This is a genomic window from Streptomyces sp. MAR4 CNX-425 (genome assembly GCF_048656465.1).
In the GTDB taxonomy this organism is placed as follows: Bacteria; Actinomycetota; Actinomycetes; order Streptomycetales; family Streptomycetaceae; genus Streptomyces.
This window is the reverse complement of record NZ_JBMDLF010000012.1, coordinates 167,625-225,295: the sequence shown is the minus strand read 5'-3', so window position 1 is coordinate 225,295 and position 57,671 is coordinate 167,625. Positions and strand designations below refer to the sequence as shown.

Annotated in this window: 44 protein-coding genes (2 of these 44 cut by a window edge); 24 read left to right on the top strand and 20 right to left on the bottom strand. The window is 74.3% G+C overall.

Translation table 11 applies throughout. The features are described 5' to 3' along the window. On the bottom strand, positions 1-305 hold the beginning of the coding sequence (locus tag ACHZ99_RS28965) for an ABC transporter substrate-binding protein (protein ID WP_420307748.1). Its footprint begins 784 nt before the window's first position; only the first 305 of its 1,089 coding nucleotides appear in the window; the start codon lies at positions 303-305; the stop codon falls past the left edge of the window. Between the two features lie 240 nt (positions 306-545). Continuing rightward, positions 546-1,577 (bottom strand): LacI family DNA-binding transcriptional regulator, encoded by a 1,032-nt coding sequence (locus ACHZ99_RS28960; RefSeq protein WP_420307747.1) that lies wholly within the window; start codon positions 1,575-1,577, stop codon positions 546-548. Positions 1,578-1,808: 231 nt separating this feature from the next. Between ACHZ99_RS28960 and ACHZ99_RS28955 the strand changes: the two genes are divergently transcribed. Together ACHZ99_RS28955 and ACHZ99_RS28950 are read left to right on the top strand one after the other, a co-directional pair. Further along, positions 1,809-4,379 (top strand): PA14 domain-containing protein, encoded by a 2,571-nt coding sequence (locus tag ACHZ99_RS28955; RefSeq protein WP_420307784.1) that lies wholly within the window; start codon positions 1,809-1,811, stop codon positions 4,377-4,379. A 133-nt stretch (positions 4,380-4,512) separates the two neighbouring features. Continuing rightward, positions 4,513-6,942, top strand: a complete 2,430-nt coding sequence (locus ACHZ99_RS28950; RefSeq protein ID WP_420307746.1) for an RICIN domain-containing protein — start codon at positions 4,513-4,515, stop codon at positions 6,940-6,942. Positions 6,943-7,243: 301 nt separating this feature from the next. Here the strand turns inward: ACHZ99_RS28950 and ACHZ99_RS28945 are convergent, their stop codons facing one another. Next, entirely contained in the window at positions 7,244-11,314 is a 4,071-nt protein-coding gene (locus ACHZ99_RS28945) for a discoidin domain-containing protein (protein ID WP_420307745.1), read from the bottom strand. A 338-nt stretch (positions 11,315-11,652) separates the two neighbouring features. Here ACHZ99_RS28945 and ACHZ99_RS28940 point away from each other — a divergent pair, with 338 nt between their 5' ends. After that, positions 11,653-12,357, top strand: coding sequence for a helix-turn-helix domain-containing protein (locus ACHZ99_RS28940; protein WP_420307783.1), 705 nt, complete (start codon positions 11,653-11,655; stop codon positions 12,355-12,357). A 65-nt stretch (positions 12,358-12,422) separates the two neighbouring features. Continuing rightward, on the top strand, positions 12,423-12,971 hold the full coding sequence (locus tag ACHZ99_RS28935; RefSeq protein WP_420307743.1) for a dihydrofolate reductase family protein: 549 nt from the start codon (positions 12,423-12,425) through the stop codon (positions 12,969-12,971). Here ACHZ99_RS28935 and ACHZ99_RS28930 read toward each other — a convergent pair. Beyond that, positions 12,968-14,515, bottom strand: coding sequence for an MFS transporter (locus tag ACHZ99_RS28930; protein ID WP_420307742.1), 1,548 nt, complete (start codon positions 14,513-14,515; stop codon positions 12,968-12,970). The genes ACHZ99_RS28935 and ACHZ99_RS28930 overlap by 4 nt on opposite strands. Before the next feature lie 229 nt (positions 14,516-14,744). On the opposite strand from ACHZ99_RS28930, the gene ACHZ99_RS28925 reads away from it, so the two are divergent. Together ACHZ99_RS28925 and ACHZ99_RS28920 are read left to right on the top strand one after the other, a co-directional pair. Further along, positions 14,745-15,155, top strand: a complete 411-nt coding sequence (locus tag ACHZ99_RS28925) for a universal stress protein (RefSeq protein ID WP_420307782.1) — start codon at positions 14,745-14,747, stop codon at positions 15,153-15,155. Positions 15,156-15,254: 99 nt separating this feature from the next. After that, complete coding sequence (locus ACHZ99_RS28920) at positions 15,255-15,476, top strand: dodecin (protein ID WP_420307741.1); 222 nt, start codon at positions 15,255-15,257, stop codon at positions 15,474-15,476. 31 nt (positions 15,477-15,507) lie between these two features. On the opposite strand, the gene ACHZ99_RS28915 is transcribed toward ACHZ99_RS28920, so the two are convergent. Continuing rightward, the gene (locus tag ACHZ99_RS28915) at positions 15,508-16,377 is read right to left on the bottom strand and encodes an Fpg/Nei family DNA glycosylase (protein ID WP_420307740.1); all 870 of its coding nucleotides are present in this window, start codon (positions 16,375-16,377) and stop codon (positions 15,508-15,510) included. Between the two features lie 28 nt (positions 16,378-16,405). On the opposite strand from ACHZ99_RS28915, the gene ACHZ99_RS28910 reads away from it, so the two are divergent. Beyond that, positions 16,406-17,098: a helix-turn-helix domain-containing protein gene (locus ACHZ99_RS28910; RefSeq protein WP_420307739.1), complete on the top strand. Its 693-nt coding sequence runs from the start codon at positions 16,406-16,408 to the stop codon at positions 17,096-17,098. 46 nt (positions 17,099-17,144) lie between these two features. On the opposite strand, the gene ACHZ99_RS28905 is transcribed toward ACHZ99_RS28910, so the two are convergent. Further along, positions 17,145-17,537: a VOC family protein gene (locus tag ACHZ99_RS28905; protein WP_420307738.1), complete on the bottom strand. Its 393-nt coding sequence runs from the start codon at positions 17,535-17,537 to the stop codon at positions 17,145-17,147. A gap of 61 nt (positions 17,538-17,598) precedes the next feature. After that, complete coding sequence (locus ACHZ99_RS28900; protein WP_420307736.1) at positions 17,599-18,555, bottom strand: NAD(P)/FAD-dependent oxidoreductase; 957 nt, start codon at positions 18,553-18,555, stop codon at positions 17,599-17,601. A gap of 47 nt (positions 18,556-18,602) precedes the next feature. Between ACHZ99_RS28900 and ACHZ99_RS28895 the strand changes: the two genes are divergently transcribed. From ACHZ99_RS28895 to ACHZ99_RS28880, 4 genes are all read left to right on the top strand, one after another. Next, complete coding sequence (locus ACHZ99_RS28895; RefSeq protein ID WP_420307735.1) at positions 18,603-19,091, top strand: MerR family transcriptional regulator; 489 nt, start codon at positions 18,603-18,605, stop codon at positions 19,089-19,091. 147 nt (positions 19,092-19,238) lie between these two features. Beyond that, the gene (locus tag ACHZ99_RS28890; protein WP_420307734.1) at positions 19,239-20,396 is read left to right on the top strand and encodes an NAD(P) transhydrogenase subunit alpha; all 1,158 of its coding nucleotides are present in this window, start codon (positions 19,239-19,241) and stop codon (positions 20,394-20,396) included. Next, a complete protein-coding gene (locus ACHZ99_RS28885; RefSeq protein ID WP_420307733.1) occupies positions 20,393-20,728 on the top strand; it encodes an NAD(P) transhydrogenase subunit alpha in 336 nt (111 codons plus the stop codon). The genes ACHZ99_RS28890 and ACHZ99_RS28885 overlap by 4 nt, the downstream gene beginning before the upstream one ends. Then, positions 20,725-22,137, top strand: a complete 1,413-nt coding sequence (locus ACHZ99_RS28880) for an NAD(P)(+) transhydrogenase (Re/Si-specific) subunit beta (RefSeq protein ID WP_420307732.1) — start codon at positions 20,725-20,727, stop codon at positions 22,135-22,137. Before ACHZ99_RS28885 ends, ACHZ99_RS28880 begins: the two co-directional genes overlap by 4 nt. 43 nt (positions 22,138-22,180) lie before the next feature. Here the strand turns inward: ACHZ99_RS28880 and ACHZ99_RS28875 are convergent, their stop codons facing one another. Beyond that, positions 22,181-22,372 (bottom strand): hypothetical protein, encoded by a 192-nt coding sequence (locus ACHZ99_RS28875; protein WP_420307731.1) that lies wholly within the window; start codon positions 22,370-22,372, stop codon positions 22,181-22,183. 280 nt (positions 22,373-22,652) lie between these two features. Between ACHZ99_RS28875 and ACHZ99_RS28870 the strand changes: the two genes are divergently transcribed. The 3 genes from ACHZ99_RS28870 (at position 22,653) to ACHZ99_RS28860 (ending at position 26,701) form a co-directional block, all read left to right on the top strand. Next, on the top strand, positions 22,653-23,648 hold the full coding sequence (locus tag ACHZ99_RS28870) for a DUF3048 domain-containing protein (RefSeq protein WP_420307730.1): 996 nt from the start codon (positions 22,653-22,655) through the stop codon (positions 23,646-23,648). A 102-nt stretch (positions 23,649-23,750) separates the two neighbouring features. Then, positions 23,751-24,350 (top strand): TetR/AcrR family transcriptional regulator, encoded by a 600-nt coding sequence (locus ACHZ99_RS28865; protein ID WP_420307729.1) that lies wholly within the window; start codon positions 23,751-23,753, stop codon positions 24,348-24,350. Positions 24,351-24,457: 107 nt separating this feature from the next. Further along, positions 24,458-26,701, top strand: a complete 2,244-nt coding sequence (locus tag ACHZ99_RS28860) for an MMPL family transporter (RefSeq protein ID WP_420307728.1) — start codon at positions 24,458-24,460, stop codon at positions 26,699-26,701. A 111-nt stretch (positions 26,702-26,812) separates the two neighbouring features. On the opposite strand, the gene ACHZ99_RS28855 is transcribed toward ACHZ99_RS28860, so the two are convergent. Continuing rightward, positions 26,813-27,898 (bottom strand): DUF5937 family protein, encoded by a 1,086-nt coding sequence (locus ACHZ99_RS28855; RefSeq protein WP_420307727.1) that lies wholly within the window; start codon positions 27,896-27,898, stop codon positions 26,813-26,815. 98 nt (positions 27,899-27,996) lie between these two features. On the opposite strand from ACHZ99_RS28855, the gene ACHZ99_RS28850 reads away from it, so the two are divergent. Continuing rightward, a complete protein-coding gene (locus ACHZ99_RS28850) occupies positions 27,997-29,211 on the top strand; it encodes an MFS transporter (protein ID WP_420307726.1) in 1,215 nt (404 codons plus the stop codon). A 149-nt stretch (positions 29,212-29,360) separates the two neighbouring features. After that, positions 29,361-29,567, top strand: a complete 207-nt coding sequence (locus ACHZ99_RS28845; protein ID WP_420307725.1) for a DUF5999 family protein — start codon at positions 29,361-29,363, stop codon at positions 29,565-29,567. A 183-nt stretch (positions 29,568-29,750) separates the two neighbouring features. Here ACHZ99_RS28845 and ACHZ99_RS28840 read toward each other — a convergent pair whose 3' ends face one another. Further along, complete coding sequence (locus tag ACHZ99_RS28840; RefSeq protein ID WP_420307724.1) at positions 29,751-30,518, bottom strand: class I SAM-dependent methyltransferase; 768 nt, start codon at positions 30,516-30,518, stop codon at positions 29,751-29,753. A gap of 282 nt (positions 30,519-30,800) precedes the next feature. Between ACHZ99_RS28840 and ACHZ99_RS28835 the strand changes: the two genes are divergently transcribed. After that, positions 30,801-34,256, top strand: coding sequence for a ThuA domain-containing protein (locus tag ACHZ99_RS28835; RefSeq protein WP_420307723.1), 3,456 nt, complete (start codon positions 30,801-30,803; stop codon positions 34,254-34,256). 105 nt (positions 34,257-34,361) lie between these two features. On the opposite strand, the gene ACHZ99_RS28830 is transcribed toward ACHZ99_RS28835, so the two are convergent. Beyond that, entirely contained in the window at positions 34,362-35,603 is a 1,242-nt protein-coding gene (locus ACHZ99_RS28830; protein ID WP_420307722.1) for an ROK family protein, read from the bottom strand. A gap of 151 nt (positions 35,604-35,754) precedes the next feature. Between ACHZ99_RS28830 and ACHZ99_RS28825 the strand changes: the two genes are divergently transcribed. The 5 genes from ACHZ99_RS28825 to ACHZ99_RS28805 all read left to right on the top strand — a co-directional run bounded on the left by ACHZ99_RS28825 (position 35,755) and on the right by ACHZ99_RS28805 (position 41,992). After that, positions 35,755-37,071 carry an ABC transporter substrate-binding protein gene (locus ACHZ99_RS28825; RefSeq protein ID WP_420307721.1) on the top strand — a complete coding sequence of 439 codons (1,317 nt, stop codon included), beginning with the start codon at positions 35,755-35,757 and terminating at the stop codon, positions 37,069-37,071. A gap of 10 nt (positions 37,072-37,081) precedes the next feature. Then, on the top strand, positions 37,082-38,089 hold the full coding sequence (locus ACHZ99_RS28820; RefSeq protein ID WP_420307720.1) for a carbohydrate ABC transporter permease: 1,008 nt from the start codon (positions 37,082-37,084) through the stop codon (positions 38,087-38,089). Beyond that, the gene (locus ACHZ99_RS28815; RefSeq protein ID WP_420307719.1) at positions 38,082-38,936 is read left to right on the top strand and encodes a carbohydrate ABC transporter permease; all 855 of its coding nucleotides are present in this window, start codon (positions 38,082-38,084) and stop codon (positions 38,934-38,936) included. Before ACHZ99_RS28820 ends, ACHZ99_RS28815 begins: the two co-directional genes overlap by 8 nt. A gap of 20 nt (positions 38,937-38,956) precedes the next feature. Continuing rightward, complete coding sequence (locus ACHZ99_RS28810) at positions 38,957-40,318, top strand: GH1 family beta-glucosidase (protein ID WP_420307718.1); 1,362 nt, start codon at positions 38,957-38,959, stop codon at positions 40,316-40,318. Positions 40,319-40,459: 141 nt separating this feature from the next. Continuing rightward, on the top strand, positions 40,460-41,992 hold the full coding sequence (locus tag ACHZ99_RS28805; protein WP_420307717.1) for a glycoside hydrolase family 30 protein: 1,533 nt from the start codon (positions 40,460-40,462) through the stop codon (positions 41,990-41,992). On the opposite strand, the gene ACHZ99_RS28800 is transcribed toward ACHZ99_RS28805, so the two are convergent. Continuing rightward, positions 41,961-43,223: an MFS transporter gene (locus ACHZ99_RS28800; protein ID WP_420307716.1), complete on the bottom strand. Its 1,263-nt coding sequence runs from the start codon at positions 43,221-43,223 to the stop codon at positions 41,961-41,963. The two genes, ACHZ99_RS28805 and ACHZ99_RS28800, sit on opposite strands and share 32 nt — an antisense overlap. A gap of 60 nt (positions 43,224-43,283) precedes the next feature. Between ACHZ99_RS28800 and ACHZ99_RS28795 the strand changes: the two genes are divergently transcribed. Further along, positions 43,284-44,258 carry a transcriptional regulator gene (locus ACHZ99_RS28795; protein ID WP_420307715.1) on the top strand — a complete coding sequence of 325 codons (975 nt, stop codon included), beginning with the start codon at positions 43,284-43,286 and terminating at the stop codon, positions 44,256-44,258. Positions 44,259-44,463: 205 nt separating this feature from the next. After that, positions 44,464-45,579: a DUF4185 domain-containing protein gene (locus ACHZ99_RS28790; RefSeq protein WP_420307714.1), complete on the top strand. Its 1,116-nt coding sequence runs from the start codon at positions 44,464-44,466 to the stop codon at positions 45,577-45,579. Here ACHZ99_RS28790 and ACHZ99_RS28785 read toward each other — a convergent pair. The 8 genes from ACHZ99_RS28785 to larB all read right to left on the bottom strand — a co-directional run. Beyond that, positions 45,548-46,450 (bottom strand): putative protein N(5)-glutamine methyltransferase, encoded by a 903-nt coding sequence (locus ACHZ99_RS28785; RefSeq protein ID WP_420307713.1) that lies wholly within the window; start codon positions 46,448-46,450, stop codon positions 45,548-45,550. The genes ACHZ99_RS28790 and ACHZ99_RS28785 overlap by 32 nt on opposite strands. 40 nt (positions 46,451-46,490) lie before the next feature. Continuing rightward, positions 46,491-48,164: a bifunctional 3'-5' exonuclease/DNA polymerase gene (locus tag ACHZ99_RS28780; RefSeq protein ID WP_420307712.1), complete on the bottom strand. Its 1,674-nt coding sequence runs from the start codon at positions 48,162-48,164 to the stop codon at positions 46,491-46,493. A gap of 908 nt (positions 48,165-49,072) precedes the next feature. Continuing rightward, positions 49,073-50,104 carry a lysophospholipid acyltransferase family protein gene (locus ACHZ99_RS28775; protein ID WP_420307711.1) on the bottom strand — a complete coding sequence of 344 codons (1,032 nt, stop codon included), beginning with the start codon at positions 50,102-50,104 and terminating at the stop codon, positions 49,073-49,075. Next, complete coding sequence (locus ACHZ99_RS28770) at positions 50,101-51,678, bottom strand: lactate racemase domain-containing protein (RefSeq protein ID WP_420307710.1); 1,578 nt, start codon at positions 51,676-51,678, stop codon at positions 50,101-50,103. Before ACHZ99_RS28770 ends, ACHZ99_RS28775 begins: the two co-directional genes overlap by 4 nt. A 131-nt stretch (positions 51,679-51,809) precedes the next feature. After that, entirely contained in the window at positions 51,810-53,051 is a 1,242-nt protein-coding gene (locus ACHZ99_RS28765; RefSeq protein ID WP_420307709.1) for a zinc-dependent alcohol dehydrogenase, read from the bottom strand. Next, a complete protein-coding gene (locus ACHZ99_RS28760) occupies positions 53,048-55,414 on the bottom strand; it encodes an HAD-IB family hydrolase (protein WP_420307708.1) in 2,367 nt (788 codons plus the stop codon). Before ACHZ99_RS28760 ends, ACHZ99_RS28765 begins: the two co-directional genes overlap by 4 nt. A gap of 61 nt (positions 55,415-55,475) precedes the next feature. Beyond that, positions 55,476-56,741: a nickel pincer cofactor biosynthesis protein LarC gene (gene larC / locus ACHZ99_RS28755; RefSeq protein WP_420307707.1), complete on the bottom strand. Its 1,266-nt coding sequence runs from the start codon at positions 56,739-56,741 to the stop codon at positions 55,476-55,478. Between the two features lie 320 nt (positions 56,742-57,061). Then, positions 57,062-57,671 carry the 3' portion of a nickel pincer cofactor biosynthesis protein LarB gene (gene larB / locus ACHZ99_RS28750; protein ID WP_420307706.1) on the bottom strand. It continues 140 nt past the right edge of the window, so only the last 610 of its 750 coding nucleotides appear in the window; the start codon falls outside the window, past its right edge; the stop codon is at positions 57,062-57,064.

Here is a 57,671-nt window from a genome sequence, read left to right as displayed (position 1 = left end):
GCCTCGTCCTTGATCGAGGCGGTCTCGGCGATGCGGAAGGGGTTGGCCTCCTTCTCGGACTGCGAGAAGCCGACGGTGGCGTCGGCGAGGTCGATCTTCTCGCCGCCGTAGTCGCCGATCGTGCAGGTCGGACCCGAGCCGCCGGCGACCTTCTGCTCGCTGCCCTGCGCCTCCTGGGAGCCGGCGGCGCCGGTGGTCCCCTCTTCGTCGTCCTCGGACTTGGCGCAGCCGGCCGCGAGCGCGAGGCTCGCGCTGAGCGCGACGGCGAGCAGGGTTCTGGCGGCGGTACGGGCGTGCGGCTTCATGGTGATACCCCGATTCGGGCGGTGGAGTACGAGGGCCGGGCCGCTGCGCGGGACCGGAGGAATCAGAGGATGTTTTACATCGTTGGAAGGGAGCTGTAAACACCTCCCGCAGCACGGATTCGTCCGGCGGGGATCGCCACGGCCCCTGGCCCGTACGGGAGTTGACGACCCGTCACGGCGGCGGCGGGCAGGCCGGGGCACCCGCCCGGGGCGGGCCCGGGCGGGGCCGTACCGCAGGGGTCAGCCGCTCGTGCGACCGCGCGTACTCTCCCGCTCGACCAGCGAGAACGCCGGGTTCATCTCCTGCGACTCCGGCGCGCTGCCGTCGCCGTGGGCGGCGTCGAGACGCTTGACCACCGACTCCACCGCGAGCCGGGCGATGGCCCGCTTGTCCGGCGCGATGGTGGTCAGCGTGACGGCCCCGTACCGGCTCTCGGTGATGTCGTCGAAACCGACGACCGCCACGTCCTCCGGCACCCGCAGCCCCCGCTCGGACATCACCCGCATCGCGCCGATGGCGATCAGGTCGTTGTACGCGAAGACCGCGTCCGGCCGCTGCCCGGAGTCCAGCAGCCGCGCCATGGCGGCCGCGCCGTCCGCCCACTCCCAGCCCTCGCTGTAGGCCACCAGCGCCTCGTCCACCGGCACGCCGCGGTCCGCCAGCTCCGCCCGCCAGCCGAGAAGTCGCAGGTGGGCGGGTTGCTGGGCGTGATCCTCGCGGGCGCCGAGGAACGCGATCCGGCGCCGCCCGAGGTCCAGCAGATGACCGACCGCCTGCCGGGCGGCGGCGATGTTGTCGATGGCGATGTGGTCGTACGGCAGGTCGTAGCGCCGCTCGCCGAGGAGCACCAGCGGGGTCTCCTCGGCCCGGCCGCGCAGGTCCTCGGTCTCCAGCTCCAGCGGGCTGAGGATCAGCCCGTCCATCACCCGGGCCCGGAAGCCCTGGCAGACCAGCAGCTCCAGCTCGCGCCGGCCCTGGGTGTGGTCGAGCAGGACGGTGAAGTCGTGCCGAGCGGCCTCGTCGATGACGTGGCCGGCCAGCTCGGCGAAGTAGGGGTTGCCCAGCTCGGGCACGGCGAGCGCGATGATGCCCGTCCGGCCTTTGCGCAGGTGGCGGGCGGTCAGGTTGGGCCGGTAGCCGAGTTCGTCGATGGCCTGCTGCACCCGGGCCCGCATCGCCGGCGTGACGTGCGGATAGTTGTTGACCACGTTCGAGACGGTCTTCACCGACACGCCCGCCCGCTCGGCCACGTCCTTGAGGCTGACTCTCACCGCGTTCCTCCTACGCCGTTTGGTCATGCACTGGACACAACGCAGGAGGCGTGCTGTCATGCCAACTGCCCTTGTTTCCAACGTTATACAAGACGCCCGGGGGCAAAGGGCAGACCCAGCACCCGCATTCTCCGACTTCCGGAGGTACCCGTGCACCGCTCCCTCAGACGCGTACGGCAGCGACTACTCCGCTGGCCGACGCCCATTCTCGCCGCCCTGGCCCTGACCCTGGTGCCCGCCGGCCCGGGCTTCACGGCCACCGGCGCGGACCGGCAGGCCGCCGACTCCCCCGAAGCCGCCGACGTCCACGGTCTCAAAGGCGAGTACTACACCCACAGCGCCCCCGGCGCCTTCGACTTCGACCAGCTGAAGGCCACCGCCTTCGACCCGTCGCTGGACTTCGACACCCTGGAGCCGCGGCTGGAGGGCCGCACCGGCCAGGCCGACGACGTCAGCGTCCGCTGGACCGGCGGGATCACCCCCGAGGTCTCCGGCGAGCACACCTTCCACGTCAGCGCCGACAACGGCTTCCGCCTCTGGGTGAACGGCGAACTCACCATCGACCACTGGGTCGACGACTGGGACAACGAGCAGACCTCGCAGCCCGTGACCCTGGAGGCGGGCCGCACCTACGACCTCAAGGTGGAGTACTTCGAGCACTACGGCGGCTCCAACTTCCACCTGCGCTGGACGCAGCCGGGCGCAGAGAAGGAGGCCGTCCCGCAGTCCGCGTTCTCGCTCCCCGGGGACTTCGCGTACGACGGCCCCACCGACGTCGCCGTGCAGCCCGACGGCCGCACCCTGACCATGGACTTCGCCCAGCCGCTCGCCGCTCCCCCGGCGGCCTTCGACGAGCACCTGGAGACCGTCATCGGCGGCGCCGAGTGGCCGCGCTCCGCGGCCGAGCTCGACCCCGCCGACCCCTCCCGGCTGATCGTCCCGCTCGACGAGCCCGTCGTCGGCCAGGGCGGCTCCGCCGACGTGCGCTACGACGGGCAGGGCGGCCTGACCGGCGCGGACGGCGCGGCCGTCGGCGAGTTCTGGACCTCGGGGACGAACGACTCCGAGTACCAGCTGCGCACCGAGTGGGCCGACGACGTCGACCCGGACGCCCCGCTGCCCGAGTACCCGCGCCCCCAGCTCACCCGCGAGGACTGGCAGAGCCTCAACGGCACCTGGCAGTTCGCCGGCGCCACGGAGGGCGAGCGCCCGCCGTTCGGCCGCACGCTCGACGAGGAGATCGTCGTGCCGTACCCGGTCGAGTCCGAGCTGTCCCGCGTCCAGCGGCACGAGGAGCGCATGTGGTACAAGCGCACCTTCACCGTGCCCCGCGACTGGCGCGTCGGCCAGCGCGGCGAGCGGTTGCAGCTCAACTTCGACGCGGTCGACTGGAAGGCCGACGTCTGGGTCAACGGCGAGAAGGTCGCGTCCCACAAGGGCGGCTACGACCGCTTCAGCGCCGACGTCACCAAGGCGCTGCGCGGCCACGGCAGGCAGGAGCTGGTCGTCGGGGTCTACGACCCGACCGACTCCGCCGACGGCGAGAACCCGCCGATGGGCAAGCAGCGGCTCTCCCCCAGCGGCATCTGGTACACCTCCTCCTCCGGCATCTGGCAGTCGGTGTGGATGGAGCCGGTGCCCACGCACCGCGTCGGGGACCTGGACATCACCCCGGACGTGGCCGGTGAGCAGGCCGCCGTCGAGGTGCGCGGGGTACGCGACGGGCTGCCGGTCACCGCGACCGCGTACGCCGGCGACCGCGAGGTCGGCACCGTCACCGGCCGGACCGGCGAGGCGCTGGACGTGCCCGTGCCCGAGCCCCGGCTGTGGTCGCCGGACGACCCGTTCCTGTACGACCTGGAGGTCACCGTCGGCCACGGGAGCCGGGCCGACGAGGTGGAGAGCTACTTCGGCATGCGCACCGTGGGCGTCGAGACCGTCGACGGGCAGCGGCGCATGATGCTCAACGGGGCGCCGGTGTTCTCCATGGCCACCCTCGACCAGGGCTTCTGGCCCGAGGGCATCCACACCGCGCCCACCGACGAGGCGCTGAGGTTCGACCTCGAAGCGCACAAGGAGATGGGCTTCAACTCCGTGCGCAAGCACATCAAGGTCGAGCCGGACCGGTGGTTCTACCACGCCGACCGGCTGGGGCTGCTGGTGTGGCAGGACATGCCGTCGATGAACACCAAGACGCCGTCCCAGAGCGCCCGCACCCAGTTCGAGCTCGAACTGAAGGAGATGATCGAACAGCACGACAGTTACCCCTCGGTGATCATGTGGGTGACCTTCAACGAGGGCTGGGGCCAGTACGACCAGGCCCGGATCGCCGACTACGCCAAGGAGCTGGACCCGACCCGGCTGGTCAACAACATGAGCGGCCACAACTGCTGCGGCGCGGTCGACGGCGGCAACGGCGACATCTCCGACGCCCACGGCTACCCGAGCCCGCAGCTCCCCCAGCCCGACGGCACGCGTGCGCTGGTCAGCGGCGAGTACGGCGGCCTCGGGCTGGCCATCCCGGGCCACGCCTGGCCGGTGCGGCACACCTACGTGGGCGTCGACCGCGCGGCGTACACCGAGGAGTACCTGATCAAGCTGGCCGAGATCGAGCGGTTCGCCGCCTGCAACGGCAGCAGCGGCGCCGTCTACACCCAGATCACCGATCTGGAGGGCGAGCTGAACGGGCTGCTCACCTACGACCGGAAGGTCGTCAAGCCGGATGTGGAACGCATCCGGGCCGCCCACGAGGCGCTGATCGAGGGGGCCGAGAACGGCACCCTCACCTGCGACGCCTCCTGACGGACCGCCCGCCCCCGGCTGCCCCCGGCCGCGGCACCCGCCGCGGCCGGGTCCGGGGCGGGCCCGCCGCCCGGCGTGCCCGAGCACCCGGGCCCCTTCCAGGACCGGACCCCCAGGCCCCCAGGGAGCCGACATGCCTCCTCCGCTGAACCGCCGCCACTTCCTGCACGCCTCCGCCGCCGGCGCCTCCGCCCTCGCCCTCGGCGCCACCGCCCTGACCGCTCCCGCGCACGGGGCCGCCGCCGGCCGGCCGCCCCGCACCCCGTACGCCGCCGCCTCCTTCGGCAAGCTCCCGCTCGGCAGCGTCACCCCGCGCGGCTGGCTCGCCGGCCGGCTCCGCACCCTCCTCGGCGGGCTCTTCGGCCGCTACGACCGGATCTCCCACTTCCTCGACTTCGACGGCTCCGGCTGGGTGCACCCCGACCGCGCCGGCTGGGAGGAGGTCACGTACTGGCTGCGCGGCTACGTCCCGCTCGCCGCGCTCACCGGCGACGCCGAGGCGCAGGCGACCGCCCGCCGCTGGATCGACGCCATCCTCGCCACCGGGCAGCCCGACGGCTTCTTCGGCCCGGCCCGGCTGCGCACGGCGCTGAACGGCGGCCCCGACTTCTGGCCGTACCTGCCGCTGCTGCAGGCGCTGCGCAGCCACGAGGAGTTCACCGGCGACGAGCGGATCGTGCCCTTCGTGCTGGATTTCCTGCGCTTCATGAACGCGCAGGGCAAGGGCGCGTTCGACTCCAGCTGGGTGTCCAAGCGGTGGGGCGACGGCATCGACATCGCGTACTGGACGCACGCCCGCACCGGCGAGGACTTCCTGCTGGAGCTGACGGACAAGATGCACGAGTGGGGCGGGAACTGGGTCGACAACTTCCCGGACCTGCACAACGTCAACGTCGCGCAGGGCTTCCGGGAGCCCGCGCAGTACGCGCTGCGCGCCGGTGGCGAGGCGCTGACCGGGGCGACGTACCGCGGCTACGAGCGGATCATGGCGGCGTACGGGCAGTTCCCCGGCGGCGGCTTCGCCGGCGACGAGAACGCCCGGCCCGGCTTCGGCGACCCGCGGCAGGGCTTCGAGACCTGCGGCATCGTCGAGTTCATGGCCAGCCACGAGCTGCTGACCCGGATCACCGGCGACCCGCTGTGGGCCGACCGCTGCGAGGAGCTGGCGTTCAACCTGCTGCCCGCCGCCACCGACCCGGACGGGCGCGGCGTGCACTACGTCACGAGCGCCAACTCGGTCGACCTCGACGATGTGCCGAAGAACGACGGCCAGTTCCAGAACGGCTTCGCGATGCAGTCGTTCCAGCCGGGCGTCGACCAGTACCGCTGCTGCCCGCACAACTACGGCATGGGCTGGCCGTACTTCACCGAGGAGCTGTGGCTGACCACCCCGGACGGCGGGCTCGCGGCGTCGATGTACGCGCCGTGCGAGGTGCGGACCCGGGTGCGCGGCACGGAGGTGACGATCTCCGAGGAGACCGGCTACCCGTTCACCGAGACGGTGACGCTGCGGGTCACCACGGGCAAGCGGGTGCCCTTCACGCTGCGGCTGCGCGTGCCCGGCTGGTGCGACGCGCCGGAGATCACGGTCAACGGGAAGCCGGTCGCGGCGGCGCCGGGGCCGGGCTTCGCCCGGGTGAAGCGGAGCTGGGCGAGCGGCGACACCGTCGTGCTGCGGCTGCCGCAGCGCACGTCGGTACGGGTGTGGGACGCGGGCGGCGGCGCGGTGAGCGTCGACCGGGGGCCGCTGACGTACTCGCTGCGCATCGGCGAGTCGTACGAGCGCACCGGCGGCACCGACGCCTTCCCGCACCTGGCCGTGCACGCCACTACCCCCTGGAACTGCGCCCTGTCCCCCGACGCCCCGGAGGGCCTCGAATTCCACCGCGACGACGACCCGCCGGCCGGCGACCCGTTCACCCACGAGCACACCCCGGTGCGCATCACCGCGCCCGCCCGCCGGCTGCCGGAGTGGGTCGCGGACCGGCAGCGCGTCGTCGCGCCGCTGCAACAGAGCCCGGCGCGGAGCACGGCGGCGCCGGAGACGGTGACGCTGATCCCGATGGGCGCGGCGCGGCTGCGGATCACGGCGTTCCCGACGGCGGGCCCCGACGGCACGCCGTGGACGCCGGAGCCGCCGTACCACCGGGTGCAGAACAAGCACAGCGGCAAGGTGCTGGCGGTGGACCGGATGTCGCTGGCGAACGGCGCCCGGGTCCACCAGTTCGACAACTCCGGCACGTCCGACCACGCCTGGCAGCTGCTCGAACGGGGCGACGGGCTGCTGCTGATCCGCAACGGGCACAGCGGCAAGGTCCTCGGCGTCGACGGCATGTCCACCGAGAACAGCGCGCCCGTCGTGCAGTACGAGGACAACGGCACGCCGGACCACCTGTGGCGGATCGTCGCCGACGCGGACGGCTGGTTCCGCATCCGCAACGAGCACAGCGGCAAGGTGCTCGGCGTGGACGGCATGTCGACGGAGAACAGCGCGCAGGTGGTGCAGTTCGACGACAACGGCACGGCCGACCACCTGTGGCGGCTGGTCGCGGCCCCGGACTAGCCGGGGGCGTACATGGCGCCGGCCGCGGGTCCGGGCACGGCAGGGGCCCCGCTGCCGGGGGAACAACGGGGCCCGAACAGAAGACTACGGGTCAGTAGAGCAGTTGCGAAGCCATGCGCCGGCGGCGGGACGGAATCCAGCCAGCCCGGAACGTGCCTGTTCGGGCATCCGGCGCGGCGTACGCGGTCGGACCCGGGCACGGGCCCGTCCGGTCCCGGGACCCTCCGCGCGTGTCGCGGCGGGCCCGGGGCCCCCGGCCGGCGGCTGCTCCGGCCGGGGGCGCGTGCCCGGGAGCGCCGGGTCAGGGCTCGATGTTGATGGTGAAGGTGGACGTCGTGTTCCTGATGTCCTGCGCGTTGTTCCTCATGGTCAGGTCGTGGAACGTCACCTCGCCGACGGCCGGGCCCTGACCGGCCTCGGGCATCTCGTTCGCCCACAGGCCGAAGCCGGACTTCGCGTCGTAGGCGTCACCGCTCTTGCGGGCGCCGGTGATGGTGACGTCGGTGAGGATCGTGTCCTTGATGGGGTGCTCCGGCCGGCCTCCCACGTAGTTGGTCTGGAACATGATTCCGGAGTAGGTCGGGTCGCTGATGTCGACGTTGTTGATGCGGATGCCCTGGAAGACCTCCGAGGCGGAGAAGAGCCAGATGCCGGGGAAGGTCTGCGCGCCCCAGAAGTGGCCGCCGCAGCGTTCGATGGTGATGTTCTCCAGGGTCGTCGGTTCGGTGCCGAAGCCGTTCATCGGATAGCCGAAGTCGAGCGAGCTGACGGTGATCCCGGAGTACACGAGCGTGTCGGCGATGCGGATGTTGCGGAACGTGTTGTCGTACCCGCCGTAGACGGCGATGCCCGCGGCCCGCCAGGTCAGCAGGGACGTCAGGTTCTCGTACACGTTGCCGTGCATGTCCGCGCCGCCCGCGTCGATCGCGGAGAAGAGCGCGAAGCTGTCGTCGCCGGTCGCGCGCGACTCGTTGTTGACGACGTGCGCGCCGGTGCTGCCGTTGGTCATGTTGAGGGCGTCCGCGAAGGAGTTGCGGATGCGGGAGTCGGAGATGGTGACGTTGTCGGTGTTCGCCCCCCAGTAGAGGCACACCATGTGCTCGTTCCAGATGTCGTCGATCGTGATGTCGGAGACGTGTCGGAAGTCGAAGACCTTGCCGGGCCCGTCGATGCGGGTGTCGTAGTTGCCGAAGTAGGCGAAGCCGCGGAAGGCGGAGCCGGCCGCCGAGGCGTCGGCGCGGAAGCCGACGTCGGTGTTCCGCTGGCCCGTGGGGGCGTGGAAGCGGGTGTACCAGGGTCCGGCGCCGACGACCTGCACGGCCCCGCCGTACACCTGGAACTTGCTCGACGTCTCGTAGTCGCCGGGCGGCAGGTAGACGCCCTGGAGCCGGCCGGTGGTGTCCATCCGGACCCGGTCCAGGGCGGCCTGGACGTCCTGGTGCCCGAAGCCGGCGGGCACGGTGTACGCCGCGGGGTCGGGGTTCGCCTGCGGCGCGACCTGCTCCAGGCTGACGAAGTCGATCGCGTACCGCGAGGTGTTGGCCGCGTCCTTCTGGAGCTTGATCCTGCTGCCGGCGGGCACGGTCTCGTCGAGCATCAGGTTCGCCTCGTCGTAGATGTGCCGCGCCGGGCCCGCGCCGGGGTTGTTGCCGGGGCTGGCCTCGGCGCCGTAGAGCCAGGCGTACCTGGAGGTGAGGCTGAGCGTCTGGTGGAACGTGCCGTCGACGTAGACGTTGAGGGTGGCGGAGATGCCGCCGCCGCCCGGGGCGTCGGGGATGGAGAACCGGGTGACCAGGGTGTTCGTGCTGGCCCTGGTGGTGAACTCCACGGAGTCCCCGGTCTGGTCGAGGGTCACCGCGCGCCGCCCGGACGCCTCGCCCGCGACGTCGCCGATGGTCCGGTTCGGGCCGACGACCTGCGCGCCGCCGGCGACGACGGCGTCCTCGGCCTCGTACATGTCGTACGGCATGTCGGCGCCGCGGCCGACGAACAGCGACTCGGTGGCGGTGTTGTTCTCGCGCTTGACCGGCACCTCGTTGACGTCGGCGGCGACCTCCACCTTGACGGTGTACGAGCCGTTGGCCGCCGTCCAGCCGCCGAGGCCGACCGGGTCGGTGGTGGCGCCGGCCGCGATGACGCCGTCGTGGGCGCCCTCCAGGGTGGCGACCGGGTCGCCGGCGGAGTCGCGGACGGTGAGGGTGACGGCGTGGCTGCCGCCCGCCGAGTCCCGGGTGCCCTGGTTCTTCAGCGCGACGGAGAAGTCGACGTTCTCGCCGGCGGCCGGCGAGCTGGGCGTCCGGTCGACCGAGGCGGCGACGAGGTCGCTGCTCTGCACGGGTGAGACGACGAGCGGGGTGGGGCTGGTGTACTCGTTGTTGTCCTCGTCCTGTTCGACGACCGTGTCGTCGGGGTCGACGGCCGCGGCCAGGTCGTACTCGCCGGCGTCGTGCGCACCGACGTCCGCGGTCACGGCCTGGGTGGCGCCCGGGGCCAGCGCGCCGACGTCGGCGCTGCCGGCGGGCTCGCCGCCGAGGAGGAAGTCGAGGCCGGTGGCCGCCGCGGGCTCCTCGCCGGCGTTGTGCACGGTCGCGGAGAGCGTGACGGGGTCGGTCTCGTCGGGGTCGGCGGGGGTGTGGGTGATGCCGGTGACCTCCAGGTCCGGGTTGGGCGCGGCGGTGCCGAGGACCTGGAGCTCGCCGACCTGGCCGGCCGGGGCGCCGGTGTTGCCGGTGAACGACAGCCGTACGTCGGCGGCGCGGCCGGTCACCGGGACGGTCACGCTGTTGCCGGTGGCCGGGTCGAAGGCGTACTCGGCGCTGGGCTTCAGGGTGGTGAAGGAGTCGGCTCCCTGCTCCCGGCCGAGGACCGAGAAGGTCTGGGTGCGCGGGCCCCAGATCGGGTCGGGGTTGAGCTGGACGACGACGCCGCTGACGTCGGCGCCGGCGCCGAGTTCCACGGTCAGCGTGTTCGGGTAGCTGCCGCCGCCGCCCTCCCAGTAGGTCGCGCGGTCGCCGTCGTTGGCGTTGGCGGCGACGAAGTCGTACACGTGGGAGGAGGCGCTGATCGGCTTGCCCGCCGCGAGGTCGGGGTCGGCGGCGGCCGCGCGCGCGGCGGCGCCGGGGGCGGGCGGGGCGGGTTCGGCGGCGACGGCGCCCGCGGCCGGGCGGGCCTCGGCGGTCACCCGGTTGCTGTCCGGCGACTGGTTGTCCGCGCCGTCCCGGGCGCGTACGTGGTAGGTGACCTGCTCGCCGCGGGCCGGGGTGTCGACGTACGTCGTCGCGTCGGCGGCGACGGCGGTGCGCAGCCGGCCGTCGGCGTAGACGTCGTAGCCGGCGATGCCCGCGGCGCCGGCGCCGTCCGGGGGCCGCCAGTCGAGCCGGACGCGGCCGTCCGGCAGCGCGGTGCGGGTCAGGTCGCGGGGGGCGCCGGGCGGCTCGGTGTCGCCCTCGGCCGGGCCGTGGACCTCCAGCTCCGCCAGCCGGGCGGGGCCGGAGCCGGCGGTGAACAGCACGCGTACGTGGCGGGTGACCGCGGTGTCGAAGGACAGGGTGGCGGTGTGGTCGCCGGCCGCGTCGAAGGCGACGTCGCGGGCGGCGGTCAGGTCGGTGAACTCCCGGCCGTCGGTGCTGCCCTGGAGTTTGAGGTTCTGCACCCGGGCGCCGCTGTCCGCGGGCAGCTTCAGCACGGCGCCGTTGATGCCGACGGAGGCGCCGAGGTCGGTGCGTATCCACTGGTCGCGCTTGCTCTTCCGGCTCTGCCAGTAGCTGTCGCGGTCGCCGTCGCCGGCGTCGTCCGCGGTGCGATCGCCGGTGTGGCTGCTGGCCCGGAGGGGGCGGTCCTCGGCGAGGTTGCGTCCCGCGTCCCCGGCGGCGGTGCGCACGGCCAGTTCGGCGAGGCGGGCGGGGCGGTCGGCGGTGGCGCCGGCGAACTGCACGCGCACGTACCGGGTCAGGGACGCCGGGAAGGCGACGCTGACGGTGTGGTCGTCGGCGGGGCGGAAGGCGCGGGTGTCCTCGGCGGACAGCGTGTGGAACGTCGTGCCGTCGGCGCTGCCCTGTACGGCGAAGGTCTGCTTGCGGGCGGCGGCGCCCTCGGGCAGCTGGAGCACGACCTCGTCGACGCGCGCCGGCCGGCCGAGGTCGGTCTGCACCCAGTGCGGGCCCGTGCCCCGGCTCTGCCAGTACGTGTCCTGGTCGCCGTCCGTGACCCGGCCGGCCGGGTGCGCCGGCGCGGAGCCGCTGGCCGCGGCGGGCCGTCCGGCGGCGGCGTCGCCGGCTGCGGCGACGGCGGGGAGGGCGGGCAGACCGAACAGCAGGAGTCCGGTGGCGACGGCGGCGACGGTGGGCCGATGTCTCGAACGGTGCTTTCTCATGCGGGCCGTCCAACCTGTGAGTTAGCTAATTGCGTGGAGATATCGAAGAATTGCAGAACGATCATGGTTAGTCTACGGTCGCGACGCCGACTCTTCTGCCATGCGCGGCACCGCGCCACCGACTTGCGTGCTCATGACAGACCTGCGCGAGAGCCACGTCGTCGCGAGTGCGCAGGGTGCGGAGCTGGGAACATCAGCGTCGTCACGGGGAGGGGGCGCCCCGTCGCCCGAACAACGCAAGTGACTTACATTTTTGCACCATTTCTTGCGTTCGCGACGGGTCGTTGTCAGCGGCTCGTGCCAGACTGCACCCCGTAACCGTGAGCGCAGGGGGCGCGATGGGTCTGGAGATCGAGGGGCGGGCGTCGGACTCGCCGTACGTCTCGTACGTCTGGCGCAGCCGCAGCGAGGGCGTCGACCGGATGACGGCCGTCGCGACGACCCGCTGGGACCTGGTCTTCTGGGAGGGGCGCGACGGGTTCCACGCCGCGGTCGCGGGCCCCGAGACCCGGGTGAGCACGGCGCCGGTGCCCGAGGAGGCCGCGTTCTTCGGGATCACCTTCGCCCTGGGCACCGCGCTGACGCAACTGCCCGTCCCCCGGCTGGTCGACGGCGGCCTGGAGATACCCGACGCGACGCGCCGGTCGTTCTGGCTGAAGGGCTCGCACTGGCCGGTGCCCGGCCCCGACGACGCCGAGGCGTTCGCGGACCGGCTGGTGCGCGCCGGCGTGCTGGTCCGCGACCCGCTGGTCGCCGAGGTGATGCGCGGCGGCACCCCGGACGTCTCCCCGCGCACCGCGCAGCGGCGCTTCCGGTCCGCGACGGGGTTCACCCACGGCGCCGCCCGGCAGATCGAACGGGCGCGGCACGCCGCGGTCCTGCTCCTCGGCGGCGCGACCGCCGAGGACGTCGTCCACCGCCTCGGCTACTACGACGAGCCCCACCTGGCCCACGCGCTCACCCGCTTCATCGGCCGGACCGCCGGCCGGCTGCGGAGCGACCCGCGGCCCGCGCAGCCGCTGTCGCTTCTCTACAAGACCTGACGCCGGGCGCCCGCTAACGTCTCGGCGGACTGCAGATCCGCACCCCCGGCCTCCTGGAGCACACCGTGAGAAAGATCGTTGCCAGCCTGTTCATCTCCCTCGACGGCGTCGTGGAGGCGCCGGACGAGTGGCACATGTCCTACTTCGACGACGAGATGGGCGAGGCGGTCGGCGGGCTGATGTCCGACACCATGCTCTACGGGCGCAAGACCTACGAGGGCTTCGCCGAGGCGTGGCCGCAGCGGGAGGGGACCGACGACGAGGACGCGGGGTTCGCGAAGATCCTCGGCGACGCCCGCAAGATCGTCGTCTCCCGCGGCGAGGTCGACCTGTCCTGGCGGAACTCCGAGAAGCTGCCGGGCGACCTGGTCAGCGGTGTGACCGCGCTGAAGAACGAGCCCGGCGGCGACGTCTCCATCGGCGGTTCCGTCTCGGTGATCCGCGAACTCCTGCGGCACGGGCTGCTCGACGAACTGCACCTGCTGGTGCACCCGGTCGCCGTACGCCGGGGCGAGCGGCTCTTCGACGAGGGAGACGCGACGATCCCGCTGAAGCTGCTCAGCTCGAAGGCGTTCGGCTCCGGCGTGCTGCACCTGGTCTACGGCCCCGCCTAGGAACGCTCCGGTTTCCCGCCGGGTTCGTCGGCGGCGGGCTCGTCGACCAGCGACTGAAGCGGCGGGCCCGCCACCGCGCAGTGCACGTGGCAGGGCGGCTCCGGCTGTTCCCCCGCGGGACCGGCGGCGCGGATCGTCAGCCAGGACAGCGCCGCCCCGGCGGCGAGCAGCCCGGCGCAGATGAGCAGGGCGGTGCGGAAGCCGTCGCCGAACGCCCCGGGGTCGCGGTAGTCGTCGCCGGAGAGCCCGGCGGCGAGCGGCAGCGCGGCGACGGCGAGCAGGCCGGCGGCGCGGGCCACCGCGTTGTTGACGCCGGAGGCGATGCCGGAGTGCCGGTCCTCGGCGGCGCCGAGGACGGTGGCGGTGAGCGGGGCGACGGTCGTCGCCAGCCCGAGGCCGAAGAGCACGACGCCGGGCAGCACGTCCCGTACGTACGACACGTCGTCCCCCGGCCCGCCGACGCGCAGCATCAGCAGCAGCCCGGCGGCGCAGACCGCCGGGCCGACCGTCATGGGGATGCGCGGCCCGATGCGCTCCGACAGCTTCCCGGACCGCTCCGACAGCGCCAGCATGATGAGCGTCACCGGCAGCAGCGCCGAGCCCGCGGCCAGCGGCGAGTAGCCCGCGGCGATCTGCAGGTCCAGCACGAGGAAGAAGGTCACCCCGCCGAGGGCGGCGTAGACGACGAAGGTCACCAGGTTCGCCGCGGTGAACTGGCGGGAGCCGAACAGCCCCGGGGCCAGCATCGGGTGGCTGCTGCGCCGCTGGACGACGACGAACGCCGCCAGCGCCGCCACCCCCGCCGCGCTGCTCCCGGCCAGCACCGCCGCCGGCACGCCCTCCTCCGGCGCGGCGATCAGCGCGTACGTCACGCCCGCCAGGCCCAGCGCGCCGAGCGCGGCGCCGGACCAGTCGAACCGGCCGCTCGCCGACTCGTCGCGGCTCTCGGGCACGTGCCGGGCGGCGAGGGCCACGACGACGGCGGCCAGCGGCACGTTGATGGCGAACACCCACCGCCAGCTCGCCGCCTCCACCAGCCAGCCGCCGAGCAGCGGCCCGAGGGCGCCGGCGATGCCGGCGAGGCCCGACCAGACGCCGATGGCGCGCGCCCGGTCCCCGGGCGCGAAGGAGGACTGGATGAGGGCGAGCGAGCCGGGGGTCAGCAGCGCGCCGCCGACGCCCTGCAGGGTGCGGGCGGCGATGAGGACGCCGACGCTCGGCGCCAGCGCGCACAGCAGGGACGCCAGCGCGAACCACACGGTGCCGACGACGAACAGCCGGCGGCGGCCGTAGCGGTCGCCGAGGGCGCCGCCGAGGAGGATGAACGCGGCGAGGGTGAGGGTGTAGCCGTTGACGGTCCACTGCAGTCCGCCGAGGGAGGCGTCGAGGTCGTCGCCGATGGCCGGCAGCGCGACGTTGACGACGGTGGCGTCGAGGAAGGTGATGCCGGAGCCGATCACCACCGCGGTCAGCAGCCAGCGGCCCGCGGGCTCCGCCAGCCTGAGGCCCGCGGGTGCGGCTGCGGGCGGGTTCGGTTCCGTCATATCCGCAGTCAACCGTACGCCTTGGCCACGCGCACCGCACCGGCGGTGCCCACCGCCCGGCCCGTCGGGTAGCGTCCCGGTTGTGAGCGACGTCAGCCCCGGGGGCAACCTCGAAGACGGGCCCGGAGACGCGGCCGGGGACCGGCCGGACGACCGGAGCGGGGACCCGGCCACCGGCCCGGCCGCGGGCGGTTCGGCCGGCTTCGAGCGCGGTACGGACGGCCCGAAGGTGATCCTCGCGGGCGTCGACGGCTCGGACACGTCCTGGCGCGCCGCCGCCTACGCCGCCGGTCTGGCCCGGCGGCAGGGCTCCCTGCTGGCGCTCGTGTACGTGCAGCCGACGCTGGCCGCCGCGGCGGCCCTCGGCGCGCCGGTCGCGGGCACCACCGAGGAGGTCGCGGAGGAGCTGGTGGCGGAGATCCGGCGGACCGCGGAGCAGCTGCGCGGGATGTTCGACGTGCGCTGGGAGTTCCACACCCTGCACGGCGACGCGTACTCCGGGCTGGTGCAGGCGGCGCAGGAGCTGACGGCGGACGCGGTGATCGTGGGCGCGTCGGAGCAGGCGGGGCACCGGTTCGTCGGCTCGGTGGCCGTCCGGCTGGTCAAGGCGGGCCGCTGGCCGGTGACCGTGGTGCCGTAGGTGGCGCAGGTGCCGTAGGTGGCGCAGGTGCCGTAGCGGCGCGGGCGGGGGCCGGTCGCCCGTCTCGCGCCCCCGCGGGGTCTGCGGCACGGTGGGGTCATGACGCATCACACGTACCGCATCACCGAGATCGTCGGCTCCTCCCCCGACGGCGTCGACGACGCCGTCCGCAACGGTGTCGCCCGCGCCTCGCAGACGCTGCGCAACCTGGACTGGTTCGAGGTCACGCAGGTGCGCGGGCAGCTGGAGAACGGACGGGTCGCGCACTGGCAGGTGGGCCTGAAGCTGGGCTTCCGGCTGGAGGAGCCGGACGGTTCCTGACGGGCCGTCCGGGCCGCGGCCCGGGCGACGGTCACTTCAGCAGCCGGGACATCCTCCGGTCGGCCAGCGGCTTGCCGCCGGTCTGGCAGGTGGGGCAGTACTGCAGGGCCGAATCCCGATACGACACCTCGCGGATGGTGTCGCCGCAGACGGGGCACTTCTCCCCCGCCCGCCCGTGCACCCGCAGGCCGCTCTTCTTCTCGGCCTTCAGCCGTCCGGCGGCCACGCCGCGGGAGCGCTCGACGGCCCCGCGCAGCGTGTCGCCGATCGCGGCGTAGAGCACGGCGGTCTCCTCGTCGGTGAGGTTCGCGGCGAGCTTGTACGGGGAGAGCTTCGCGACGTGCAGGATCTCGTCCGAGTACGCGTTGCCGATGCCCGCGATCGTCGACTGGTCCCGCAGCACGCCCTTGATCTGCCGCCGCTCCCCCGCCAGCAGCGCGGCGAACGCCTCCGGCGTGAACGCCGCGGCCAGCGGGTCGGGCCCCAGCCGGGCGACGCCGGGCACGTCCCGCGGATCCCGTACGCAGTAGACCGCGAGGCGCTTCTGCGTGCCCGCCTCGGTGAGGTCGAAGCCCGCGCCCTCCGGCTCGGCGAGCCGCACCCGCAGCGCCAGCGGCCCCTTGCCCGGCCGCGGCGGGGCGGCCGGCAGCGCGTCCTTCCACCGGAGCCAGCCGGCCCGGGCCAGGTGGATCACCAGGTGCAGCTCGTCGGCGACGGTGATGTCCAGGAACTTGCCGTGCCGGCCGACGGCGGTGACCTCGGCGCCCTCCAGCGCGGTCAGCGGCGGGTCGTACGTCTTGAGCACGCTGATCGCGACCGGCTGGACCCGCGCGATATGCCGGCCGACCAGGTGCTCGGCGAGGAATCCGCTGAGCGCTTCGACTTCGGGAAGCTCGGGCATGCTCTCCAGTCTGCGGCATCCTGGAGGGATGTACGAGGAGACGCCCGTGCGGCCCGGCGGCCCGCTCACCGGCGCGGTCCTCTGGCGCCGCCGGGACGTCCGCCCGGGGCCGTACCGGGTGCTGCCGGACGGCGGCACCGACCTGATCCTCGCGCCGGACGGGCTGCTCGTCGCCGGTCCCGACACCCGCGCGCACGTCGGCACCGGCACCGCCGGCGACGCGTACACCGGCCTGCGCTTCGCCCCCGGGCAGGGCCCGGCGGTGCTGGGCGCGCCGGCGCACGAGCTGCGGAACCTGCGGGTGCCGCTGGCGGACCTGTGGGGCGAGCGGCGGGCGCGGCTGGCGGCGGAGCGGGTGGCGACGGCGGCGGACCCGGGGGCGGCGCTGACGGCGCTCGCGCGGGCGCGGCTGGCGGAGGCGGCGCCGCCGGAGCCGTACGTGCCCGCGGTGGTCGCGGCGCTGGCGGCGGGGCGGCCGGTGGCCGAGGTCGCCGGGGCGGTGGGGCTCGGCGAGCGGCAGCTGCACCGGCGCAGCCTGGCGGTGTTCGGGTACGGGCCGAAGACGCTGGCCCGCGTGCTGCGGATGAACCGCGCGCTGGCGCTGGCCCGGGCGGGCACGCCGCCGGCCGGGGCGGCGGCGCTGGCGGGGTACGCGGACCAGTCGCACCTGGCGCGCGAGATGCGGGCGCTGGCCGGGGTGCCGCTGTCCGCCCTGCTGTAGGCGCCCCGGCCCGGCAGCCGTCCCCCGGGGGCCGGTCCCGGCCCGGTCAGCCCAGCGGCGCGTAGAGGTCCACGCCGTTGCCGTCCGGGTCGTGCACCTGCGCGTAGCGCTGGCCCCAGTCCGCGTCCCAGGGCGCCAGCGCGCCCTCGTAGCCCGCGCCGGTGAGCTTCGCGTACGTCGCGTCCACGTCGGCCGGGCCGTCGCAGCGGAAGGCGAGCCCGATCCGGCCCTCCCCGGTCGGCGGCTGGAAGCCGGGCGCGAAGGACCTGACCGTCTCCTCCGTGTCCCACAGCATCCGCATCCCGCCCGGCAGGGAGACCTCGACGTGCGGCCGGCCGTCGGCGTCGGCGGGGATGTCCAGCCCGAGCAGGCGGTAGAAGGCGAGGGTGGCGGCCATGTCGGCGGTCACCATTCCGATGGCGTCGAATCGTGCGGTCATGTCCCCGACCCTACGAACCGGCGGCCGGGCGCGTCTTGAACGAATCGGACGCCCCGCCGGGCTACCCCGCGGGGGCGGCGGCCGGCCGCGGGAACGGGCCCGGCAGCCCGTACTCCTCGCTCAGCAGGTCCTGGTCCAGCGCGGCGCCGGCGACCGTGCCCGCGGCGGCCGCGGCGGCGACCGCCGCCACGGGCGTCGGGAGCGTCGCGCGGTGGGCCATGTCCCCGGCGGCGTAGACCCCGGCCACGCTGGTACGGCCGAACTCGTCCACCTCCGTCAGCGTGTCCGGCAGCGGCGCGCAGCCCAGCTTCTCCGGCAGCCCGGAGCGTTCGCGCGGCGTCCCGCCGACGAACACCGCGTCCCGGGCCAGCGGCGCGCCGCCCTCGAAGCGGATCCGCTCCAGCCGCCCGCCGTCGCCCTCCAGCCGGGCGACGGGCTCGGCGCGCACCGCGACGCCGTGCGCGGCGAGCAGGTCGCGGTGCCCGGCGGCCAGCGGCGCGGCGCCGGTGAGGAGGGCCACGTCGGCGGTGAAGTGCAGCAGGTGCAGCGCGAGGCGCACGTGCCCGGGCCCGGCGCCGAGCACGGCGACCCGGCGGCCGGAGACCTCGAAGCCGTGGCAGTACGGGCAGTGCAGCGCCGACCTGCCCCACAGCGGGGCGAGCCCGGGGACGTCGGGCAGCTCGTCGACCACGCCGGTGGCCAGCAGCAGCCGGCGGGCCCCGGCGGTCCCGCCGTCCGCCTGGGCCACCGTGAACGCCCCGTCGCCGGTGCGCGTCACGTCGGCCGCCGCCGCGTGCCGCAGCTCGACCCCGGGGTAGGCGGCGAGTTCCCTGTGGGCGAGGCGGCGCAGCTCCGCGGGCGGCGTGCCGTCCCGGGTGAGGAAGTTGTGCACGGCGGCGGCGGGCGCGTTGCGTCCCTCGCCGGCGTCGAGCACGAGGGTGCGGCGCCGCGACCGCCCCAGGGTGAGCGCGGCGGCCAGCCCGGCGGGCCCGCCGCCCACGATGATCACGTCGTACATGGGTGTCCTCCCTTGACTCCGCGATCACTGTGCAGGTTAATGTCAACATGAAGTCAAGGGAGTCGATGACGATCGGCGAGCTGGCCGGCCGCTTCCACCTCGCCACCCACGTGCTGCGGCACTGGGAGGCCATGGGCCTGCTCACGCCCGCCGAACGGGTGAACGGCCGCCGGCGCTACACCGCGGACCACGTCTCCCGGGTCGCGATGATCATCGGCGGCAAGCGGGGCGGGCTCAGCCTGGAGCAGCTGCGCGAGCTGTTCGCCGCGTCCGGCCCCGGCGACCGGCACACGCTGCTGGAGCGGCACCGGGAGGACCTGCGGCGGCGGATCGAGGAGATCGAGCGGTCGAAGGCGATGATCGACCACGCGCTGGAGTGCGACGCGCACGACTTCACCCGCTGCCCCAACTTCCAGGCACTCGTGCGCAGGCTCGCGGACGGTGAGAGTCTGGACCGTCTCCCCGTCACCACCGGCACCTCCGCCCCCTCGGGCCCGTCCGTACCGGACGGTCCCCGCGGGGCGGTTTTCCGATAGCCTTCGCCGTCCCGCCACCGCACCGCAGCACGCACCGCCCAGCACCCTCACGCACCGCACCGTCCACCGCCCGAGGTGTCCCCACCGCGCACCGCGGGCAAGCACCCTGATGGTCGCCCGCCATTCGCCCGAGAGGGAGCGAGAAGCATGGGAGCCCAAGCCGTCACCGCGGGGGTCCTGCGGGAGCGCGCGCCCGACGAGCGCCGCGTCGCCCTCACCCCCGAAGTCGTCACCCGCGTGCGCCGGTCGGGTGTCGACGTCCTCGTCGAGACCGGCGCGGGCGCGAGCGCCTGGTTCACCGACGCCGACTACACGGCCGCCGAGGCCGAGGTCGTCGGCGTCGACGAGCTGATCCGCCGCGCCGACGTCGTGCTCTGCGTCGCACCGCCCGACCGCGAGACCGCCGCCGCGCTGCGCTCCGGCCAGACCCTCGTCGGCATGCTCGACCCGCTGCGCCAGGCCCCCCTGATCGGCGAGCTGGCCGCCCGGGGGGTGACCGTCGTCAGCCTCGACCTGCTGCCCCGTACGCTCAGCCGGGCCCAGACGATGGACGCGCTGACCTCCCAGGCCAACGTCGCGGGATACAAGGCGGTGCTGCTCGCCGCCGACGCCTACGACCGGTACTTCCCCATGCTGACGACGGCGGCGGGCACCTCGAAGCCCGCCGCCGTTCTCGTGCTCGGCGCGGGTGTGGCCGGGCTCCAGGCCATCGCCACCGCCCGCCGGCTGGGCTCGGTCGTCACGGCCTACGACGTACGGCCCGCCGCCCAGGGCGAGATCGAGTCGCTGGGCGCGAAGTTCCTGGAGCTGGAGGGCGTCGCCTCGGCCGCGGGCGAGGGCGGCTACGCGCGCGTGCTCACCGAGGAGGAGCAGCGGGCGCAGCTCGACGCGCTGACGGCGGCCGTGCCCCGCTTCGACGTGGTGATCACCACCGCCCGGGTGCCGGGCCGCAAGCCGCCGCTGATGGTCACGGCCGAGGCGCTGGAGCGGATGCGCCCCGGCTCGGTGGTGGTGGACATGGCGGCCAGCGAGCTCGGCGGCAACGTGGAGCTGTCCGAGCCGGACAAGACCGCGGTGCTGGCCGGCGGCGTGACGCTGATCGGCGCGGGCAACCTGCCGTCGGTGATGGCGACGGCCGCGTCCACCGCGTACGCCCGCAACCTCAGCGCGCTGCTGGCGCACCTGGTGGCCGACGAGGCGGTGCGCATCGACCTCGACGACGAGATCCAGGCCGGCGTGGTCGTCGCGCACGGCGGCGAGGTCGTCAGCCCCGCCGTCGCCCCGCAGAACGGAGAGAACCGGTGAACCTCGATCTGCTCACCGCCGTCACGATCTTCGTGCTGAGCGTGCTGGTCGGCTTCGAAGTGATCAGCAAGGTGCCGGCGACGCTGCACACGCCGCTGATGTCCGGCGCCAACTCCATCCACGGGATCGTGCTGATCGGCGCGATGCTGGTGACGTCCCTGGCCGACGACCCGCTGGAGTACGCGCTGGCCTTCGTGGCCGTCGCGTTCGGCGCGATGAACGTCGTCGGCGGGTACGTCGTCACCGACCGGATGCTGCACATGTTCCGCGCCCGCCCGGCGCCGGGCCGCGCGCGCGACGGGGCCGGCGCCCAGGGGGGTGCCGCGAAGTGAGCGATCTGGAGACCGCCGTACGGTACGTCCTGCTGGCCGCCGCCGCCTGTTTCGTGCTGGGCCTGCGGCTGATGAACTCCCCCGCCACCGCCCGCCGCGGCAACACGCTCTCGGCCGCGGCCATGGCCGTCGCGATCGCGGCGACCGCGGTGCTGCTCGCGGAGCGCGGCGACATCACCGCCACCGGCTGGCTGGTGCTGCTCTCCGCGGTGATCGTCGGCTCCGGCGCCGGGCTGTATCTGGCCCGTACCGTCGAGATGACCGCGATGCCGCAGCTGGTGAGCCTCTTCAACGCGGTCGGCGGCGGGGCCGCCGCCCTGCTGGCCATCGTCGAGCTGTTGCAGCACGCGCACCCGGAGGACCTCGGCGCGCGCACCACCGTGCCCGGCGGCATCGACATCCTCATCGGCGCCATCACCTTCTCCGGCTCGCTGGTCGCCGCCGGGAAGCTGCAAGGTCTGATCCCCGGCAGGCCGATCGTGCTGCCGGGCACCCGGGCGCTGAACGCCGGGCTCGCGGTCGTCTTCGCCGGTTCGGCCGTCTGGCTGGTCGTGGACCCGGGCAGCGTCGCGGCGCTGTCGCTGCTGACCCTGGCGGGGCTGGCGTTCGGCGTGACGATGGTGCTGCCGATCGGCGGCGCGGACATGCCGGTGGTCATCTCGCTGCTCAACGCCTTCACCGGCACGGCGGTGGGCATGGCCGGGTTCGTGCTGAACGAGCCCGCGCTGATCATCGCCGGCGCACTGGTCGGCGCCTCCGGCACGATCCTCACCAAGCTGATGGCCGACGCCATGAACCGGTCGATTCCGGCCATCATCGTGGGCGGCTTCGGCACTGGCGACGACGCGGCGGCGCCGGGCGGGGACGGGGACGTGCACGTCCGTCCGGTCTCCGCGGACGACGTGGCGATCCAGCTCGCGTACGCGGGCAAGGTCGTCATCGTGCCGGGGTACGGGCTGGCCGCCGCGCAGGCGCAGCACGAGCTGGGCGAGCTGGCGGACCTGCTCCAGGAGCACGGGGTGGCGGTCACGTACGCGATCCACCCGGTCGCCGGCCGGATGCCGGGGCACATGAACGTGCTGCTGGCCGAGGCCAACGTGCCGTATCCGCAGCTGAAGGAGATGGAGGAGGCGAACCCCGAGTTCCCGCAGGCGGACGTGGCGCTGGTGATCGGCGCCAACGACGTCACGAACCCGGCCGCGCGGCGGCCGGGCAACGCGATCTCGGGCATGCCGATCCTGGATGTGGACCGGGCCAAGAACGTGGTGGTGATCAAGCGGTCGATGGGCCACGGGTACGCGGGCATCGACAACGAGCTCTACACCGCGGAGAACACCGGGATGTTCTTCACCGACGCCAAGAAGGGGCTGGCCGACCTGAAGGCGGCGGTCCGTACGTTCGTGGGCTAGCCCGCCGTGGCGTGCGGGCGCCCGGGCGCGCCCGGCCGGCGGGTCAGTCGATGCCGCGCAGGATGTGCAGCTCGGCGGTGTCGGCCGGGTCGTCCTCGTATCCGGCGAGCCGGATCGGGGCCGAGCGCGCCCACACGTCCAGGCTGGTCAGCGGCTCCGCGGCGGTGTCCGGGCGCGCGGGCGTCCGCGGGGCGGCGGGCTGTGTGTGCTGTTCTGCTGCGGCTTCTGTGGTCACCGTGCACTCCTCCGGGTCATGTGAACTGGTCAGCCCTGCCCGGGCGGGCGGGTGTCGGCGGACACCCCGGGCTGTACGGATGGGCAGTTCGGACGCGGTGGCGCCGGCTGTGCTCGCGGACGGTCCGAGGGTGTCGGTCCTTCCCCTTGGGCGGGGTTGTCCGTTTCCACAGGGTAACGAGTCGAAGCGGCGTACGCCTGCCGTTATCCCGTCCCGTCCGCCGATCTTAGAATCAGATCACAGACCCTTATAGCGGGCATTTCACCCCGAAGGGAGCGCCATGGGCGCCAGCCGCATATCCCGCCTCCTGCGTGTGCCGGCGGCCCTGCCGGCCGCACTCCTGCTGCTGCCGGCGCTGCTCGCGGGCGGCTGCACCGACGACGCGGAGGAGCCGCGGAAACCCGGGGAGGGCACGGAGGAGGGCACGAAGGACGTCTCGCCGTTCACCGGGATGGCGGGGCGCGGCGGACCGGTGCTCGGCGTGAAGGTCGACAACGCCGCGCCCGCCCGCCCGCAGACGGGGCTGGAGCAGGCGGACATCGTGTACGTCGAACGGGTGGAGGGCGGCCTCAGCCGGCTGCTCGCGGTCTATTCCACCCGCACGCCGGCGCGCGTCGGGCCGGTGCGCAGCGCCCGCGAGTCGGACCTGCGGCTGCTGGAGCAGTTCGGCCGGCCCGCGTTCGCCTTCTCCGGCGCGCAGTCCCGGCTGCTCCCGGCCATCGACGACGCGCCCCTGTTCCCCGTGCCGCCGGCCGAGGCGGCCGGCGCGTACCTGCGCGGCTCCGCGAAGCCCCCGCCGCACAACCTCTTCCTGCGGCCGGGCAAGGCGCTGGCCGCCGCGCCCGACGCGGACCCGGCGCCGGACATCGGCTTCCGCTTCGGCGCGGCACCGGAGGGCGGCAGGGCCACCGCCGCGCGCACCGTGCGCTATCCGGCCGCGAGCTTCGGCTTCACCTGGGACGCGGGCCGGGAGCGCTGGCTGATCTCGTTCGACGGCAGCCCGGCCGCCACCGCGGCGGGCGGACGGCTGTCGGCGGCGACCGTCGTGGTCCAGCACGTGCGGATCCGCGACTCCACCCTCGGCGACTCCCTGGGCAACGTCACCCCCTTCACCGAGACCGTCGGCAAGGGGAAGGCGGAGGTGCTGCGCGGCGGCAGGTCGTACCCGGCGCGCTGGGAGCGCGGATCGGCCGGCGACGGCACGGAGTTCACCGGCCCGGACGGCGCGCGGATACCCTTCGCGCGGGGCCCGGTGTGGGTGGTTCTCACGGAGTGACGCAATACACACCCCTCTTGGCGCGAACGCGTTCTGACAGCCGCTATCATTTTTCTCGGTGTACGAAACCGTTTCGTTCCGCAGACTGGGGAGGGGGCCCGGATGGTCGTGCAGGACACCAGCACCGCCGGGCGCCGGAGCCGGCTCAGCGCCGAGCGCGAGCACGAGCTGTTCGAAGCCGTGCTCGACCACCTGCGCGAGGTCGGGTACGAGGCCCTCACCATGGACGCGGTCGCGGCTCGTACGCGGTCGAGCAAGGCCACCCTCTACCGCCAGTGGCACTCCAAGCCGCAGTTGGTCGCCACGGCGCTCCGGCACAGCAAGCCGGTGAGGACGGCCGGAATCGACACCGGCACGCTGCGCGGGGATCTCGTGCAGTTCGCCGAGGGCGCCTGCCAGAGCGCGGAGAAGGACACAGCCCTCCTTCGCGCGGTGTGCTTCGCCCAGCAGTCGAACGAGGAGCTGCAGCAGGCCATGTGGCAGCTGCTGGTCGAGCCGGAACTGGCAGCCTTCCACGACCTGATCGACCGCGCCGTCGGGCGCGGTGAGCTGGTCGCGGGGGTGGCCGGCGCGGAGTTCGTCCCACACATGATGCTGGGCGCCGTACTGGCCCGGCCGCTCATCGACAACGCCCCGGTCAGCCGCGACTACCTCGTCCGATTCGTCGACGCAGTGATCCTCCCCGCCCTGCGTCTGCACTGACCTGCCGGCCGCTACCACAACCGAACACAGCTCCACCTGGCGCACGCCGCTCTCGTCGTCGGGCTGGTTCCACACAACCCACCGTCGAGATCAGGAGACACCTGCTCGTGGCCACCTACCTATACAAACTCGGCCGGCTTGCCTTCCGGCGGCGCCGCCTGACGGCGCTGATATGGCTGCTGCTCTTCGGCCTCGCCGGGTTCGGCGCGTCGACTGCGGGCACCCCGCCCGAGGACGACTTCGCGCTGCCCGGCACCGAGGCACAGCAGGCGTTCGACCTCCTTGAGGAGCGCTTCCCGGGGCAGTCCGCCGACGGCGCGACCGCCCGTATCGTCTTCGAGGCACCCGACGGCCAGCAGATCACCGCCACCGACAACCGCGAGGCCGTCGACGGCGTGCTCGACGGGATCGCCGGCAAGCAGGTGGAGAAGATCTCGGACCCCTTCGCCGACAACGCGGGTGTCAGCGAGGACGGGTCCACCGCCTACGCGGTCGTCGACTACAAGGTCACGGCCATGGAGATCGAGGACGAGACCCGCGAGGCCATCACCGACGTCGCGGACAAGGACCGCAAGGACGGGCTGACCGTCCAGGCCGGCGGTGACGCGCTGATGGTCGAGCCCCACATGGGCAACGGCGAGATCATCGGTGTCGGCATCGCGCTCGTCGTCCTCGTGATCACCTTCGGGTCGCTGGTCGCGGCCGGGCTGCCGATCATCACCGCGCTCATCGGCGTCGGCATCGGCATCTCCACGATCACCGCGTTGGCGACCGTGCTCGACCTGTCCGCCACCACCTCCACGCTGGCGATGATGATCGGCCTCGCGGTCGGCATCGACTACGCCCTCTTCATCGCCTCCCGCTACCGGGCGGAGCTGTCCGAGGGCCATCCACGCGAGGAGGCGGCGGGCCGCGCCGTGGGCACCGCCGGTTCCGCGGTGGTCTTCGCCGGCCTCACCGTGATCATCGCGCTGGCCGGCCTGGCGGTCGTCAACATCCCGATCCTGACGAAGATGGGCCTGGCCGCGGCCGGCACGGTCGCGATCGCGGTGCTCATCGCGCTCACCCTGGTCCCGGCCGCGCTCGGCATCGTGGGCAAGCGGATCTACGGCAAGAAGGTGCGCACCGCCAACCCGGAGACCGGCGCCCCGCCGGCGTCCGCCAACGACGCCAAGCCGAACATGGGCACCCGCTGGTCCCGTGCCGTGCTGAAGCGCCCCGTCCTGGTGCTGGGCGCCGCCATCATCGGGCTCGGCGCGCTGGCCGCGCCGGTGGCGAGCATGGAGCTGGGCCTGCCGGACGAGGGCAGCCAGCCGACGGACACCACGCAGCGCAAGGCGTACGACATGCTGTCCGAGGCGTTCGGCCCGGGCTTCAACGGCCCGGTCACCGGCGTCATCGACGCCACCGAGGCGGAGAACCCGCAGCAGGCCGCCGACGAGGCCATCGCGCAGATGTCCGACGTGGACGGCGTCGTCTCCGTCACCCCCGCGGCGTTCAACGAGGCCGGGGACACCGCGACCGTCATGGTCACCCCGTCCACCGGTCCGAGCGACACCGACACCGAGAAGGTGGTCAAGGAGATCCGCGGCCTGGCGTCGGGGCTGCAGGACGACACCGGCGCGGAGCTGTACCTCACCGGCAGCACGGCCGTGAACATCGACTTCTCGCAGGTGCTCGACGACGCGCTGGTGCCGTATCTGGCGCTGGTGGTCGGCCTCGCGTTCGTCCTGCTGATGCTGGTGTTCCGCTCCCTGCTGGTGCCGCTGAAGGCCGCGCTGGGCTTCCTGTTCTCCGTGCTGGCCGCGCTCGGCGCCGTCGTCGCGGTGTTCCAGTGGGGCTGGCTGGCCGGGGTCATCGGGGTCGAGGAGACCGGTCCGATCATGTCGATGATGCCGATCTTCCTGATCGGCGTGGTCTTCGGCCTGGCGATGGACTACGAGGTCTTCCTCGTCAGCCGGATGCGCGAGGCGTACGTGCACGGGGAGTCGGCCGGCGACGCCGTGGTCACCGGCTTCCGCTACGGCGCCCGGGTGGTCACCGCGGCCGCGGTCATCATGATCAGCGTCTTCGCCGGCTTCATCGGCGCGGGCGACTCCATGATCAAGATGATGGGCTTCGGCCTGGCGGTGGCGGTCCTCTTCGACGCCTTCCTGGTCCGGATGACCATCGTCCCGGCGGTGCTCGCCCTGATCGGCAAGTCCGCCTGGTGGCTGCCGAAGTGGCTGGACCGGATCCTGCCGAACGTCGACGTCGAGGGCGAGAAGCTGTACCGGCAGCTCGCCGCGGCCCCCGTGCCGCCGCCGACGGCCGGCGAGGAGCGGGAGCCGCAGCCCACCGGGGTGCGCTGAGGCTCGTTCCGTACGACGACGACCGGGGCCCGGTGGCGTGCGCGCCACCGGGCCCCGGTCCGTTGCGACGGGCGGGCGGGGGCCGCCCGGGGCGGGGCGGACCGGAGCTGCTCAGCGCAGGACGGCCGCCACCAGGTCGTCCCCCAGCGCCGTCAGATCGGGCAGGTTGAGGGTGTAACGGACGTAGCGGCCGTGCCGCCGGGTGGTGAGCAGGCCCGCGCGGCGCAGGACGGCGAGGTGGCGGGAGACCTCCGGGGGTGAGAGTTCCCAGGCGTGGGCCAGTTCCCCGTTGGTGTGCGGCCCGCGGGACAGCGTGCGCAGCAGCCGCAGCCGTACGGGGTGCGCGAGCGCCTCCAGCCGCAGGGTGACCGTCTCCAGCGACACCGGCTCCGGCGGCGCGGCCTCGGCCACCGGGTACTGCAGCACCGGCCGCCACCCGGGCGCGTGCACCGCCACCAGGTGCGGGCGGCCGAAGACGCTGGGCAGGAGGGTCACTCCGGTGCCGCGGGCGTCCGCTACACGGTCCTGCAGCTTGTCCACGACGATGCGGTCGCCGTCCGGCGCCAGGGTGACGGCGCCGGAGACCGAGGCGAGTGCCGCCCCGGCGCCCCGGTGCTTCAGCAGGTCGTTCTTCAGGCGCAGGTCGGCGGCGAGTTGCACGGCGACGCCCGCCCAGGCGGCGTCGAAGAACGCCTCGGCGCACTGTTCGAGGGTGTGCCGCACCCGCGCCCGTACGGCGGCCGGGTCCGCGAGCAGCCGTTCCGCGAACGCCTCCTGGAGCGCGCCGCGGGCCTGCGCCAGGTCCAGGGCCTGTGCGCGGGCCGTCGCGTCGGCGAGCGGCGACGGCGCGCCGAAGTGGACCCGGTTGCTGCCGCACGTGGTGACGAGCGCGGCGGCCACATAGGTCTCGTCGTCGATCCGGTCCACGTCGTCCAGCTCCTCGGCGAGGGTGGGCCGGGGCCGGGCGGGGACCAGGAAGTCGGCCCGTGAGGAACGCCAGAGGAACTCCGCCTCCCTGAGCCGCTCGGCCAGCTCCGGCCGGAGCCCCGCCCAGACGTCCCCGGCCCAGCCGACGAGCTGCGGGTGGTGCGCGGGGTCGGCCAGCACGTGCAGCATCGCGGTCAGCTCGGCCAGCGGGGAGGCAGCGAACCGCAGCCGCCCCGGGGACGGACCGCCGATGTCGATCCTCAGCGTCATCCCCCCATCATGGCTGGCCGGACGGCCGGGGCGGCGTCCGTTGACGGGGTCCGTCAAGCGGCGCGGCCGTCCCGGCGGCCGGGCGCAGCGTGGGTGCCATGGCAACCACCAAGATCCGGCCGCGCGCCCTCGTCCGGGCCTCCGGGGGCCCGCGCTATGCGGTCGCCCTGGTCGTGGACGCGCTCGGCACCGGCCTGCTGCGGCCCTTCCTCCTCCTCTACGGGGTGTCCGTGCTGGGGTTGTCCGCGCCGGTCACCGGCGTCGCCATGACGGCCGGCGCGGTCGCGGGCCTGGTGTGCATGCCCGCGGTCGGCCGGTGGCTGGACCGGGGCGCGCGGAGCACCGCCGTGGCGGCGTCGATGCTGGTACGGGTCCTGGGCGTGGCGCTGCTGCTGGCCGCCCCGGCGGGGCAGGTCTGGCTGTTCGCCGCCGCCACGCTCTTCCTCGGCATCGGCAACCAGGCCTGGCCGGCCACCCACGCGGCCCTCGTGGCCACCGTCGCCCACGGCCGCGCACGCGACGCCGCCCTCGCCGGCGGCCGCGCCCTGCGCAACGCCGGCCTGGGCGCCGGCGGTCTCCTCGCCACCGTGTGCCTGGCGGGCGGCACCACCGCACTGCGGGTGCTGGCCGTGGTCACCGGGCTCGCCTACCTCGCCGCGGCGGCCCTGGCGTGGTCCGTCCGGGTGTGCGCGCGGCCGGCCGGGGCCGGGGACGGGGACGAGCAGCCCGCGCCCCGGATGCGTACGCTCCTCGCCGCCAATGTGATCTACGTCTTCTGCCTCAACGTCCCCGAGGTCGCCCTACCGCTCGTGCTGGTGACGCAGCTGGACGCCTCCCCGGTGTGGACGGGGGCGATCTTCGCGGCCAACACCGTACTGGTGGTGACCCTCCAGGTGCCGGTCACCGTCCTGCTGTCCCGCTTCCCCCGCCGGACCGTGCTGACGGCCGCCGGCATGGTGCTCACCGCGTCCTACCTCGGCTTCCTCGCCGCCACCTCCCTGGGGCCCGGCTGGGCCGCCCCGGCCGTCGCCGCGGTCTCCGTGGTCTGCACCCTCGGCGAGATCATCTACGCGGGCAGCGCCACGGCGCTCGTCACCGCCCTCGCCCCGGCGCATGTCCTGGGACGCGCCCTCGCCCGCTTCCAGCTCTCCACGGGCTTCGGCCTCGCCGTCTCCCCGGCGGTCATCACCGCCCTCGCGCCCCTCGGCCCGGCCGCCCTCTGGGGCGGCCTCGCCACCGCGACGCTCGTCTCCGCCGGCGCCGTCGCCACCGAACGGGAAGCGGCTCCCGCAAAGGCTGAGACACGACCGTGACCGCGCGCGAACCGGGACTCAACTCCGCGGTGCTTACCTGAAGATGGGCGATGAGTTTCCGGCGCCCGCCCGGTCTCACCTACCAGACGGCACCACACCGCCACCGGCGGCCCGGCAGGGGCCGCCGCCTTTCGACCGAGAGGTGTCCGATGTGCTCCCACCGGCCCGCGTGCCCCGCCGCCGACCGCCCTGACCGCGACGCCGCCCAGACCGTGGCCTTCCACCCCGAGCAGGGCTGGAGCCTGCTGTGCAACGGCACGATCGTCTTCGACGACACCGGTGAGCTGCTGCCGACGGGCGCCGTGGTCGCGCCCCGGCGCGAGGTGCGCGCCGGCCTGCTGGCCACCGCCGCCTGAGGCGCCGCGATGAGGCGCATGAGCGTACGCATCCGCCGGCCGCGCGGCACCGCCCGCCCCCTGGATCTGCGCACCCCCTCCGGCCGGCCCCTGCCCTACTGACTCCGCCCGGCAGCCGACCGCACAGACCGCGCTGACAGTGACGGCCCCGCGGCCCGCGCAGACCGTGCGGCGCGGCCGCCGCTAGCCCCCGCGGACCGCCACCAGCACGCAGTTGTCTCCGAACTGCCACACCGTGCCCACCGACGCGAAGCCCGCCTTCTCCAGCAGGTCCACGTGGCGCGCCAGGCTCAGCCCGTTCTCTTCGCCGGGCGGCGGGCCGCGGCGCCGCCGCTCGGCGAAGAGCCGGGCCAGCTCCGGCGCTTCGGCCGCCTCGGCCCACCAGGACGACGCGTCCTCGCCGCCCGGTGCCCGCCGCCGCTCGGCCTGCCGCCGGCCGACCTCGCCGGCCAGCCCGGCGACGGCCCCGTCCTCGTGGGGCAGCCGGCCGGCGTTGACGAGCAGCCCGCCGGGGCGGAGCAGGGTGTGCAGCCGGCCGTAGACCTCCAGCAGGACGCGCTCGGGCAGGCGGTGCAGCATGGACGCCGACACCGCGGCGTCGAGGGGGCGTCCCAGGTCGAGGTCGTCCGCCCAGCCGAGGCCGCCGACGACCGTGTCGACGAAGCGCACCCGGGTGCCGTGCAGCCGGCGGCCGAGGCCGAGCAGCACGGGGTCCGCGTCCACGGCGACGACGTCGAGGGCGGGCATCCGGCGCTGGAGCCGGGCGGCCAGCGAGCCCGTACCGCAGCCGAGGTCGAGGACGGCGGCGCGGTCGTGGCCGGCGGTGACCCGCTCCAGCAGGTCGCCGACGACGGTGAACCGCTCCTCGCGGCCCGTTTCCCGCCGCTCGCGCTGAAGCTCCCAGCGCACCGCCCAGCCCTTGGCCGCCGCCGCGCTCAGGTCCTCGCCCATCCCGTGAGAATACCCGGCTACGAGATCTTGAATTCGCGGCGCGGGCGACGAGGGGGTGGTGCGCCGGGCGCGCGTTGAGGTGCTGCGCACCGGGCCGGGCGCCGTCCGCCCCCGCCGGCCCGCCCGGACAGGCCGTCACCTCCCGGTCCGCGCACGACCGTTGACCACCCGTTAGTAAGGGCTTACTTTGACAGGGCACCGTCAGCAAGCGCTTTCTACACGCCTCGCGCGAGGGGCCCGCCTCCGCCGCGACCCACGTTTCCGCGCACGACTGGGAGCACTATGAGACGCCTAGCCAGACCACCCCTGTCACCCGTCGCCGCCCTGGCCGCGCTGCTGGCGCTGCTCCTGGGCGCGGCCTCGGCCACGGCCGCACCGCAGGACGAGGAGGCCGACTTCCGGGTCCTGGTCTTCTCCAAGGTCACGAACTTCTACCACGACTCCATCCCCGCGGGCATCGAGGCCGTCGAGAAGCTCGGCGAGGAGAACGGGTTCGAGGTCGACGCGACCGACGACGCCACCGCGTTCACCGACGAGAACCTCGCGCGGTACGAGGCTGTCGTCTTCAACAACACCAACTCCACGCCGGCGAGCGGCGACCTGCTGAACGCGGACCAGCGGGCCGCGCTCCAGTCGTACGTCCGGGCCGGCGGAGGCTGGCTCGGCCTGCACGCCGCCTCCGCCAGCGAGCGCGACTGGGACTGGTACGAGGGCCTGGTCGGCGCGATCTTCGACAAGCACCCCGCGCCGCAGACCGGCCGGATCAAGGTGCTGGACGACGACCACCCCTCCACGAAGGGCCTGCCGCAGCTGTGGGAGCGGCACGAGGAGTGGTACAACTGGCGCGCCAACCCGACGGGCAAGGTGCACACCCTCGCGCAGATCAAGGTGCGCGACGGCGTCACCGGCCTGGACGAGGGCGTCGACCACCCGTACTCGTGGTGCCAGAAGTACGACGGCGGCCGGTCGTGGTTCACCGCCGGCGGCCACGACGCGTCCTCCTTCGACGAGCCGCTGTTCCTCAAGCACCTGCTCGGCGGCATCGAGTGGGCCGCGGGCGCGAAGCCCGGCGACTGCTCGGCCACCCAGACCGGCAACTTCCAACGCACGCCGCTGGTCACCGAGGACCTGGCCGACCCCTTCGAGCTGGCCGTCGCCCCCGACCGGCGGGTGTTCTACGCCCAGCGCACCGGCGAGCTGAAGGTCGTCGACCAGGAGACGCTGAACGTCTCCACCGCCCTGGACTTCGACTACACCCCCGAGATGACCAGCCAGTCGGACGGCCTCCTCGGGCTCGCCCTCGATCCGGGCTTCGCCAAGAACAACTGGGTCTACCTCCTGCACTCCGACAAGGAGGAGAACCACATCAACCTCTCCCGCTTCACCATGGAGGGGGATGTCGCCGACCCGGAGTCGCAGAAGGTGCTGCTGACGATCCCCACCTGGCGCGGCGAGGGCCGGGCCAATGTGCACATGGCGGGCTCGATCACCTTCGGCGCCAAGGGCAACCTGTACGTCGCCACCGGTGACAACACCGACCCGTTCGAGTCCAGCGGCTTCACCCCGATCGACGAGCGGGACGGCCGCCGCGCCTGGGACGCCCAGGGCACCTCGGGCAACACCAACGACCTGCGCGGCAAGGTGCTGCGCGTGAAGCCCACGAAGGACGGCGGCTACACCGTCCCGGAGGGCAACCTCTTCGGGAAGGGCGAGGCGAAGACCCGTCCGGAGATCTACGCGATGGGCTTCCGCAACCCGTTCCGCATCACCACCGACCCGATCTCCGGCGCCCTGCTGGTCGCGGACTACGGCCCGGACGCGCGCGGCGCCGACCCGGACCGCGGGCCGGAGGGGACGGTGGAGTACAACCGGATCACCGAGGCCGGCAACATGGGCTGGCCGTACTGCATCGGCAACAACACGCCGTTCAACGACTACGACTTCGCCACCGGCACCTCCGGCGGGAAGTTCGACTGCTCGGCGCCCGTGAACGACTCGCCGAACAACACCGGCAGGACCGAGCTGCCGCCCGCGCAGCCCGCGACGGTCTGGTACGCGTACTCGGCCTCGGAGGAGTTCCCCGAGCTGGGCACCGGTGGCGGCGGCCCGATGAGCGGCCCGGTCTACGACTACGACCCGAAGAACGACAGCCCGTACAAGTTCCCCGAGTACTTCGAGGGGAAGTGGATCACCTACGAGCTGACCCGCAAGTGGTTCAAGACCTTCACCTTCCAGGAGAAGGACCAGCGGTTCGAGGACCCGAGGTTCGAGCCCGCCAAGAAGGGCGACCTGCACTCCATCAACGGGATCTTCGGCGACATGGAGTGGATCCAGCCCTTCGAGGCGCACTTCGGCCCGGACGGCTCGCTCTACGTCATCGACTTCGGCGAGGGCAGCGGCACCGGCCGCGGCGGCAGCAACGAGAACGCCGGCATCTACCGCATCGACTACGTCGCCGAGGGCCGTCCGCCGGTGGCGAAGATGACGGTGTCGGCGGACTCCGGGCCCGCGCCGCTGACCGTGGAGTTCTCCTCCGAGGGCTCGCACTCGCCGGGCGACGACCCGATCACGTACGCCTGGGACTTCGACGGGGACGGCACGACCGACTCCACCGAACCCGACCCGACGCACACCTACACCGAGAAGGGCCGGTTCAACGCCCGGCTGACGGTGGAGGGCCCGCCGGAGCGCACCGCGATGGCGGTGCGCGAGATCACCGTCGGCAACACCCGGCCGGAGGTGACGGTCACCACGCCGGCGGACGGCGGGGCGTTCGACTTCGGCGACACCGTCCCGTACCGGGTGGAGGTCGGCGACGCGGAGGACGGTGAGATCGACTGCTCGCGCGTGGTGGTGCAGACACAGCTCGGGCACGACGACCACCTGCACCCGCTGGACAACCTGACCGGCTGCGCGGGCGAGTTCAAGACCGACCCCGGCGACAGCCACGGCCCCGGCCAGAACCTCTACTACGGCATCAGCGCGCAGTACGAGGACACGGGCGCCGACGGCGTGCCGAGCCTGGTCGGCTCCGACTCGCTCAGCCTGCGGCAGAAGTTCCGCGAGGCCGAGCACCACAACGGCACCGGCGGCGCGAACGGCGGCGTCGAGACGCTGGCCCGGGACGACTCCTCCGGTGGCAAGCGGCTGGGCGAGATCGAGAACGGCGACTGGATCGTGCTGGACCCGGCGAGCCTGAGCGGGATCGACTCGGTCACGGTCGGCGCCTCCTCCGGCGGGCTCGGCGGGGACGTGGAGTTCCGCGCCGGCGCGCCGGACGGCGAGCTGCTCGGCACGGCGACGATCCCGAACACCGGCGGCTACGGAGACGTGGTCTCGCCGACCGTGCCGCTGACCGGCCCGGACGGGGTGGAGAAGATCTACGCGGTCTTCACCAACCCGGAGTGGACGCCGTCGGGTCCCGACCTGCTGGCGCTGGACTGGCTGCACTTCAACGGCCCGGGCGCGGAGAAGGAGTCGGCGGCCGAGGTGACGGTGACGGCCACGCCGGCGAGCGGGACGGCGCCGGCGGAGCTCTCCTTCGAGGGCGCGGTGACGCTGCCCGAGGGGCGGACGGCCGAGGCGTACCACTGGACGTTCGGCGACAACGCGACGGCGGACGGCGCGGCCACGGCGTCGCACACGTACGCCGGGAAGGGGACGTACACCGCCCATCTGACCGTCACGGACGACACCGGGGACCTGACGACCGGTGCGGTGCAGGTGACGGTGGAGTGAGCGCGCCTGCGGTGAGCTGACGCGCTCGCGCGGGCGGCGGCCGGCCGGGGAACGCCCCGGTCCGGCCGCCGTCCCGTCGGCACCCGCGCGCGCGGGTACGGGCCCTCAGCCGCGCGCCGCCGCCGGGACCGCCGGCGGCCGCACGCCGCCCGCGTCGAGGAAGCGGCTGAGCGGCAGCGTCGCGGCGCCCACGGTGACGGCGTCGGTGCCGAGTTCGCCCATCTCGATCGCCGCGCGCGCCGCCGGGTAGCGCAGCGCGTACATGGCCGTGGCTCCCCGTACGGCGGGCAGCAGCCGGGGTCCGGCGAGCAGCCCGGCCCAGCCGGACAGGACGATGCGCTCCGGGTTGAAGAGGTTGACGAGGTCCGCGATGCCGGCGCCCAGGTACTCCGCGGTCTCGTCCAGCACCGCGCGGGCCGCGGGGTCGTCGGCGGCGAGCAGCTCCGCCAGCGCCGACTCCTCGTCGGCCGCGACCGGTTCGCCGCCCGCCTGCCGCCAGCGCTCCAGCATCCCCTCCGCGCCGACGTACGCCTCCAGGCAGCCGCGGGCGCCGCAGCGGCAGCGCCGGCCGCGCAGCTGCATGGTGGTGTGCCCCCACTCCCCCGCGCCGCTGGCCGAGCCGCCGTAGGCGGTGCCGTCGGTGACGACGCAGGCGCCGACGCCGGAGCCGATCAGCGCGATGACGGCGTTGCGCGCGCCGCGGCCGGCGCCGAACCACATCTCGGCCTGGCCCAGCGTCTTGGCGCCGTTGGCCACGGTGTACGGCAGGTCGCCGAGCCCGGTCGCGGCCGTTCGCAGCATCGCCTCCAGCGGTACGGCGTCCCAGCCGATGGTCTGCGCGTGCACCACCGCGCCGCCCCGGGCGGGCTCCCGGTCGACGATGCCGGGGACGCCGAGGCCGACGCCCAGCAGCTCTCCGGGGGCGACGCCGGCGTCGGCGAGCACGGCGGCCAGCCCTTCGGCGATGTGCGCCACGACCCGCCCGGCGTCCCGGCCGCCGTCGGCGAGGGGGCGTTCGGCGCGGGCCAGTTCGGTGCGGGCGAGGTCGAACAGCTCCACCCGCACCCGGGTCTCGCCGACGTCGACGCCGACGAGGTGCCCGCAGCGCGGCGCGACCCGCAGCAGCGTACGGGGCCGCCCGCCGTCCGAGCCGACCGCGCCCGCCTCCTCCAGCACCCCCTCGGCGATGAGTTCCGCGGCGACGTTGCTGACCGACCCGGAGCTGAGCCCGGTGACCGGGCCCAGCTCCAGGCGGCTCAGCGGCCCCTCGAAGTACAGGTGGCGCAGCACCGCGGAGCGGTTGCTGCGGCGCAGGTCGCGCACGGTACGGCCGTTGCTTCTCGCCATGTGGCTCCTTCCCGGAGGAAACATACGCGCCGGGAAACCCGTGTGAGAAGGGTTGACGGGGACTTCTTTCACTACTTAACTCACGCTCTAAATTTAGCGCGAGCCGCGTTCACAGCCTTAAGTCATGCGCCCGGAGAGGGGCCACACGACCATGCGCAGAATCCGCCTGGCGGCGACCGCCGCACTCGCCACCGCACTCAGCCTCACCGCCGCCTCCTGCGGCGGCGGCAGCTCGACCGGCTCGGAGGGCACCAACGACAAGCCCGACGAGCTGACCTACTGGGCGAGCAACCAGGGCACCAGCCTGGAGCACGACAAGGAGGTGCTGACCCCGGAGATCGAGAAGTTCGAGAAGGAGACCGGCATCGACGTCAAGCTCGAAGTCGTCCCCTGGGACAGCCTGCTCGACCGGATCCTCGCGGCCACCACCTCCGGCCAGGGCCCGGACGTGCTCAACATCGGCAACACCTGGTCCGCCTCGCTCCAGGCGACCGGCGGGCTCCTCGCCTGGGACAAGGAGAACCTCGACAGGATCGGCGGCCGGGACCGGTTCGTCCCCTCGGCGCTGGCCGCCGCGGGCGCCGAGGGCAAGGACCCGGCGGCCGTGCCGCTGTACTCCCTCTCCTACGCCCTCTACTACAACAAGGCGATGTTCGCCGAGGCCGGGATCGAGGAACCCCCGACCACCTGGGACGAGTTCGTCGAGGTCGGCAAGAGGCTGACGAAGGACGGCACGTACGGCGTCGCCGTCGAGGGCGGCAACCCGGTGGAGAACTCGCACCACGCCTTCGTCTTCGGCAAGCAGCACGGCGCGGACTTCTTCGACGCCGAGGGCAACCCCACCTTCGACAGCCCCGAGGCGGTCGCGGCCGTCAAGCAGTACGTCGACTTCCTCGCCAACGACAAGATCGCCGCGGTCGGCAACGCCGAGTACGCGCAGAACCAGTCGGTCAAGGACTTCGCCACCGGCAAGGCCGGGATGCTGCTGTGGCAGGCCGCCGGCAGCTCGCTCAAGGCGCACGGCATGAAGGCCGACGAGTACGGCGTGGCGCCGGTGCCGATGCAGAGCGAGGACCCGCCCGCGGGGCAGGACGTCAACTCCATGGTCGCCGGCATCAACATCGCCGTCTTCAAGAACAGCGACAACATCGACGGCGCCGTGGACTTCGTGAAGTTCATGACCTCGACCGAGGAGCAGATGATCCTCAACTCGACCTACGGCTCCATCCCGCCGGTGGTCGAGGCGCAGGAGGACAAGGCATTCAGCACCCCCGACCTCACCGTGCTGCGCGAGGTGCTCGCCACCACCTCCGCGCCGCTGCCGCAGGTCCCGGACGAGGCGCAGTTCGAGACCCTCGTCGGCGACGCGATGAAGGAGCTGTTCGCGGACGCCGCCGCCGGCGACGAGGTGACGACGGAGTCGGTCCAGGAGCGGCTGACCGAGGCCCAGCAGCAGATGGTGAAGTGAGCTGCCCCGGATGACCGCGACCGCCCTCGACACGCCCCCGGCCGGCCCCGGCGACCAGCCGCCCGCCGGCCGGGGCGCCGCCCGCAAGCGCCGCCGCCCCGGCCGCGGCCGCGTGCGCCGCGGCGCCCTGCCGTACCTGCTGCTGCTGCCCGCTCTGCTGCTGGAGCTGCTGATCCACCTGGTGCCGATGGCCGTCGGCGTGGTGATGAGCTTCAAGGAGCTGACCCAGCGCTACATCCGCGACTGGGGCGCCGCGCCCTGGGCGGGCCTGGACAACTTCGAGGTCGCCGTCGACTTCGACGCCCCGGTGGGCGAGGCGCTGCTGCGCTCGTTCCTCATCACCTGCGCCTTCACGGTGCTCGCGGTGGGCCTGTCGTGGCTGCTCGGCGTCACCGCGGCGGTCCTGATGCAGGACTCGTTCCGCGGCCGCGGGCTGCTGCGCGCGCTGTTCCTCACGCCGTACGCGCTGCCCGTCTACACCGCCGTCATCACCTGGTCGTTCATGCTCCAGCGGGACAACGGCCTGGTGAACCACGTGCTCCACGACCAGCTGGGGCTGACGGCCGAGCCGACGTTCTGGCTGATCGGCGACAACGCGTTCCTCTCGCTGGTCGTCGTCTCGGTCTGGCGCACCTGGCCGTTCGCCTTCCTGGTGATCACCGCCGCGCTCCAGAACATCCCGCGGGAGATGTACGAGGCGTCCGCGATCGACGGCGCCGGGATCTGGCAGCAGATCCGCCGGATCACGCTGCCGTCGCTGCGGCCGGTCAACCAGGTGCTGGTCCTCGTGCTGTTCCTGTGGACCTTCAACGACTTCAACGTGCCGTACATCCTGTTCGGCAAGTCGGCGCCGGAGTCGGCCGACATCATCTCCATCCACATCTACCAGTCGTCCTTCGTCACCTGGAACTTCGGCGCCGGCTCGGCCATGTCCGTGCTGCTGCTGCTCTTCCTGCTCGTCGTCACGGCCGGCTACCTGCTGCTCACCTCCCGCGGAAGGAAGGCGGCCCGTGCCTAGCTCCCCCACCGCGCCGCCGCGGTCGTTCGTGTGGACCCGGCGGATCGTGCTCACGCTCCTGACGGTCTTCGCCGTCACCCCCGTGTACGTGATGCTCAGCAGCTCGCTGAAGCCGCTGGAGGACGTCACCGGGGCGTTCCGGTGGATCCCCAGCGGGCTGACCGTCCAGCCGTACATCGACATCTGGGACACGGTGCCGCTGGCCCGCTACTTCCTGAACTCACTGATCGTGGCGGGCGCCGCGACCGGCTGCTCGGTCGTCGTCGCGGTCTTCGCCGCGTACGCCGTCAGCCGCTACCGCTTCCGCGGCAAGCGGATCTTCACGGTCACGGTGCTGTCCACCCAGATGTTCCCGGGGATCCTCTTCCTGCTGCCGCTGTTCCTGATCTTCGTCAACATCGGGAACACCACCGGGATCGCCCTCTACGGCTCCCGCGGCGGGCTGATCCTCACGTACATGACCTTCACCCTGCCCTTCTCGATCTGGATGCTGGTCGGCTACCTCGACTCCATCCCCCGCGACCTCGACGAGGCGGCGCTCGTCGACGGCTGCGGGCCGCTGAGGGCGCTCTTCCGGGTCGTGGTGCCGGCCGCCGTCCCCGGGATCGTCGCCGTCGCCATCTACTCCTTCATGACCGCCTGGGGGGAAGTGCTCTTCGCCTCCGTCATGACCAACGACGTCACCCGGACGCTCTCCGTCGGACTGCAGGGGTACGCCACCCAGACCGAGGTGTACTGGAACCAGGTCATGGCCGCCTCCCTCGTCGTCAGCCTCCCCATCGTCGCCGGCTTCCTGCTGCTCCAGCGCTACCTCGTCGCCGGGCTGACCGCCGGAGCCGTCAAGTGACCCGCCCGAAAGGAACTGAAGTGCCCGACCTGGACCTCGACCTCCTCCCGTCCGACTTCGTGTGGGGCACGGCCACCGCCGCGTACCAGATCGAGGGCGCCGTCCACGAGGACGGCCGCGCCCCCTCCATCTGGGACACCTACGCGCACACGCCCGGCATGGTCGACGGCGGCGACACCGGCGACGTCGCCTGCGACCACTACCACCGCTGGCCGGAGGACATCGCGCTGATGCGCAGCCTGGGCACCGAGGCGTACCGCTTCTCGATCGCCTGGCCGCGCGTCGTCCCCGGCGGCGACGGGCCCGTCAACGAGCCCGGCCTGGCCTTCTACGACCGGCTCACCGACGCCCTCCTCGAAGCGGGCATCACGCCCTTCCCCACGCTCTACCACTGGGACCTGCCGCAGGCCCTCCAGGACCGCGGCGGCTGGGCGGAGCGCGGGACCGCCGAGGCGTTCGCGGCGTACGCGGACGCGGTGGCACGCCGGCTCGGCGACCGGATCACCCACTGGGCCACCCTCAACGAGCCGCTGTGCTCGGCCTGGATCGGGCACCTGGAGGGCCGGATGGCGCCCGGGCTCACCGACCTGACGGCGGCGGTGCGGGCCTCGTACCACCTGCACCTCGGCCACGGCCTCGCGGTCCAGGCGCTGCGCGCCGCCGTGCCCGGGGCCCGGATCGGCCTGGTCAACAACCTCACGCACTGCGAGCCGGCCTCCGACCGGGACGAGGACGTGGCCGCCGCCGCGCGCGCCGACGGCCACACCAACCGCTGGTGGATGGACCCCGTCCACGGCCGCGGCTACCCGGAGGACATGCGCCGGCTGTACGGCGTGGACCTGCCCGAGCGCCCCGGCGACCTGGAGACCATCGCCGCGCCGCTGGACTGGCTGGGGCTGAACTACTACTTCCGCCAGGTCGTCGCCGACGACCCGGACGGCCCGCTGCCGTACGCGCGCCAGGTCGACCTGCCAGGCGCGCGCCGCACCGCGATGGGCTGGGAGGTGCACGCCGAGGGGCTGACGAAGACGCTGGAGCGGATGGCGGACGACTACCGCGTCCGCTGCCTCTACGTCACCGAGAACGGCGCCGCCTACCCGGACGCGGTCGGCCCCGACGGCCAGATCGACGACCCGGAGCGCACCCGCTACCTGGAGGAGCACCTCGCGGCCTGCGCCGAGGCGGTGCGCCGCGGCGTGCCGCTGGCGGGGTACTTCGCCTGGTCGCTGCTGGACAACTTCGAGTGGGCGTACGGCTACGACAAGCGCTTCGGGCTCGTCCACGTCGACTACGCCACCCAGCGGCGCACCGTCAAGGGCAGCGGCCGGCGCTACGCCGACCTGATCCGCGGCCACCGCGCGGCGGCGCGGCGGGCGGCGTAGCGCGTACGGCCGGGCGCCCGCGCGCCCGCACTCCGCCCGGGTCCGCCGCCGCGTCCCCTCCCCTCCCCCCACCACGACGGCGTGCCCGGGCGGTCACCGGCTTTCGCGGTTCACCCATCCCCCACACCGAAGGAGCCGCACATGCACGACGCACCCGCCCCGCACCCGCGCCCGTACGGCACCGCCGCCCCGGCCGCCCCGGCGAAGCGCCGGCGCCGGCCCCGGGCCGCGCACGCCGCCCGGCCGCCGCGTACGCGCACCGCCAAGGCGATCGCCGCGGCCGGCGCGCTGCTGCTCGCCGCCGGCGGCTACGCGCTCGCCGGCCCGGCGCAGGCCGCCGGGACCGCCGCGGAGGTCTGGATCACCACGGCCGACGGCGGCAGCAGGCTCGCCCCGGCGGCCGGCGCCGCCTTCGACGGCTCGCCGCAACGGATCGACATCGCGGTCGACACCGGGGAGCGCGCACAGGAGTTCACCGGCGCCGGCGCGTCCATCACCGAGGCGTCCGCCCGGCTGCTCTCCGGGCTGCCGCAGGGCACCCGGGACGCGCTGATGACCGACCTGTTCGGCACCGGCGGCGAGGGCATCGGCCTCGACTACCTGCGCCAGCCCTTCGGCGGCACCGACTTCGTCGCCGAGCTGCCCTACTACTCGTACGAGGACCAGCAGGGCTCGTTCTCCGTCGACCGCGACCGCGCCGAGATCCTGCCGCTGCTGAACCAGGCGCTCGACGTGAACGGCGACGTCCGCGTGATGGCCACGCCCTGGTCGGCGCCCGGCTGGATGAAGGACTCCGGGCGGCTGGAGGGCGGCAGCGTCACGCCCGAGCACTACGGCGACTACGCCGACTACCTGGTCGAGGCGCTGAACGCGTACGCGGACGCGGGCGTGCGGGTCGACGACCTGACGGTGGCGAACGAGCCGCTGTTCGAGACCTCGTACCCCTCGATGGGCATGTCCGCGGCCGAGCAGGCCGACTTCCTGCGCGTCCTCGACGGCCGGCTGGCCGACGCCGGCCTGGACACCCGGCTGTTCGTCTACGACCACAACTGGGACCGCCCCGACTACCCGCTGGACGTCCTGGACGCCACCGGCGACCTCGACCGGGTGCAGGGCGCGGCGTTCCACTGCTACGGCGGGCAGCCGGAGGCCCAGCAGCAGGTGCGCGACGCCGGCCACCGGGTCTTCTTCACCGAGTGCTCGGGCACCGACAGCAAGGACCCCGCGCGCACCTTCGCCGACACGCTGAAGTGGCAGACGGAGAACCTCGTCATCCGCAGCATGCGGTCCGGCTCGGAGACCGTGGTCCTCTGGAACCTCGCCCTCGACGGGCGGGGCGGCCCGCACTTCGGCCACTGCGGCACCCGCTGCAACGGCGTCGTGGAGGTCGACGGCGGCGAGGTCACCAAGAACGCCGAGTACTACCTGCTGGGCCACGTCTCGAAGTTCGTGGACCGCGGCGCCGTGCGCGTCGGCTCGACGACCCAGGGCCCGGGCGGCGTGCAGAACGTGGTCTTCGAGAACCCGGACGGCTCGCGCGCCGCGGTGGTGCGGGGCGCCGCCGACGGCGCCCGGACGTTCTCGGTCACGGAGAACGGCGCCTCGCTGACGTACGAGCTGCCGGCCGGCGCCGTCGCCACCTTCACCTGGCCCGGGGCGCCCGCGGCGGGCTGACCTCCGACTCCCGGTCCCGCCGCCCGCCCCCGCCACCGGGCGGGCGCGGGGCCGGGTCCCCGGCCGCCGCGGCGTCGGCGGCCCGCAGCCCCGGCGCCACCGCCAGCGTCACGGCGACCGAGAGCGCCCCCATCGCGGCCATCGCCGTCGCCGGCGAGGTCAGCTCCGCGACCCCGCCGGCGAGGGCGGCGGCCACCCCCTGCATGGTGAGCATGCCGGAGGTGTGCAGCCCGAGGGCCTGGCCGCTCAGCTCCTCCGGGGTGTGCGCCATCAGCCGCTCCTGCTGGACGAGGCTGGCCGCGAACCCGGCCGAGGCGGCGGTGACGGCGACCGCCGCCACCGCCGTCGGCGGGCGCAGCGCGAAGACCAGGTACGGGACCGCCAGCAGCAACAGCAGCGGCACCCCGAGCCGGGGCCGCCACGCCGGCGGCAGCACCCGCCCGGCCAGCACGTCGCCGACGAGCATGCCCAGCGCGGCGAGCGCCAGCAGCAGGCCCGCGCGGCCCGGGTCGTACGGCACGAACTGCGACTCGGCGCCGACGACGAGGCCGTTGGGCAGCCACAGCGCGAGGTACAGGACGCGGCGGTGCCGCGAGGACCACAGCAGCCCGTTGACCCGCCAGGTCTCCGCGACCGAGGGCCGGCCCGCCACCCGCGGCGCGCGGACGCCGAGCCCGGCGCGGGCGACGGCGGCGCCGGCGAGGAACGCCCCGGCGGCGACGAGGAGCGTGCCGCGCGGGGACAGCACCCCGACCAGGACGCCGCCGACCGCGAAGCCGGTGATCTGCATGGCGCCCGCGGACATGTTGACCACCGAGCGGCCGAGCAGATAGCCGTCGCGGGGCAGGATCTCGTTGAGGAGCCCGTAGCGCACCCCGCCGCCGACGGAGGCGAGCAGGCCGAGGCAGAGCAGGATCGCGAACGCCCCCCACACCGGCATGCCCGGCGTGGCCTGCGCCGCGGTCGCGGCGGCGTAGACCAGGGCGAGCGCGGTCATCGCGGCGCGCGGCGGCAGCCGGTCGGCGGCGGACAGCAGCAGGGTCGCGCCGAGCACCTGGGCGAGCGAGGGGCCGAACATGGCCAGGGCGGACAGCAGCGGGGAGCCGGTCTTCTCGTAGATGTGCGTGCCGAGCGCCAGGCCGCTGACCGTCAGCCCGGCGACCTGGAGGGAGGAGGCGGCGAAGAGGGGCGTGAACTCCGGGGTGCGGAACAGCTCTCGATACGTGCGCATGGCGGACAGCCTCCGGGGATCTCCGCGCGGGCGTTAGAGTTTCGCCGGGAGGCGAAAGCAATGGGGTGGTGGCAGGTCGACGCGGACACGCTGGCGGGCAGCCGGTTCGTCGTCTCGCCGTACGCCGAGGCCCTCGCCTGCCTGAAGGCGCTGGCCCGCGGCACGGCCGCGCACCCCGGCGAACGCGCCTGGCTCGACGCCCACCTGCCGGCCTACCGCGCGCGGCAGGAGGCGGACCCGGTGACCGACGAGCTGGTCCGGGCGGGGCTGCTGCGGCCGTGGAACGCGGACTTCCTCACCCCCACGCCCACGGGCGCGCCCGGGGTGACGTTCGAGGAGGAGCTGCGGACGGTACGGGCCACGCCCCCGGACGCCGCCCGCGCCGACGTCGCCGTCAGCCTCGACGGCCGGCTGCCGGCGCGGCTGCGCCGCGACGACCTGCCGCGGCGGGCGGCGGAGGTGCTGGAGTGGGTCTGGCGGGAGACGGTGCTGCCGGACTGGCCGCGGCGCCGGCGCGTCATCGAGGCGGACATCGTCGCGCGCACCGCCCAGGTGGGGCAGGGCGGCTGGGCGTCGGCGCTGGACGCGCTGCGGCCCGGGACCCGGTGGCTGGGCGCGAGCCGGCTGCAGATCAACGTACGCGACTACCCGCCGCGGGACATCTCCGGCGCCCGGCTGCTGTTCGTCCCCGTCGTGACGCGCGCCGGCTGGGTGTCCTGGCACCTCCCGCAGCGGCGCTACGCGCTCGTCTACCCCTGCGCCGGCGTGCTCGCCGAGACCGGCTCCGCCGCGCCGCCGGAGTCGCTGGGCCGCCTGCTCGGCCCGGCCCGCGCGGCGGTGCTCACCCTGCTCGACACGCCGAAGAGCACCACGCAGCTGGTGGCGCTCACCGGGCAGGGCCTGGGCTCGGTGGGGCGGCATCTGAAGGTGCTGCTCGACGCCCGGCTGGTGGAGCGCAGGCGGGCGGGCCGGTCGGTGCTGTACTACCGCACGGCGGCGGGCGAGGTGCTGGTGGCGGCGCAGCGGGCCGGGTGAGGCGGCGGCCGCCGGACGGCGGGAGGCGCCGGGCACACGTCCGGCCTCGCCGGGCGCGGCCCATCGGGCGGGTGTGCCGGGGTTGTTGACGGGGCCGGGAGGCGGTGGGACGCTCTCTCCCCGAGCCTGTGAAATCGATTTCTTGGGATCTTCGGGAGGGCCCATGGGCAGTCATCGCGAGGCCGGACGAGGGCGTGGCGCGCCGATGAGCAGGGCGCGGTTCCTGAGAACGGCGGCCGGTGCCGCGGCCGGCGGCGGGGTGCTGCTGGGGACCGGGCAGGCCGCGGCGGGAGCGGTGGGCGGCGCGGCGGGAGCGCGGGGCGGCAGGGCCGGCGCCGGGCGCGGGGCGCGGGCGCTGGAGGTGACGAAGATCCGGGACCTCACCGGGCCCGGCATCACCACCGCCTACCGCATGGAGGCCACCGACCTGGGCATTCCCGTGCGCACGCCGGACGGGAGGATGCTCTTCGTCTTCGGCGACACCTTCGAGGAGGCGCGCGTGGGCGGCGGCTGGTGGCGCTCACCCGTCGCGCTGTACTCCCGCTCCCGGGACCTCGACGCCGGCGTCACCTGGTCCGGCGCGGTCGGCGGGGCGGCGGCGCAGCAGCTGTGGGCGTACGAGCACGACAACCCCGTGTTCTCCACCGTCCTGCCGTCCGACGTGATCACCGTCGGCTCGACGATGTACCTGCACGCCATGGTCAACAAGGGCCTTGGAAACGTTGTCTGGACGGAGATCTGGCGCTCCGACGACAACGGCGCCTCCTGGGTGCACACCGGCGCGAAGTTCGCGCCCGACCTGCACGGCGGCCTCTTCCAGCTGCTCACCTGGGCGGAGGGGAACGACGGCTTCGTGTACGTGTTCTCCACGGAGTTCACCCGCAGCAAGCCGATGATCCTGCAACGGGTGCCGACGGCCCGGATCGCCGACCCCGGCGCGTACGAGCCGTGGGGCTACCGCAACGGCGCCTGGGCCTGGGGCAACCCCCCGACCCCGGTGCTGGAGGGGCGCTTCGGCGAGATGTGCCTGCGGCCGATGGCGGGCAAGTGGATCCTCACCTGGTTCAACGAGGCCGACTACCGCATCGACGGCATCCTCATGGACACCCCCACGTCCAACCTGTACGAGGCGCACCGCCGGACGCTGATCCGGGGCGGCGAGTGGGGCAACGAGGACGACTCCCACGTGGCGCAGCTCTACGGCGGCTACGTCATCCCCGGCTCGACGCCGGACAACCTGCACCTCGCGGTCAGCCAGTGGAACACGGCCGAGGGCTGGCCCTACCGCGTCATGCAGCACCGGGTGCGGGGGTTCGTCTAGGGGGCGGCGGGTTCGGGGCGGGGGCGGTGCGGTCCGCGCGGCCGGTGACCACCGTCGCCGCCAGGTCCGCGCACGTCGCCGTCCGTGCCGCCAGGCCGGCGGCCACGACCGCCGCGCGGGTGCCGGGCTCCTGGCGGCCGCTCGTCTCCACCAGCAGCACCCCGCCGGGCGCCAGCCACCGCGGGGCGTCCGCGAGCACCCGGCGCTGCACGTCGAGGCCGTCGGCGCCGCCGTCGAGCGCGGTGAGCGGCTCGTGGTCGCGGGCCTCGGGGGGCAGGAGCGGGACCTCGGCGGTGGGGACGTACGGGGCGTTGACGACGAGCACGTCGACGCGGCCGCGGAGCGCGGCGGGCAGGGCGGCGTACAGGTCGCCCTCGTGGACGGTGCCCCCGGCCGGCCCGACGTTGCGGCGGGCACAGCGGACCGCCGCCGAGTCGACGTCGGCGGCGTGCAACTCGACGGCGGGCACGGCGGCGGCGACCGCGGCGCCGGCGGCGCCGGAGCCGCAGCACAGGTCGACGACGACGGGCCGGCTGCCGGGGGCGGCTGCGGCCCGCGCCGCCGCGGCGGCCTCGGAGACCAGGAACTCGGTGCGCCTGCGCGGCACGAACACCCCCGGCTCCACCGCGATGCGCAGCCCGCAGAACTCGGCGTGGCCCAGCACCTGTTCCAGCGGCCGGCCGGCGGCCCGGCGCTCCACCAGCCGGTCCAGCTCGGCGGGGCCGGAGGCGGCGGCCAGGAGGAGACGGGCCTCGTCCTCGGCGAAGACGCAGCCGGCGGCGCGGAGACGGGCGACGAGACGGGCGGGCGGCGGGGCGGCGTCGGGGGCGGACTCCTGCGGTGCGGTGGCCTGCGGCGGTGTTTCGGGCACGTACCCGTTGTACCTCCTCGCCCGTACGCTCCGCCCGCCCTTATTTCGCGTCCGCATAGCACTCCACCACCGCCGTCGTGAACGAGAACACCACCGGCGTCGCCCCGAACACCACCTCCCCCGCCCGCGCCGACGCCGCCGTCAGCGCCTTCTCCACCGCCGGCGCCTCCTGGGCCGGACAGTGCACGATCACCTCGTCGTGCTGGAAGAACACCAGCTCCGCCCGCAGCCCCGCCAGCTCCTGCCGCAGCGCCGCCAGCAGGCACAGCGCCCACTCCGCCGCGCTGGCCTGCACCACGAAGTTCCGCGCGAACCGCCCCCGCGCCCGCGCTGCCGCACCCCCGCGCGCCTGCGCCCCGCCCCCGTCGTCCTCCTGCGGCAGCCCCGCCTCGCCGTCGTCCGCCGCGTCCGACGGCGCGCACGTACGGCCCAGGTGGCTGCGCACCAGCCGGCCCTCCTCGCCGGCGCGGGCCGCCTCATCCACGTACGCCACCGCGGCGGGAAAGCGGCGGCGCAGATCCGCGAGGTACGTCAGCGCGTCGCCCGAGGTCTGGCCGTAGATCGCGCCCAGCAGCGCGAGCTTGGCCTCGGCGCGCCCGCCCGCGAACGCGCGGTCGGCCAGCGCCGCGTACAGGTCCCGGGTGCCGTCGGCCGCCGCCATCAACCCCCGGTCGCCCGAGACGGCGGCCAGCACCCGCGGCTCCAACTGGTCGGCGTCGGCGACCACCAGCCGCCAGCCCGCGTCCGCGACCACCGCGCGGCGCACCACCCGCGGGATCTGCAACGCGCCGCCGCCGTGCGTCGTCCAGCGGCCGGACATGGCCCCACCCGGCAGGTACTCGGGGCGGAACCGGCCGCCGTGCACCCAGGTCTGCAGCCAGGACCAGCCGTGGGCGGTGTGCAGCCGGTAGAGCTTCTTGTACTCCAGCAGCGGGGCGACGGCGGGGTGGTCGATCCCACGCAGTTCCCACTTGCGGGTCGATGTGATCCGGACCCCGGCCCTGCGGAACGCGCGCACCACGTCGGCGGGCAGGTCGGGGCGCACCCGCTCGCCGAACGCACCGGACACCTCGTCGGCCAGCTCGGCGAGGCGGGGCGGCTCCAGACCGCCGGGATAGCGGCCGCCGAGCAGCTCGGTGAGCAGGGCGTCGTGGACTTCGGCCCGCCACGGCAGGCCCGCCCGGTGCATCTCGGCGGCGACGAGCATGCCGGCGGACTCGGCGGCGACGAGAAGCCGCATCCGGTGGGGGTGGGCGGTGGCGGAGATACGTTCCTGCTGGGCGGCGTGGACGGCGAGGAGAGCCTGCAAGGGGTCCGCGCCGTGGGGAGCGGCCGGGGCCGCGTCGAAAAGGGTCGGCGCGGGCTCGCCCGCGAAGGAACGGGGCGGCCGGTCCTCGGGAACGGGAAGCCCGCGGAGGCGCGCCCACGCGGCGGCGAGAGAACGGGGCAGGCCCCACAGCCCCTCGTGGCCGAGGAGGATCGCCTCGGCGGCCTCGACGTCGTAGCAGCGCGGGACGGTGACACCGGCGTCGAGGAGACGGGGATAGAAGTCCGCGGTGGCGGACCAGATCCAGCGATCGGCGACGGGGTGGTGATGCCTGACGGCGTCGGCGGGGTGGGGGTAGCTGTGCGAAGGGCCGGCGGGGGTGCCGTCGGGGGCGACGGGGCAGACGGTGACGGCGCCGTGCGGTGCGTCGGCCATGGCCCAGTGCATGCCGCCGAGTCTGGCACCCCCCACTGACACCGGGGCCGGTGGCGGGGGGTGTTCCCCTGACCCTCCCCCTACGCCCTGCGGGCGTGGGGGTACCCCCACTTCCCGAAACCGGGGCCGCGCCCCGGACCCCGCGACCGCGCCTGCGGCGCGGAGCGGGGTTGCGGGGGCTACGCCCCTGCGACCCCACCGGGGGCTCCGCCCCGGGCCCCGCGCCTCCGGCGCGAACAGGACGACGGACCTCCGCCCGTCCGACGCGGACAGCCCAACCGGACTCCGCCCAGCACCGCTGCCCCTTGCCCCGCGACCGCGCCTCCGGCGCGGAGCGGGTTGCGGGGGCTACACCCCTGCCACCCCACCGAGGGCTGCGCCCCCGGACCCCCGCGCCTCCGGCGCGAACAGGACGACGGGCCTCCGCCCGTCCGACGCGGACAGCCCAACCGGACTCCGCCCAGCACCGCTGCCCCTGGGCCCCGCGACCGCGCCCGCGGCGCGGAGCGGGTTGCGGGGGCTACGCCCCCGACCCCCGCACCTCCGCGCCTACACGACGACGGGCCTTCGCCCGATCCCCCTCACCGCACGTCCGGCGCGGACAGCCCAACCGGGCTCCGCCCAGCACCGCTGCCCCTGGGCCCCGCGACCGCGCCTCCGGCGCGGAGCGGGTTGCGGGGGCTACGCCCCTGCGACCCCACCGGGGGCTCCGCCCCCGGGCCCCCGCGCCTCCGGCGCGAACAGGACGACGGGCCTCCGCCCGTCCGACGCGGACAGCCCAACCGGGCTCCGCCCAGCACCCCTCCCCCGCACCTTCGGCACGGATCAGGACGACCGGGCTTCACCCAGCCCCACGCCCCGCGCCTCGGCGCGGACGGGCGCACACCGCTACGCGGCCCCGGCGCGAAACCCGCTCGGTCTCACTCGTCCCGCCACACCTTTCTGCGTCCGTCCCCCATCGACGGCCGCGTCGCCTCCCACACCCGCCGCCACTCCGCCACCGGCTTTCCCTGCTCCACCGGCGTCGCCGTCAGCGGCAGCGCCGTCGTCCGGCCCTCCGGCAGGGTCAACCGGCCCTCCTCCGCCGCCCGGAGCGACTGGTACCAGCCCAGGTCCTCCTCCGCCCACAGCGCCGCGATATGCCGCAGCATCCGCGCGCGGAAGTCCGTCACCGACTCGTCCTCCTGCGGCGGCAGCGGGCGCCCGAAGCGTACGACCAGGCGTGTGCCCGTACGGGTCGGCAGTGCCTTCCCGCGCGGCATCGCCGCGAACGTGCCGCGCACCGCGACCGGGACCACCGGGATGCCCATGTTCACGCACAGCCGCGACGCGCCCATCTTGAACGAGCTCATCCAGCCGTCGTGCGACCGCGTCCCCTCCGGGTACAGCAGCAGGCTCCAGCCGTCGTCGATCAGCTCCGCCGGCAGCGACACCCCGCCGCCCCGCCGTGAGCCGTAGCGGTCCACGGGGAAGGCGTTGAACATCAGCGCCGTCGTCACGCTGACCGCGGTCGACGTGAAGAAGTAGTCCGCCGCCGCGCCGACCGCCGTGCGGTCGGCGATGCGGCGGGGCAGGGAGCCGAGGATCAGCGGGGTGTCGAGGTGGCTGGAGTGGTTGGCCACGAAGATCGCCGGGCCGCGCAGCGACTCCAGCAGGTCCAGCCCCTCGATCTGCGGCCGGGTCTTCGCCCAGGCGTACTGCTTGAGCACCCCCCGCTGGAGCACGTTGCGCACGGCGCGCGCCGCGGGCGTGCGCGCCCACGCCGTCGGGAAGGTCTTCTGCTCCGCCTTCCCCGCCCCGTACCCCGCCGCGCCGCCGCCGGGGGCGCGGTACCCGCGGGGGGCCAGCGCGCGGCCGCGCCAGTCGCGACCCGACCGCAGCAGCGCGAGGTCGCCGCGCAGGCTGCCCTTGCCGCTCCTGCCGCCCTTCCGGGGGGACTTCGCGCCGCTCATCGGACCGACGCCAAAGTCAGCGGCGGCATGTGCTGGTACGTGATGGAGGGGCTGGTGCCCACCGTCTGCGAGGCCAGTTGCAGCGCGTCGTTCAGGGTCGAGGCCGACTGCACGCCGAGCCGGGACGCGGCGCTGCGGTCGGCGCCGACGAAGATGACCTGGCCCAGGTGCTGCATCGCGTGCGCGCCCCAATACCACATGTAGAAGGGGTGCACGCCGTGGTAGGCGTAGCTCTTGCGGTAGAGGTGCGTGTACCACGGGTCGGTGGCGAACTGCTTCTCGAACTTGGCCTCGATGACCGCCGGGTCGGTGGTCTCGGCCAGCACCTCCTCGTAGAAGTCGATGTAGCTGGGGTGGTGCACGGGATGGAACTCGTTGGGCATCGGGTGGTAGAAGATCCCGACGCCGCCCTCCCGCACGATCGGCTTGTTCAGGTAGAGGTTGAAGAAGTAGCCGAGCCCCAGGCACATCGTCAGGATCGGGTTCATCACCGAGTTGACGTTGTAGGGGCAGATGTACGGCAGCCCGTACACCGCGACGTCCGCCTGCCCCTGCACCTCGGTGAGCTGCTGGCGGTGGACGTTCCGCAGGGTGATCGGGTGCACCTCGCTGGGCGCGCCGGCGTTGACGCCGGTGACCCCGTACGGCGCCTCCGTCTTGTGCCACAGCCGGCGCCGCATCGACGGCGTCATCAGCGAGTTGCCGCGCCGGGAGGCGAGGTAGGCGGCCTGGTCGCCGTAGTTCCACTCCCACTCGCGCTTGTTGAGGAAGCGGGTGGCCGACGGGAAGGTGTCGTTGTTCAGCGTCGTCTCGACGGTGAACACCTTGACCTGGCCGCCGATCAGGTCCTGCATGCGGTTGTACGAGTGGTGCATGGCCGACTTCGGCGGGTCGTTGAACGACCGGGAGTGCCGCAGCGTGTGCACGTTGTGGTGGTGGCGGATGCTGCGGTAGCTCGCCAGGCCGACCGACACCGACTTGGGGCCGCCGCTCATCGCCGTCGAGGTGATGTTGACGTAGACGACGAGGTCGCTCTCGGCCGCCCGCCGGTTGATCTCGACCTCCTCGCCCTCCGCGGTGTCGCCGAGGTGGACGAGGTTGTCGCGGTCCTCGGCGTCGTGGTTGGTGAGGTGCTGCGGGAAGAACGACCGGAACACCCGGTCGCCCACCACGTGCTGAAGCTCCGCGGGGGTCATGCGCCGGTGCAGGGCGTTGGCGGCGATCAGCTCGACGTCGTCGACGCCCTTGGCCGCGGCCATCTCCAGCACCTGCTCGATGATGCGCTGGCGCACGTCGGGCCGGCGCATCGGCGGCAGCGGCAGCGACAGGTCGTCGAAGACGATCGTCAGCCGCATGCCGGCGAACAGCAGCTCGGGCAGCGGGTCGCTGCCGTGCGGTTCGAGCAGCGCGCGGCGGATGACCCCGTCGAGGTCGCGGATGCCGGGCAGCGAGTCGGGCGGGTAGATCACCCGGGTGCCGTGGGGCAGCCGCTCCAGCCGGAAATTCTCGCCCTCGTGCACGAGCAGGGGCGGGGTTCGTTCGTCGACTTCCAGCACGAAGCCTGGTCTGCTCACGTTCTCTCCTCAGTGTGGTCGCCGGCGCCGGCAGCGGGCGGCGGTGCGGGCGGCGGTTGCCCTGCGGCTGCGTACGGCGGTGGGGGGCGGCCGACTGGTGTGCCGGCCCCTACCCTGCCATTCGTGCCCGGTCAGCCGTCCAGGGTCGGGTCAAAGGCGATCTTGACGGAGCCCGCCGAGCCGGCCGCGAACGCGTGTTCCAGCGCGGGGCGCCACTGCTGGAGCGCGTAGCGTTCGACGTACCCGTCCAGGGGCGCGGTCGCGGCGAGCTGGGCCGCCTTGTCGAAGTCGGTGCCGGGACGGCCGTCGGGGCCCGTGTCGGGGCCGCCGTCCGGCACGGCGTCCTCGCGGCGTCTGGTGGTGTACGCGCCCACCAGGCTCAGCTCCCGGTACCACAGCGGCGTCAGGTCGGCGCCGCCCGGGATGCCGGAGACGACGACCGTGCCCCCGGCCCGTACGGTACGCAGCGCGGTGTCGAGCCCGGCGCCGCCGCCGGTGCACTCGAAGGCCACGTCCGCGCCGCCGAGCAGGAACTCGGAGCCCAGCTCGGGGCGCTGCGCCAGCGCCGAGGTCATGCGGCGGACGGCGCGCAGCGCGCGGTCCGGCTCGACGGCCTCGTCGGCGCCCAGGGCCAGGGCCCGTTCGCGCTGGTGGCCGTGCTTGGCGACGACGTGGATGGTGCCGGCCTCGGTGAGCTGCCGCAGCGCCAGCACGGTGAACAGGCCCACCGTCCCGGCCCCGATGACGAGCACCGAGGCGCCCGGCTCGATCGGCACCCGCCGGACCGAGTGGATCGCGCAGGCCAGCGGCTCGATGAGCACCGCGCGCTCGTCGGGCAGGTCGTCCGGCACCGGGCGGAGCTGGTGTTCGTGCGCGACCATGCGCTGGGCCCAGCCGCCGCCGGTGTCGGCGCAGTAGCCGGTCTGCATGCCGGGCGCGAGGTGCCCGGAGGTGATGTGGTCGCAGCGGTTGGTGTGGCCGGCGCGGCAGGCGTCGCACTCGGGCAGGCCGCGTACCGCGCAGGACAGCACCGGGTCGAGGACGACGCGGGTGCCGCGGGGGATGGTCGGCAGGTCGTCGATCGTGGTGCCGACGACCTCGTGGCCGGGCACGAACGGCGTGGACGTCAGCGCCGCCAGGTACGGCGACACGGTGCCGTTGAGCATCCCGAGGTCCGAGCCGCAGATGCCGGACAGGCTGGGCGCCAGCCGCGTCCAGCCGTCGCCCTTGGGCAGCTCGCGCCGGTCGCGGCTGAGCCGCAGCGGCGCGAGCGAGCCGGCCAGCGAGCCGGCGGCGCGGCTGCGGGTGCGGCTGAGCCCGCGGGCGGCCAGGAAGCGCGCGGGCGAACGGTGGTACTGCAGCGCCAGGCTCATCGGCCCTCTCCGTCGGATGCGGTGCGGCCGGCCGCGGGCAGGGCCCGTACGGGCCGCGGCCGGGTGTGGCTGATCACGGTGCCGGCGAGCGCGTCCCAGCGGCTCGCGGTGTGCGTCCCCCACCGGGCGATCTGCCAGTGGCGGCGCTTGGCGTGGCGGAACAGCCGGGTGTCGGGGTTGACGGCGTACGGCTTGCCGACGGTCTCCAGCAGCGGCCGGTCCGAGTAGCTGTCGGCGTAGCCGTAGCTGGCGCCGAGGTCCAGCTCCCGGTCGCGGGCGTGGCTCCGCAGCCACGCCGCGCGGCCCTCGCCGACGATCGGCGGGGTGCGCAGGAAGCCGGTCAGGAGGCCGTCGCGTTCGGCGAGGTGGGTCGCCTCGATGTCGTCGAAGAGCGGGCGGAGCGGCTCGACGAGCAGGTCGAGGCTGCCGGTGATGAGGACGGTGCGGTGGCCGGCCGCGCGGTGGGCGCGGATGCGCCGTACGGCCTCCGGCATCACGCGGTGCAGCAGCGCGTCGCCGACCTGCTCGGCGACCAGGGCGCGCAGCTCCTCGACGTGCGCGCCCTCGTAGCGGCGGAAGAAGGAGCGCATCACGTCGCCGCGGTCGCGGCGTTCGGCGAGCAGGTAGCGCGGGGCGTTGCGGGCGAGGTCGAACAGCTCGGGGGCCCAGCGCCCGCGGGGCAGCGCCGCCAGCCGGGTCCAGACGTAGGACTCGACGATGTCGGAGGCGATGATCGTGCCGTCCAGGTCGAAGACGGCCGCGGTGCCGCCCGCGGTGCCGTCGCCGCCGGGCGGGAGCGCGGCGGGGTTCGGCTTGCGGGTGCTGCGCCGGCCGCCGGTTCTGGCCCGCAGGGGGGCGGTGACCTTGGGGCAGTGGACCTCTTCGAGGTACGTGTACCAGTCGATCCCGGCCGGGTCGAAGCCGTGCTCGGCGGCGCGGTCGGCGGGCAGCGCGGCGTTGAGCGCGCGCAGTTCGCTGTCGTCGTAGACGACGTCGGTGCGGGTGTAGATGCCGTACAGGTCGGAGTACTTGCGCAGCGTCTCCAGCGACCGTTTCTCCTTGTGGAGTCTGCTCGCCCACTCCTGGGTGCGTTCGGTGCCGGGGAGCTGGCCGAGGAGCTTGTCGGCGAGGTTCGCGGCCCGCTCGCCGGCGCCGAGCGCGAACTCCACCCGGGCGGCGCCGGGGAAGGTCCACGTCGGCGGGCGCACGTGCCCGCGGCCGCTGCTCTCCGGCAGCGGGTCGCGGCGGAAGTAGGAGTGCACGTGCTTGTAGAGGTCGCGCAGCGTGAGGGGGTTGGTGGCGCCGGAGCCGACGTGGAAGTAGTGCGGTCCGGCGCCCTCGTCGGGCGGGGCCGCGGCGGCGGCGAGGGTGGCGTTGACGACGAGGTCGACGGGGACGACGTCCATGACGGTGTCCGGCTGCCCCGGCATGTCGCGCAGCAGCCCGCTGCCGTACGCGATGATCAGCGGGTCGGCCATCTTGAAGCCGTCGATCCAGCCGGGGTACGGGTGGCGCAGCGCGCTCTCCACGATCGCGGGGCGCACGATCGACAGCGGCCGGTCCGCCCACAGCTCTTCGACGGCGCGCTCGGACATCGCCTTGGTGAAGGTGTAGACGTCGGAGAAGCCGAGGATCTCGGCGCGGGCGGCGCCGTGTTCGACGAGCCGCTCCTCCACCCAGGCGCGGCGCGCGTCCTCCGCGTCCTTGGCGGCGATCTGCGGGCCGGCCTTGCCGTGGTCGCGGCCGGCCTTCTCCAGCGCCTTGCGCAGCACCTCGGGGCGGCGGGAGGCGCGCTCGACGTCGTCGCGGGCGGCGAGGCCCTGGGCCAGCTCGCGCCGCCAGTCGATGTCGTGGGTGAGCCGGCCCTCCCGGACGAGGCCCTGGCCGCCGCTGGAGACGTACGCGGTGGAGATGTGCACGATGTGCGGCGGGCGCTCCTGCCTGCCCAGCTTCTCGTAGAGCGCGACGGCGCCGGTGACGTTGCTGCTGAACGCCTCGTCGATGGGCGGGTCGAAGGAGACGGACGACGCGCAGTGGATGGCGACGTCGACGTCGTCCGGGAACTCCACGTCGTCCAGCCGGTCCAGCGCACCCTCGATGACGGTGACGCGCCGCTCCGCCTCGGCGAACGCGGCCTCGTCGCCGATCTCCTCGCGCCAGGCGCGGAAGACGTCCTTGCGCAGCAGCCGGCGGAAGCGGTCGGCGGCGCCGCCGTTGCCCCGCGGGCGGACGACGATCGAGACGCGGGTGCCGGGGTGGCCGGACAGCAGCCGCTCCAGCAGCGCCTGCCCGATGAAGCCGGTGGCCCCGGTCAGCAGGACGTGCGCGTCGTCGAGCCGCCCGATGCGGTAGGTCCCCGTCACTCGTACCCTCCCCTGGTCTGGTCTTGCATGTGCCGGTCTCTGTTTCTGTTGCGGACCGGCGTCAACCGGTGGCGGGCCGCGGCGCCGCCAGGTCGCCCCGGTAACGGACTGCGGCAGCTTCGCACACCGCGCGTACGGGCCAGCCCAGCGCGGCCGCGGCGGTCTCCGCCTCGGCCAGCTCCGGCTGTACGGTGAGCGCGCCGCCGGGGCCGTCCGCGACCTTGACGGTGACGGGTTGCCCGGCGCCGGGCGGGCCCACCTCCACCACGGCGCTCTGCCGGGGCAGCATCAGGCGCCGGCGGGCGGACCAGCGGACGCCGAGCGTGGTGGTGTGCCGGAACAGCGCGTCGGCGACGGCGGGCCGCACGTCCGCCGCGCAGAGCGCGGTGACGACGCGGCCGGGCCGGCCGTGCCGGCCGACGGTCTCGGTGGTCCAGCAGTCCCACGCGCCGGCGGCGCGCAGGGCGGCGAGGACCGAGGGCCACAGCCGGGGGTCGAGGTCGTCGACGGTGCTCTCCACGACGGTGACCTCGCCCTCGGCGGGGGCGCCGCCGCGGGGGGCCGCCGGGGCGGCGCGGGTGCCGGTGACGACGCGGGTGATGTTCGGGCGGTCGGGCGTGTCGCGGCTGCCGCCGCCGGTGCCCACAGCCCGTACCGCCATGTCCGGCAGCGGGCCGGGCGCGGCGAGGGCGGCGACCAGCGCGGCGCCGGTGGGGGTGGTGCGCTCGCCGGCGAGCGTGCCGCCGGTCAGCGCGAGGCCGCCGGTGGCGGCGAGGTGCAGCACGGCGGGTACGGGGACGGGCATGCGGCCGTGCGCGCAGTCGACCTCCCCGCTGCCCGCGGCGAGCGGGGAGCAGCTGACGGCGGCGTCCGGGGCGAGCAGGCCGAGTTCGGCGAGCGCGGCGGCGCAGCCGACGACGTCGGCGAGCGCGTCGAAGGCGCCGACCTCGTGGAAGTGGACGTCCTCGGGGGCGGTGCCGTGCGCCTTGCCCTCGGCCTCGGCGAGCAGCCGGAAGACGCGGCCGGCGAAGGCCGCGGCCTCTTCGGACAGCCCGGCGCGGGTGGCGCGTTCGACGTCCGCGAGGACGTCGCCGAGGCGGCGGTGGTGGTCGGCGGCGGCGGGGCGGTGGACGGTGGCGCGGGCGCACGCGAAGCCGCCGCGCCGGTCGCGCGCCAGGGACACGTCGAGCCCGTCGATGCCGAGCGCCGCCACCGCGTTCCGTACGGTGTCGAGGCGCGCGCCGGCGTCGAGCAGCGCGCCGAGCAGCATGTCGCCGGCCACCCCGGCGGTGCAGTCGAGGTGGGCCGCGGCCGGGTGTTCAGCCACCGTGCGCCACCCCCGCGGGGTTTCCTGCGGAATGCGCTGCGTGATCACCGGGTGAGCCCTTCCCGCCGCGCTTCCCCGCCACACCGGCCGGAGAGAGGGGCGGGGCGACGCGGACAGCGGCCGCGCGGGCACGGACGCCGCGGAGGACACGTGCCCCCCGCGCAGGCCGCCGCGGCGCCTGCGGCGCGCGGGTACCGGCACCGGCGGTCGCCTTCCCGGTGCCCGGGCACCCGACGCACCGCGCCGCGCCGGCGGGTACGGCCGTCGCCCTCCGGTGCCGCCGGCGCCCCGCGGGCCGCGGGGCGGCGCCGCGCCAGGGCTCACGCATCGTGGGTCACCCCCACGATCTTCGCGGCGTGGACGGCGGCGCCGAAGCCGTTGTCGATGTTGACCACGGTGAGCCCGGGGGCGCAGGAGGACAGCATCGCGCCGGCGGCGGCGCGGCCGCCGTCGGCGAAGCCGTAGCCGACGCTGGTGGGGACGCCGACGACGGGGGCGGCGAGCAGGCCGGTGACGACGCTCGGGAGGGCGCCGTCCATGCCCGCGACGACGATCGCGCAGTCCGCCGCGCGGACTTCGGCGAGCACCGACAGCAGCCGGGACAGGCCCGCGACGCCGACGTCGGCGAAGAGCCGGGAGCCGGTGCCGAGGGCGTCGAGGGTGACGACGGCCTCGCGGGCGACGGGCAGGTCGCTGGTGCCGGCGGTGAGCACGGCGACCTGGCCGCGCGGGGCGGGCAGGGCGCCCACGGTGACGGTGCGGGCGCGGGTGTCGATCCGTACCGGCTCGGCGGCGAAGGCGTCGGCGGCGTCCCGCAGGACCTCGTCGGGGCAGCGGGTGGCCAGGGCCGGGGAGTCCGGGGTCCGGCGGCGGAGTTCGGCGAGGAGCTCCAGGGTCTGCGCCGGGGTCTTGCCGTCCGCGTAGACGACC

What these genes read in the sequence shown, in the direction of transcription:
- ACHZ99_RS28940 (WP_420307783.1), top strand. Translation starts at nt 11,653, where the DNA reads ATGGGTCTGGAGATCGAGGGGCGGGCGTCGGACTCGCCGTACGTCTCG.
- ACHZ99_RS28910 (WP_420307739.1), top strand. Translation starts at nt 16,406, where the DNA reads ATGTACGAGGAGACGCCCGTGCGGCCCGGCGGCCCGCTCACCGGCGCG.
- ACHZ99_RS28870 (WP_420307730.1), top strand. Translation starts at nt 22,653, where the DNA reads ATGGGCGCCAGCCGCATATCCCGCCTCCTGCGTGTGCCGGCGGCCCTG.
- ACHZ99_RS28915 (WP_420307740.1), bottom strand. Translation starts at nt 16,377, where the DNA reads ATGCCCGAGCTTCCCGAAGTCGAAGCGCTCAGCGGATTCCTCGCCGAG.
- ACHZ99_RS28890 (WP_420307734.1), top strand. Translation starts at nt 19,239, where the DNA reads ATGGGAGCCCAAGCCGTCACCGCGGGGGTCCTGCGGGAGCGCGCGCCC.
- ACHZ99_RS28780 (WP_420307712.1), bottom strand. Translation starts at nt 48,164, where the DNA reads ATGCACTGGGCCATGGCCGACGCACCGCACGGCGCCGTCACCGTCTGC.
- ACHZ99_RS28830 (WP_420307722.1), bottom strand. Translation starts at nt 35,603, where the DNA reads ATGGCGAGAAGCAACGGCCGTACCGTGCGCGACCTGCGCCGCAGCAAC.
- ACHZ99_RS28765 (WP_420307709.1), bottom strand. Translation starts at nt 53,051, where the DNA reads ATGAGCCTGGCGCTGCAGTACCACCGTTCGCCCGCGCGCTTCCTGGCC.
- ACHZ99_RS28840 (WP_420307724.1), bottom strand. Translation starts at nt 30,518, where the DNA reads ATGGGCGAGGACCTGAGCGCGGCGGCGGCCAAGGGCTGGGCGGTGCGC.
- ACHZ99_RS28790 (WP_420307714.1), top strand. Translation starts at nt 44,464, where the DNA reads ATGAGCAGGGCGCGGTTCCTGAGAACGGCGGCCGGTGCCGCGGCCGGC.
- ACHZ99_RS28775 (WP_420307711.1), bottom strand. Translation starts at nt 50,104, where the DNA reads ATGAGCGGCGCGAAGTCCCCCCGGAAGGGCGGCAGGAGCGGCAAGGGC.
- ACHZ99_RS28945 (WP_420307745.1), bottom strand. Translation starts at nt 11,314, where the DNA reads ATGAGAAAGCACCGTTCGAGACATCGGCCCACCGTCGCCGCCGTCGCC.
- ACHZ99_RS28950 (WP_420307746.1), top strand. Translation starts at nt 4,513, where the DNA reads ATGCCTCCTCCGCTGAACCGCCGCCACTTCCTGCACGCCTCCGCCGCC.
- ACHZ99_RS28850 (WP_420307726.1), top strand. Translation starts at nt 27,997, where the DNA reads ATGGCAACCACCAAGATCCGGCCGCGCGCCCTCGTCCGGGCCTCCGGG.
- ACHZ99_RS28835 (WP_420307723.1), top strand. Translation starts at nt 30,801, where the DNA reads ATGAGACGCCTAGCCAGACCACCCCTGTCACCCGTCGCCGCCCTGGCC.
- ACHZ99_RS28825 (WP_420307721.1), top strand. Translation starts at nt 35,755, where the DNA reads ATGCGCAGAATCCGCCTGGCGGCGACCGCCGCACTCGCCACCGCACTC.
- ACHZ99_RS28805 (WP_420307717.1), top strand. Translation starts at nt 40,460, where the DNA reads ATGCACGACGCACCCGCCCCGCACCCGCGCCCGTACGGCACCGCCGCC.
- ACHZ99_RS28905 (WP_420307738.1), bottom strand. Translation starts at nt 17,537, where the DNA reads ATGACCGCACGATTCGACGCCATCGGAATGGTGACCGCCGACATGGCC.
- ACHZ99_RS28930 (WP_420307742.1), bottom strand. Translation starts at nt 14,515, where the DNA reads ATGACGGAACCGAACCCGCCCGCAGCCGCACCCGCGGGCCTCAGGCTG.
- ACHZ99_RS28820 (WP_420307720.1), top strand. Translation starts at nt 37,082, where the DNA reads ATGACCGCGACCGCCCTCGACACGCCCCCGGCCGGCCCCGGCGACCAG.
- ACHZ99_RS28895 (WP_420307735.1), top strand. Translation starts at nt 18,603, where the DNA reads ATGAAGTCAAGGGAGTCGATGACGATCGGCGAGCTGGCCGGCCGCTTC.
- ACHZ99_RS28900 (WP_420307736.1), bottom strand. Translation starts at nt 18,555, where the DNA reads ATGTACGACGTGATCATCGTGGGCGGCGGGCCCGCCGGGCTGGCCGCC.
- ACHZ99_RS28795 (WP_420307715.1), top strand. Translation starts at nt 43,284, where the DNA reads ATGGGGTGGTGGCAGGTCGACGCGGACACGCTGGCGGGCAGCCGGTTC.
- ACHZ99_RS28845 (WP_420307725.1), top strand. Translation starts at nt 29,361, where the DNA reads ATGTGCTCCCACCGGCCCGCGTGCCCCGCCGCCGACCGCCCTGACCGC.
- ACHZ99_RS28865 (WP_420307729.1), top strand. Translation starts at nt 23,751, where the DNA reads ATGGTCGTGCAGGACACCAGCACCGCCGGGCGCCGGAGCCGGCTCAGC.
- ACHZ99_RS28920 (WP_420307741.1), top strand. Translation starts at nt 15,255, where the DNA reads ATGACGCATCACACGTACCGCATCACCGAGATCGTCGGCTCCTCCCCC.
- ACHZ99_RS28800 (WP_420307716.1), bottom strand. Translation starts at nt 43,223, where the DNA reads ATGCGCACGTATCGAGAGCTGTTCCGCACCCCGGAGTTCACGCCCCTC.
- ACHZ99_RS28855 (WP_420307727.1), bottom strand. Translation starts at nt 27,898, where the DNA reads ATGACGCTGAGGATCGACATCGGCGGTCCGTCCCCGGGGCGGCTGCGG.